Below are 55,876 nucleotides of genomic sequence, written 5' to 3' on the forward strand. Positions count from 1 at the left end.
GCTCGATGAACTCGAACACCGGCTTGCCGTAGCTACCCAGGCGATGCAGGGCATAGCCGAAGAGCACGGAGAAGAACAGGACCTGGAGGATGTCGCCGTTGGCGAACGCGCCGACCACGGTGCCGGGGATGACGTTCATCAGGAAATCGACGGTGCTCTGCTTCTCGCCAGCGGCGGCGTAGGCGGCGATCTTGCTGGTGTCGAGAGTGTTCGGATCGACGTGCATGCCGGCGCCCGGCTGGACCAGGTTGACCACCACCAGGCCGATGATCAGGGCCACGGTGGAGACGATCTCGAAGTACAGCAGGGCCATGCCGCCGGTCTTGCCGACCGACTTCATGCTCTGCATGCCGGCGATGCCGGTGACCACGGTGCAGAAGATGATCGGCGCGATGGCCATCTTGATCAGTTTGACGAAACCGTCGCCGAACGGCTTCATCGCCACCGCGGTCTCGGGATACCAGTGGCCTAGCGCGATACCGATGGCGATGGCGACCAGAACCTGCACGTACAGGCTCTTGTAGAAGGGTTGTTTGGTCATGGGCAGAGTCCTCGCGGGGAGCGCCTCGCCAGTTCCCTGGATCGCGCCCACCGGTAGCGTTACCCCCCTTGCCGGGGAGATTTTTTGTCGTGATCCGCCGCGGCGGAACCTTGCCCAGGCATTGCAGAGGCTGTGCCAGAAACCTTGATCAGATAATAAAATCTTTATAAATCAATAAGTTGATATAAAAATGAAAATGCATAGCGCACTAAGCGTGGCGGATTACCGCCCGCCGGACTGGTTGCGCCGTCCACGCCTGGCGGGACTCCGCCACTCCCTTGTCCTCGTCCGGGCCGCGCCCTACCATCGCCGTTCCAACAACAAGGACGCCGCCATGCGTGAGCGCACCATCGCCAGCCACTTCGTCCGTGCCGCCCTGCGCGGGGCCACGCGCCAGGGCCTGGACGGCCCCGCCCTGCTGCGCCGGGCCGGCATCCAGCCGGCACTGCTGGACGAACCGCGGGCGCGTATCGCGCCGGAGCAGTTCACCCGCCTGATGCAGTTGCTCTGGGAAGCGCTGGACGACGAATACATGGGCTTCGGCGAGGTACGCAGCAAGCGCGGCACCTTCGCCATGATGTGCCACACCCTGATCCACTGCCGGACCCTGGAAAAGGCCCTGCAGCGCGGCGAGCTGTTCTACGGGCTGTTTCCCCAGGCGCCGCTGGTCCACCTGCGGCGCGATGGCGAGCAGGTGCGCCTGAGCCTCGAGGAAAGCCACCTGGCGGACCCGGACCACTTCCTCGCCGAAAGCCTGCTGGTGATCTGGCACCGCCTCGCCAGCTGGCTGATCGGCCAGCGCATCCGCCTGGAGGAGGCCACCTTCAGCTACCCGGCGCCAGAGCACCAGGCCGAGTACGACCTGCTGTTCCCCTGCCCCCGGCGGTTTTCCGCCGGCTACACCAGTCTGCTGTTCTCCGCCCGCTACCTGGGCATGCCGCTGCTGCAGGACGAACGTACCCTCAAGCAGTTCCTCCAGCACTCGCCCGCCGACCTGCTGGCCCGTCCGGACGGCGGCGACAGCCTGACCAGCCAGATCCGCCGCCTGCTCGGCCGCGACTGCCGGCGCTGGCCGGATCTCGACCAGGTCGCCCGCCAGTTGCACATGAGCTCGCAGACCCTGCGCCGCCACCTGCGCGAGGAAGGCGGCAGCTTCCAGCAACTCAAGGATCACCTGCGCCGCGACCTGGCGATCTACCACCTGGGTCGCGACGAGCTGTCGATCCAGGATATCGCCGAACAGCTCGGCTTTTCCGAGCCCTCGGCCTTCCACCGGGCGTTCAAGAAGTGGACCGGCCTCACCCCCGGCGCGTACCGTCTCCAGGCCGAGGCCTGAACCTCAGCCCAGCCCCTGGCGGCGGGCGCCGCGCAACTGTTCGAGCACCGTGGCGAACGGCTGCGGCCGTCCCACCGCGTAGCCCTGGGCGTAGTCCACGCCGAGGCGTGCCAGGTGGTCGAGGATCTCCCGGCTCTCGACGAACTCCGCCACGGTCACCGCGCCCAGGCGCTGGGCGATCTGGTTGATGGAGTCGACGATGGCCTGGTCCACCGGGCTCTTGTCCAGGTTACGGACGAAGCTGCCATCGATCTTGATCGCATCGACGGCGAAGTTCTTCAGGTAATTGAACGAACTCAGGCCGGAGCCGAAGTCGTCCAGCGCCACCTTGCAACCGAGGTCGCGCAGCTTGTCGACGATTCGCGAGGCCACCGACAGCTGGTTCATCAGCGCCGTCTCGGTCAGTTCGAAGTACAGCCGCTCCGGCCCCAGCGGCGAGTGTTCGATGCGGTCCAGCAGGTAGGGCAGGAACAGCGGGTCGTTGAGCGAATTGCCGGACAGGTTGATGCCGATGGTCAGGCCATCGATGGCGGCGATCCGCGGCCCGAAGTTGATCAGCGCCTCATTGATCACCCAGCGGTCGATGCTGGCCATCAGGTTGAAGCGTTCTGCGGCGGGAATGAAGGCGCCCGGCGGGGTCATCTGGCCATCCGGATCGTACAGCCGCAGCAGCAGTTCGTAATGCCGGCCGCCATCGCGGCGCGCGACGACCGGCACGATTTCCTGCGCCTGCAGCTGGAAACGGTCGTTCTCCAGGGCTTCGCGCAGGCCGCTGGCGAGCAGGATGTCGCGGTGCTGGCGCTCCACCTCCTCGTGGCCGAACTGGTACACCGAGACCCGGTTGCGCCCGGCGTGCTTGGCCGCGTAGCAGGCCACGTCGGCCTGGCTCATCAGTTCGCTGGTGCTGCGCGAGGTGGCGGTGAGCGCGGTGATGCCGATGCTCGCGCCCACGTCGTAGACCCGCCCCTCCCAGGGGAAGCGCACCGAGCAGATCTGCTCGATCAGCTTGCTCGCCACTTCCTCGGCCACCGCCAGATCGCAGTCGAACAGCAGCAGGCCGAACTCGTCGCCGCCCAGGCGCGCCAGGGTGTCGGAGGCCCGGGTACGGTCGGCGAGGATCCGGCTCAGCTCGCGCAGCAGCATGTCGCCGGCGGCGTGTCCGGCGGAGTCGTTGACCACCTTGAAGCGGTCCAGGTCGATGAAGCACAGCGCATGCTGGCTCGCCCGCTCCTGCGCATTGGCCAGCGCGCGCCGCAGTTCCTCCTCGAACTTGGTGCGGTTGAACAGCCCGGTGAGGGCATCGTGGGAAGCGTGATAGCTCAGCTCGCGCTGCATCGCCCGGGCCTTGGTGACGTTCTGGAACACCAGCACGGTGCCGATGATCTCGCCGTCACGGGTGCGCACCGGCGCCGCGCAATTCTGGATGTCGTGCTGCTCGCCCTTGCGGCTGATCAGCGTGGCGCCATCCTCCAGGTAGAACACCCGGGTGTTCTGCAGGCAGCGTCGCACCGGGCTGTCGAGGGTATCGCCGGTGTCGCTGTCGAGCACGTTGAAGACCAGTTCGTGCGGCGCGCCGAGTGCATCCTGCAGGGTCCAGCCGGTCATCGCCTCGGCCACCGGGTTCATGAAGGTCACCCGGCCGCCGGCATCGGTGGTCAGCACGGCGTCGCCGATCGAATAGAGGGTGACCTGCAGGCGTTCCTTTTCCTCGTACAGGGTTTCCGCCAAGGTGCGGATCTCAGTGATGTCGCTGTTGATGCCGATCATCCGCACCGGCCGGCTGTCCTCGTCGCGGGTCAGCGTGGCGATCGCCCGCAGGTGGCGGACCTGCCGGTCCGGACGGACGATACGGAACTCGCAGTCGAACTTCTGCAGCCCGCTGAGGGCGCGATCCAGCTCGTGCAGCACACGCTCGTGGTCGTCCGGATGGAGGGCCGCCTGCCACTGCTCCACCGTGGTCTCGCCCGGCCCGCTGCGGATGCCGTAGAGATCGAACATGCGGAAGTCCCAGTGCAGGCGGTTGTGCCGCAGGTCCCATTCCCAGATGCCGATCTGGCCGGCATCGGTGGCCAGCTTGACCCGCTCGGCCAGGCGCTCGCGCTCCAGCTCGGCGCGCTTGCGGCTGTCGATGTCCTCGACCTGGGTCACGAAGTACTGGGCGATGCCTTCCTCGTCGCGCACCAGCGACACGCTGATACGCGCCCAGAAGGTCTCGCCGTCCTGGCGCAGGTAGCGCTTTTCCATCTGGTAGGAATTGATCCGGCCGGCCAGCAGGTCGCGGACCAGGTCGAGGTCCAGCTCCAGGTCGGCGGCATAGGTGATCGCCTGGAACGTCAGCTCGCCCACGCGCTCGGCGGGATAGCCGAGCATCCGGCACAGCGCCTCGTTGACCTTGAACAGCCGGCCGTCCAGCGCCACCAGGGCCGTGCCGATCGCCGAGAACTCCATGGCCCCGCGGAATTGCGCCTCGCCGATGGCCACCTGATGCTGCTCGCGCCGGCTGCGCTCCATGATCACCGAGACCAGGAAGGCCGGGATCAGGGTCAGGGCCATCGGCAGGTACAGCAGCGGTTCGCCGAAGCGCTGCTGGGACGATTCGGGAGCGAACACACCCATGGCGATCAGTACGGCGATGAAGCAGGTGTTAAGGCAACCGATCAGCGCGGTGCCGAACACGCTGGTGCTGGCCGCCGCCACCAGCAGCGGCAGCAGCACATAGATGAAGGAGTACGGCAGCCGGGTCAGGGCCACGAAGCTGATGAACAGGGTCGCCAGCAAGAGCATCGCGTTGTCCACCCCGGCGCGCCCGGAGAGCCCGTGGCGCCATGTCGCCAGGCTGCTGGCCAGGCACAGCGGGAGCAGCGCGAGCATGCCCATCGCATCGCCGACATACCAGCGCGCCCACATCTGCGGGAAGCTTCCCAGGCCGAACAGGCTGACCAGCGCCGCCCCCACCGAGGCGCCGAGCAACGGCGGTACCAGCGCGCCGGCCCAGAGCACGCGCACCGCCGAAAGCAGGTTGAAATCGAAGTCCTCGCGCACCCGGTTCATCCGCAACAGCATCGCGGCGAAGGTCGCCTCGCTCAGGTTGGCCGGAAGGAAGGCCGCGCTCATCCACAGGCTATCGCCATACAGGCGGTTCGCCGCGAGGTTGGCCAGGGCGGTGCAGAACAGGATCATCGGCCATTGGCGCAACGGCGCGCGCAGCAGGGCCGCGGCGAGGATCGCGTTGGGCAGCCAGATCGCCGCGATGGTGGCGGGCTGGCGCGACAGGTAGATGCAGGCCAGGGCGGCGAGAAAGAATAGCGCGCCGGTCCGCATACCCGGCCAGAATCCGTTATTCCCGATTTTGCCACTGAACATCCGCTCGAATCCCCGGTACCTGCATCAAAGGAGCTGCGCCCGCCGAACAGACTTCAGCGTAGCGCGGAAAAACCTCAGACGTAGGTAACGGCAGCCAGGTCTCAGACTGTAGCGAAACGGATGCGGAAGCAGGCGCCGCCCAGTCCGGAATCGTCCAGGCTCAGTTCGCCGTCGTAGCTTTCGATGATGTCCAGGGCCACCGCCAGGCCGATGCCCTGCCCCGGATGCTGGGTGTCGGCGCGCTCGCCGCGCTGGATGATCCGCGCGCGTTGCTCGGCGGGGACTCCGGGACCGTCATCCTCCACCCACAGCTCCGAGTAGCCCGGCCCCAGCCGCGCGCCCACGCGGACCTTGCCCAGGCACAGGCGATAGGCGTTCTCCAGCAGGTTGCCGAGCAGCTCCAGCAGGGCGCCGCGCTCCACCGGCACGCTGAAGGTGGGCGAGAAGTCGCGTTGCAGGTCGACGCGCTTGTCGCGGTAGACCTTGTCCAGCGCGTCGCACAGCGTCGCCACCAGCGGCGCCAGTTGTTCGCGATGGCGCACCAGGCCGCTCTTGCGCAGACTGGCGCGCTGCAACTGATAGCCGATCTGCTGGCTCATGCGCTCGATCTGGCCCTGCAGCACCCGCACCTGCTCGCGGTTGCCGGGCTGTTCGGCGAGCTGGTCGCCGACTCCCTGCAGCACCGCCAGCGGTGTCTTCAGGCTGTGCGCCAGGTCGCCTAGGGAGTGCCGGTAGCGCTCGCGCTGCTTGTGCTCGCTGCGCAGCAGCCGGTTCAGCGAATGGGTCAGGCGCAGCAGCTCGCGGGGGTGCTCCTCGCTGAGGCTCTGGCGCTCGCCGGATTCGATCTGGTCCAGCTCGGAGCTCAGCCCGCGCATCGCCCGGAAGCCCCAGGTCAGGCCCAGCCAGAGCAGGCCGAGCAGTACCAGCAGGGCACCACCGAGCCACAGGTAGAGCTGTTCGCGGAAGCCCTTGAGCAGACTCTCGAACTCGCTGACCGACTGCATGGTGACGATGCTGTAGGCAGCCTGCTTGCCGCGCAGCAGGTCGATCTCGACGTCGAACACGAAGAACTCCTCGCCCTTCGCGTCGCGGGTGGTGTGGAATTCGTTGCCGCGCCCGTCGTAGCGCGGCGTGTAGTGGATCGACTCGTCGGCCGCCGAGGTCGAACTCCAGAGCAGCTGGCCATTCTGGTCGTAGATGTAGCCGAGGACCTTGGCCTCCGGCAGGTTGAATTCCTCCACCGGCAAGTGCTCGGGCATCACCAGGCGGCCATGCTCGACCCGCGCCGCCGACACCAGGGTCGCCACGTCGGCGGCCAGGCGCTGCTCGATGGTGTTCTCCAGGGCGATGCCGAAGGCCCGCTGCAAGGCCGGCAGCAGCGCCAGCATGAACAGCACCGCCAGGGTGGCGGCGCCGAGCATCAAGCGGACACGGAGCGAGCGGATCACCGGCAGCGCTCGGTGAACAGGTAGCCCTGGCCGCGCACCGTGTCGATCGGCTTGAAGCCGCCGCAGGCCTCGAGCTTGCGCCGCAGGCGGCCGACCAGCACCTCGATGACGTTGGCGTCGCGCTCCTCGTCATCGGGATAGAGCTGCTCCATCAGGCGCTCCTTGGCCACCACCTGCTGGTGATGACGCATGAGGTATTCGAGGATGCGGTATTCGTAGGCGGTCAGCGCCACCGGTTGCTCCTCGACCAGCGCCTGCTTGCGGTTCAGGTCGAGCAGCAGCGGGCCGGCCTCGATGGTCGACTGGACGAACCCCGAGGAGCGTCGCAGCAGCGCGTTCAGACGTGCCTCCAGCTCCTCGAACTGGAACGGCTTGACCACGTAGTCGTCGGCCCCGGCGGCCAGACCCTCGACCTTGTCCTGCCAGTTGCCGCGGGCGGTGAGGATCAGGATCGGGAAGGCCTTGCCCTGCGAGCGCAGCTCGCGGATCAGGTCGAGGCCGCTCATGCCCGGCAGGCCGAGGTCGACCACCGCCAGGTCGTGGTGGTACTCGCTGACCCGGTAGAGGGCTTCCTCGGCGTCCGGGACGGCGTCCACCACATGCCCCTGTTCACCCAGGCGGGTATAGAGGTGGTGGCGCAGCAGCGCCTCGTCTTCCACGACCAGCAGTTTCATGAGGTTCCTCCGGATGAGATGCGGCCGGACCTTGCGGCCCGGCCATCCAAGCATGCCCTCGCGGGCGCTGCGCGGTCACTTAGAACTTGTAGTTGGCGCCCAGGTAGAACTGCGAGCTGCTGTGCAGGTCGAGGGAACCCAGCTTGTTGCCGCCATGCGGGGTCATCTCGGTGCTGGCGTTGGTGCGCAGGTAACGATAGCCGCCTTCGATCGACGCGCTCTTGCTCAGCTCCTGCAGGATACCGGCCTGCAGGCCCGCCGCGTAGCCGACGTCGCTGTCGCGCTTGAAGCCCTTGCCGTCCTGCTCCAGCTTGACCAGGCCGAGGGTGGCGCCGCCGAACAGCTTGGTGTTGTTGTCGCCGATCGGCAGGAAGGCGTCGTAGCTGCCGAGCAGGTTCTGCTGGCGCAGCTTGTTGCCGCTGTTGGTGTCGGAGATGTTCTCGTAGGTCGCGTAGTAGCGGCCCTGCTCGAACTGCTGGCCGGCGCGGATGCCCCAGGTGCCGGTGTTGTCGATCACCTTGTCGAGGTTCGGGCTGTTCAGGTTGCGGTTCAGCGACTTGGACTTCTGGATGTTGTTGCTGGTCTCGCCCCAGGTCAGGCCGACGAAGTTATCGGCGGCCTGGGCGCCAGCGGCCGAGCCCAGCAGGGCGGTAGCGATGAAGAGAGTCTTGAGTGCGTTCATGGTGTTTCTCCGTTCTGCGAGGGTCGTGTAGGTCACGGCTTGCAGAGTACGGTCAGGGTACTGAACCGCCCCTGAACGCTTGCTGAACCCGCGCTGAACGACTCGCGTTTGCCGGCGAACGCTCTGTTTCCAGGCTGCCGCGCGCCGCGCTCGACGAGGTTTTTGCCCGTACTGCAAGTAGGGTCTAGGCTCTCTACAGTCGTCTGCACAGAGGCTGGGCGAATGAACGAACAACCCGACCAGGGACGCGTCAAGGGCATGGAAGCCAGGCTCTTCCTGTTCCTCGTGATCTTCCTGTTCCCGCTGCTGTCCGTCGCACTGGTCGGCGGCTTCGGCTTCTGCGTCTGGATGTACCAGCTGCTGGCCGGCCCGCCCGGGCCGCCGGCCTGAGGTCGAACATGCCCACTCGCCGAGAGCTGTTCGGTCGCCTCGGCGGGCGTCCGCCGACGCGCCGCCCGCCATGGACCGCCGCCGACTTCGCCGTACGCTGCACGGGCTGCGCCGCCTGCGTCGAGGCCTGCCCGGAAGCTGTGCTGCGGATCGGCGCCGGGCGACTCGCCGAACTCGACCTCTCCAGCGCTGGCTGCACGCTGTGCGGGGAATGCGCCAGCCGCTGCGAGGCCGGCCTGTTCGATGGCACCCGCCCGGCCTTCCCCTGGGTCGCCGCGATTGGCGAAGACTGCCTGGCACTGGCCGGGATCCACTGCCGCAGTTGCCAGGACGCCTGCGAACCCGCCGCGATCCGCTTCCGCCCGGCCCCCGGCGGCGTCGCCCTGGCCGAGCTGGACAGCCAGCGCTGCAACGGCTGCGGCGCCTGCCTGGCGCCCTGTCCGAGCCAGGCCATCCAACTGCGCGCGCTATCCACCAAGGAGTCTCCACGACATGCCTGAAGCCCTGCAGATCGCCAGCCTCATCCTGCATTGCCGACCCGAGCGACTGCCGGCGGTGAAGGCCAACCTGGCGCTGCTCGACGGCCTGGAGATCTACCAGGAAAGCCCGCAGGGCAAGCTGATCCTGGTGCTGGAAGCCGAACGCGAAGAACAGATTCTCGACACCCTGGGCCAGTTGCAGAACCTGCCAGGAGTGCTCAACGCCGTGCTGGTCTACCACGAGATCCTGCACGACGACGATAGCAACGACGCGGCGGCCATGACCGACCGCGCGATACCGTGCTCGCCCGAGGAGACAATCGATGAACCTCACCCGTCGTGAATTCGCCAAGGCCAACGCCGCCGCCATCGCCGCGGCGGCGGCCGGCCTGCCGATCCTGGTCCGCGCCAGCAACCTGGTGACCGAGGCGGACGTCACCAGCCTCGACTGGAACAAGGCTCCCTGCCGTTTCTGCGGCACCGGCTGCAGCGTGATGGTCGCCACCCGCGACGGCCAGGTGGTGGCCACCCACGGCGACATCAAGGCCGAGGTCAACCGCGGGATCAACTGCGTGAAGGGCTACTTCCTGTCGAAGATCATGTACGGCAGCGACCGCCTGACCCGTCCGCTGCTGCGCATGAAGGACGGCAAGTTCGACAAGCAGGGCGAGTTCCAGCCGATCAGCTGGGAGCAGGCCTTCGACATCATGGCCGAGAAGTTCAAGGCCGCGCTCAAGGCCAAGGGACCGGAGTCGGTCGGCATGTTCGGCTCCGGCCAGTGGACGGTGTGGGAAGGCTATGCGGCGAACAAGCTGTTCAAGGCCGGCCTGCGCAGCAACAACATCGACCCCAACGCCCGCCACTGCATGGCCTCGGCGGTGATGGGCTTCATGCGCAGCTTCGGCATGGACGAGCCGATGGGCTGCTACGACGACATCGAGGCCACCGACAGCTTCGTCCTCTGGGGCTCGAACATGGCCGAGATGCACCCGGTACTCTGGTCGCGGGTCACCGACCGCCGGCTCAGCGCACCGCAGGTCAAGGTCGCGGTGCTGTCCACCTTCGAGCACCGCAGCTTCGAGCTGGCCGACATCCCCATGGTGTTCAAGCCGCAGACCGACCTGATCATCCTCAACTACATCGCCAACCACATCATCGAAAGCGGCGCGGTGAACCGCGACTTCGTCGAGCGCCACGTGCGCTTCGCCCACGGCGCCGAGGACATCGGCTACGGCCTGCGCCCGGACGACCCGCTGGAGAAGAAGGCGAAGAACGCCGACAAGGCCAACACCTGGAGCGACATCGACTTCAACGCCTTCGCCGAGTTCGTCAAGCCCTACACCCTGGAGCGCGCTGCCCGCGAAAGCGGCGTGCCGGCCGAGCGCCTGAAGGCTCTCGCCGAACTCTACGCCGCCCCCAGGCGCAAGGTGGTGTCGTTCTGGACCATGGGCTTCAACCAGCACACCCGCGGGGTCTGGGCGAACAACCTGATCTACAACATCCACCTGCTCACCGGGAAGATCAGCGAACCGGGCAACAGCCCCTTCTCGCTCACCGGCCAGCCCTCGGCCTGCGGCACCGCGCGCGAGGTCGGCACCTTCTCCCACCGGCTGCCGGCCGACCTGGTGGTGACCAACCCGAAGCACCGGGAAACCGCGGAGAAGATCTGGAAGGTGCCGGCCGGTACCATCCAGGAAAAAGTCGGCTTCCACGCCGTGCAGCAGAGCCGGATGCTCAAGGACGGCGTGCTCAACGTCTACTGGACCCAGGTCAGCAACAACATGCAGGCCGGTCCCAACGTGATGCAGGAGGTGCTGCCCGGCTGGCGCAACCCGGACAACTTCGTGATCGTCTCCGACGTCTATCCCACCGTCTCGGCCCAGGCCGCCGACCTGATCCTGCCCAGCGCCATGTGGGTGGAGAAGGAAGGCGCCTTCGGCAATGCCGAGCGCCGCACGCAGTTCTGGCACCAGTTGGTGAAGGCGCCAGGGGAGGCGAAGTCCGACCTCTGGCAACTGGTGGAATTCTCCAAGCGCTTCACCACCGACGAGGTCTGGCCCGCCGAGCTGCTGGCGAAGGCCCCCGAGCTGAAGGGCAAGACCCTCTACGAGGTGCTGTTCCGCAACGGCCAGGTCGACCGCTTCCCGGCCAGCGACCTGGCCAAGGGCTACGCCAACGACGAGGTCGACGCCTTCGGCTTCTATATCCAGAAGGGCCTGTTCGAGGAATACGCCGCCTTCGGTCGCGGCCACGGCCACGACCTCGCCCCCTTCGACGCCTACCACGAGGCGCGCGGCCTGCGCTGGCCGGTGGTGGACGGCAAGGAAACCCGCTGGCGCTACCGCGAGGGCTACGACCCCTATGTGAGCAAGGGCAGCGGCGTGCAGTTCTACGGCTATCCGGACAAGAAGGCGATCGTCTTCGCCCTGCCCTACGAGCCGCCGGCCGAGGCACCGGACCGGGATTACCCGTTCTGGCTCGCCACCGGCCGGGTGCTCGAGCACTGGCATACCGGCAGCATGACCGCGCGGGTTCCGGAGCTGTACAAGGCGGTGCCCGACGCGGTGGTCTACATGCACCCCGACGACGCGCGCCAGCTCAAGCTGCGCCGCGGCAGCGAGGTCAGGGTAGTCAGCCGGCGCGGCGAGATCCGCGCGCGGGTCGAGACCCGAGGGCGCAACAAGCCGCCCCAGGGCCTGGTGTTCGTACCGTTCTTCGACGCCAACAAGCTGATCAACAAGGTCACCCTGGACGCCACCGACCCGATCTCCAAGCAGACCGACTACAAGAAGTGCGCCGTTCGCATCGAACTGCTCAACCTGGCCTGAGGAGCGCGCCATGAAACCTCTGCTGACTGCCCTGCTCCTCGTCCTGCTCGGTGCTCCCACGGCCTTCGCCGCCGACCCCGGCTACCCGCTGGACGCGCCCGCCCCCGACGGCCGCCGCCCCGGCGGCACGCTGGCCGAGAGCCGTCCGGCGCCGCCGCTGGCGGCCGAGGAAAACAAGGACCTGAAACGCGAGCGCAACTACCCCGAACAACCGCCGACCATTCCCCACAGCATCGTCGGCTATCGCATCGACAAGGACAGCAACAAGTGCCTGTCCTGCCACAGCCGCGCCAACAGCGCGCGGACCCAGGCGGTGATGATCAGCATCACCCACTACATGGACCGCGACGGCCAGCCGCTGGCCGCCGTCTCGCCGCGCCGCTATTTCTGCGTGCAGTGCCATGTGCCGCAACAGGACGTGAAGCCGCTGGTCGACAACCGCTTCGAGAACATCGACCAGATCCTCGAGAAAGAAGCCGCCAATGCGGCGCGCAAGCCCTGAGGGAGGCCGCATGAAAGCACTCATCGCCTGGCTGGCCGGTTACTGGCGGGTCCTGCGTCGTCCCAGCGTGCATTTCAGCCTGGGCTTCCTGACCCTTGGCGGCTTCATCGCCGGGATCATCTTCTGGGGCGGCTTCAACACCGCCCTGGAGGCGACCAACACCGAGACCTTCTGCATTTCCTGCCACGAGATGCGCGACAACGTGTTCGCCGAGCTCAAGGACACCATTCACTACAGCAACCGCTCCGGGGTCCGTGCCACCTGTCCCGACTGCCACGTGCCGCACAAGTGGACCGACAAGATCGCGCGCAAGATGCAGGCCTCCAAGGAGGTCTGGGGCAAGATCTTCGGCACCATCAACACCCGCGAGAAATTCCTCGATCACCGCCGCGAGCTGGCCGAGCACGAATGGGCACGGCTCAAGGCCAACGATTCGCTGGAATGCCGCAACTGCCACAACTTCGAGTTCATGGACTTCACCCGGCAGAGCGTGCGCGCGCGACAGATGCACTCCACTGCGCTGGCCAGCGGCGAGGCCACCTGCATCGACTGCCACAAGGGGATCGCCCACCACCTGCCGGACATGACCGGCGTGAAAGGCTGGTAGCGCCGCCCGCGAACCGGGCGGCGCGGCGGGCTCAGGGCTGGGCGCCCTTCAGCGCCTCGAGGATCTTGCGCCCGGCGCGACCATCGGCCGGGGTCAGGCCGAGGCGCTTCTGCTCGGCCTGGATCGCCTTGCGCGTGCTGGTGCCGATCAGTCCGTCGGCCTCGCCGATGTCGTAGCCGCGCGCCAGCAACGCCTTCTGCAATTGCTTGCGCTCGAGCCGGCTGATGCCCGGGTCGTCGGTCGGCCAGGACGCCACCAGGCCGCTGCCGCCGCGCAGGCGGTCGGAAAGCAGGGCGATGGCCAGCGCGTAGCTTTCCGCAGCGTTGTAGGAATAGATCGCATCGTAGTTGCGATAGACCAGGAAAGCCGGGCCCTGGGCCCCGGTCGGCAGGAGGATCGCGGCCTTCTCGTCGCCGCCCGGCAGCGGCTGCCCGTCGACCCGCTTCACCCCACGGGCGACCCAGGCCGACAGCGGCTGGCGCTTGCCGCGCCCGGCCAGGCCGGCGGGGAAATCGGCCGGCACCTTCACTTCGTAGCCCCACGGCTGTCCCGTGCGCCAGCCGGCCTTCTTCAGGTAGTTGGCGGTGGAGCCGAGGGCGTCCGGCACGCTGCCGACCAGGTCACGCCGGCCGTCGCCGTCGAAATCCACGGCGATCCGCGCATAGGTCGACGGCATGAACTGGGTATGACCGAAGGCGCCGGCCCAGGAGCCGGTGATGCCGGCGTCGCGGATGTCGCCGGCCTGCAGCAGCTTGAGGGTGGCGAGGAACTCGCCCTGGAAGAACGACTGGCGGCGCCCGTAGCAGGACAGGGTCGACAGCGAGGTCAGCAGCGGACGCTTGCCGAAGATCCGCCCGTAGTCGCTTTCCACGCCCCACACCGCCACCACCGTGTACTTGTCCACGCCGTAGCGCGCGACCACCTGGTCGAGCAGCTTGTCGTGCTGGGCGAGCATCGCCTTGCCGTCGCTGACTCGCTGTTCGTCCACCAGGCCGGCCAGGTAGTCCCACAGCGGGGTGGTGAACTCCGGCTGCGCGTCGAGCAGCTCGAGCACGCTGAGGTCGGCCTGCAGGCCGCTGGTGAAGCGCGCATAGCTGTCGGCGGAAATGCCCTGTGCCTGGGCCTTCTTCTGCAGGCCGGCGAGGCAGGAAGGGAAGGTCGAGGCGTCGGGCTGCGCCAGGGCCAGCGTGGGCAGCAACGCCAGCGAGGAAAGAAGAAGACTGCGCATGGGTTTTCCTTGTGCGGTGAGCGGTCGTCCATGGCACCGGCGGGCTCCCCCGGCGCCGAAAGCCTAGTGGCCTGTGCGGTGGATTCGATCGAAGTTCGGGTACCGGGACTCCGCCGAGGAGCGGCAAACGCGGCATGGCGAAGCCCGGCGCCGAAATCGACGGGTCGAATCAGCCACACAGTCCGCTAGCCTACCGCCCCGTCGGGAGCGACGCCATCTCCCCCCCTGAATGAAAGCCGGCTGAAACCCTGCTCGGGCAGACTGACGACGGAATGCGCTTGCCGGGTGTCTCGTGGCCGATCCGCCGCGTCACACCTGGAGCCTGGATGCGACGGCGCACCTACGCGTCGATTTTCCGGGCACTGGCCGGGCGTCCGCCTGTCCAAGCAGTGTTCCCCGCCTCCGTCCACAAGCCGGAGCCGGCCCCGACGGTCCCCAGGACCACCGCTGGAAAGCCGGGCGGCCGCCATCCGCCGCCGTCCCGGGCTTTCCGCCCTCACTACACGTTTCGGAGTACAGCCTTGATCCACTGGTTGAGCGACCCGACGTTCTGGACAGCCCTGCTGCAGATCGTCGCCATCGATATCCTCCTGGGCGGCGACAACGCCGTGGTCATCGCCCTCGCCTGCCGGCACCTGCCGGCGCACCGGCGCAAGCAGGCGATCTTCGGCGGCGTCGCCGGCGCCATCCTGATCCGCATCCTCCTGCTGTTCTTCGCCCTGCACCTGCTCGACCTGCCGTACCTGAAGGTGATCGGCGCGCTCCTGCTGCTGTGGATCGGCATCAAGCTGCTGCTACCGGAGGAGGAGAACGGCGACGACATCAAGGGCAGCACCCACCTGCTCGGCGCGATCAAGACCATCATCATCGCCGACGCGGTGATGAGCCTGGACAACGTCATCGCCCTGTCCGCCGCCTCGGCCGGGGATTTCTTCCTGGTCTCCCTGGGCGTGCTGATCAGCATCCCGATCATCGTCTGGGGCAGCCAGCTGATCCTGCGCCTGATCGACCGCTTCCCGCTGATCATCCTCTTCGGCGGCGGCCTGCTCGGCTGGATCGCCGGCGGCATGCTGCTCACCGACAGCGCGCTGAAGCCCTGGCTGGCGCCCTACGCGCAGTGGGACCACTACCTGCACTACGGCGCGGCGGCCTTCGGCGCGCTGTTCGTGATCCTCGTCGGCAGCCTGCTGGCGCGTCGCCAGCTGAGGCGGCGGCATGCCATGCCAGCGGACGCCGAAGGCGAAAGCAGTTGAGCCGAACGGGGCGCCCAGGGGCGCCCCGTTCTATTTCTCCCTTCAGATATTGGTGCTCGCCGGAATCCGGCTCGGCAGCAGGAACTCGTAGGGCCGGCGCCGCGCCTGGTTGCGCGTGCGGATGATCGCCTCGACCTCCTTCAGGCGCGCCTGGAAGCGTTCCAGCGGTCCGCCGCTGGCGGTCACCCGCGCGTCCGAGAACACCGGCGCATAAGGGAAGCCGGTCTGCCGGTAGTCGCCCAGGCGACCGTGGTAGACCGAACCGAGCAGGTGGTAGATGTTCACCTTCTCCAGCGCCACCAGGGTCGGCGGCATCATCTTCAACCAGTCCGCCTCGCTCTTGCCGCTCGGCGAGTCCGGCGCCGGCGCCGCGCTCATGGCGCAGATCGCCGGCGCGTAGGTCATCATCGAAGGCTGCGGGAAATTGACCGCCGCGTGCTGCGCGGAGGCGGTGAAGATCACCATGGTCAGCACCTCGACCAGTTGCGCCCGGCTGGCGATCGGGCGGAACCCGGCCACCTTGCCGCTGCCGATCACTTCGCCGACCCAGGCCGCCAGCTCGACATCGCCGGTCACGTCGCCGTCGCCGACGTAGTACACCGCCACGTAGTCGGCCACCCACTGGCGGATCGCGTTCCACACCAGCAGGCCGTCGTCGCGATAGGGATAGTCCGGCAGCGCGAGCGGATCGTCGACGTTCCGCGCCTTCAGGCTCTCCGGCAACATGCCGCGGTAGAAGTCGAAAGCCAGCCGATTGCCGCCGGCGGTGGCCTGGGTGTCCTGGATCGGCGCGGCGAACATCACGTCGATGAAGCCGGCGCTCGGCAACAGGATCCGCGCCGCCCCCTCGTTGATGAACAGGGTCCCCTCGAAGTGCGGGGCGAGCAGGACATGCAGCGGATGGGTCGGCGCCAGGGTGCGCTGGGTAGCCAGGCAGAACGCCTCGCTCACCAGGTGGGTCTGGGCCAGGTGGACGAACATCTCGTGGTAGTTCTCCTCGGCCACCTGGACCACCGTCTTGGCCATCTGCCAGCCCCAGTACAGCTCGCTTTCCGACTCGGCGGGGCGCACGAACATCGGATGGGTCGCCGGGTCCTGGCCGCACTGGATGGCCACCGGCAGCAACGTCGCGCGGTCCTTGCCGAGGGCGAACAGGGCGATCGGCGCGTAGGCGAAGCCCGTGCCGGTAAGCGGCTTGTCCACCCCGCCCACTGGCGCCAGCTTGCCCAGTTCGGCGTAGTCCAGCAGGTACAGGCGGCGGCTGGCCGTGGCTTCCAGCAGGCTGTCGTCGGCGCCCATCACCCGGCGGAACTGCTCTTCGCTCAACGGAAAGTTGCCCGGCAACGCATCGACGCGGCGGATCAGCAGCGGGTTCGGCCCGGCCACCCGCCAGTGGGCGAACGCTTCGTCGTCACGGAAGCTGTCGGCGACCTGCGGCAGGCGCAGGGTGCCGAACACCGCGCGAAAGCGGTTCAGGCCATCGTCCTGCCCGCCCTGGGTAACCAGGTTGCTGGCGCTCTTGAGGATGTCGTCGACCAGCAAGCCGACCCGTGTCAGCAGGGCGATCACCCGTGCCTGCAACTCGGTGAAGCGCAGCAGCAGGCTGGCGGCCGCGGCCGGGTCGTTCTTCGCCTGCTCCAGCAACTCTGCATGGACCTTGCGCGCCGCCTCCAGGTCAGCGCTGAGTCCGGCGGCGATCCGCTCGAACTGGGCAGCGGCCGAGGCCGGCAGCGAGGCAACGAAATTGACGATCAGCTCGACGATCACTGCGCCGGTCTTCAACAGCCAGTCGACGTTCGGCAATTCACCCAGGGGCACCGAGCGTGCCATCGGCACACCTTTGACATTGGCGAAGTTTTCGGTCCAGACATATGCCAGCTTCTTGCCGGACAATACCGCGCGCCGCGCCAACTTCCCGGCCAGGTTGTCGTATTGCGGCAGACTCGGTGGAAGCAGATTGTCCAGCAAACTTCGCGAGGCATCGATAGATCGTTGTTGTTCCGCTCCCAGATATTTCAAGGGCGAAAAGAATATCGAGTCATTGGCCAGTGCGGTTCCGCTCAGGGCGATACCCGACAAGAGCACACTCCTGCGTTTCATATCATCGACTCCATCAATGCATTCACAGGGAACGACTCGATGCCGAGGCATCGAGTCGTTCTTTCAACGGTGCGTTCCGATCAGCTGTAGAGCCCTTCGCCACTTTCCTTGTTGTAATGCAGCGGAACGTTGTGGTTGTCGGTCCCGCCGAGAATCTTGCCCACGGTGATCGCCGCCACCGACGGCACCTGGAACGCCAGCAGGTCCACCAGTTCGTGAGTACGGTTGAGGCCGATGGCGCTGGCGACGTTGCCGATGCTGGAGAACAGTGGGGAATTGAGGAAGGAGTTGGTCGCGTAGACGCCATTGATGATGGCGTCGCCAAGGAATGTCCCAGCGCCGGCGACCTGTTCCACTTCCGCCTGGTCGAGAACCGGCAATGCATTTACCTGATCGTTCATATCGAAGACTCCCTATATTTCATTGAAATGAAAGTTTCTCGCTGATAACAGCCAAGGAACATTCACGCCCCGAACTTTCCCGGAACGTGAAAAATCAATAGCGACAGGTAAAACCGGCAATAAGCTGACGCTTCGCACAGTTGACAGGAAGTTACTTAATCAATAGTTATCCACAATAATTATTGGCGGTGTTTTTTTGACTTGGCGAATTACCGGACGGCAACCGGCAAGCGACAACTCCCGGCCGCGCGGGAACGCGCCCTTCCGGATAACGGAGGAGGATATTCGTCGAGCGCGGTATTTATTCGATGCGGGGAGCCAAGGCAAAAGAATGTACTCAAGTACCAGAAGCCGCGCTTCGCCCGGGCATTTCACCCTTTACAAAACATGGATATTTTTCTTCACGCGCGGAATTCCCGCCTCCGCACCTGTCAACTCTTGCAGTTGTGAAATCCTGCGAAGGCAGGTAGTGCGCGACGCACCACCGTCCTATCGTCACTGATGGCGAACGTGCAGCTCGCTGAAGGTTGCCCGTCCGCCTTCGCTGGAAGGCCCGCGGTTGTCCTGCAGATAGAGCCCGGCCTTGAAGTACAGCCCCTGGTAGGCCCATTGCGGGTCCAGCCGCTGCTCCAGGGCGCTGCCGTTCACCGAGACGCTGAGCAGGCCGTCGCGGGAAACGCCGATGCGGTAGCTGAACGACTGGCCCAGGGGGATCCCGTCCATCAGCGTGTAGACCCTGGTCCCGCTGTCATCCGGGCGCTCGCGCACCAGCGCCTGGACGCGCCCCTGGTCGAGACGCAGCTGGTAGAGCAGCTTCACCAGCGGCGCGGCCTGGCCACTGTTGCTGCCGTCGCTGTGGATCTGGCCGATGATCATGCGCCGGGTCGAGGGCACCGCCTCGATGCGCAGGGTCGCCTGCAGCCAGTTGTCGGCCCTGGCGTAACGCCAGTTGTAGGGCTTGCCGCTGGACAGGGTCTCGCGCAGCTCGCTGCGCGGGAACTCGCTGTTGCGCGTATGGCTGCCATTGACCGGCACCCAGAAGCGAATGCCTTCGGCGGTGCGCTGGAAATAGTCGCTGCGGTAGTCGCGCTGCAGTTGGCTGGTGGAGATGGTGATGGCCGGGCGGCCCTGGGGGATGGTCAGGTTCCAGGTACTCAGGTCAGGCATCCAGACGGTGTCCTAGCGAGGGGAAGGGAATCGCCCATAGGGTAGATGAGCGCCGCGCGCTTTGCCCGGCCCGGGCGGCCCGCGCTTGAGCGGCGCAGGGCCGGCACCGAGGGTTTTTCCCGCGACCCGCGCGCAAGCGTCTATCTTGATCGGGGACCCTTTCACGGAGAGACGCCATGCGCCTGCTCAGCGCCCTGTTGCTCATCGCCTGCGCGTTCGGCGCCCAGGCCGCGATCCAGACCCGCGAGATGCCCTACCAGGGCGCCGACGGCACGCGTATGGTCGGCTATTTCGCCTACGACGACAGCAAGCCGGGAATCCGCCCCGGCGTCATCGTGGTCCACGAGTGGTGGGGTCTCAACGACTACGCCAAGCGCCGCGCCCGCGACCTCGCCGAACTCGGCTACAGCGCCCTGGCCATCGACATGTACGGCGATGGCAAGCACACCGGGCACCCGCAGGACGCGATGGCCTTCATGCAGGCCGCGACGAAGGACGCCGACGCCGCCAGGACGCGCTTCCTCGCCGGCCTGGAACTGCTGAAGCGGCAACCGCAGACCGATCCCAGCCAGGTCGCCGCGATCGGCTACTGCTTCGGCGGCAAGATCGTCCTCGACATGGCTCGCCAGGGCCTGCCGCTGGCCGGCGTGGCGAGCTTCCACGGCGCCCTCGGCACCACCACCCCGGCCAGCAAGGGCAGCGTCAGGGCGAAGATCCTGGTGGAGCACGGCAGCGCCGACAGCATGGTCCCGACCAAGGACCTCGACGCCCTGAAACAGGAGTTGAGCGCTGCCGGCGCCGACTACCAGGTGGTGATCCAGGACGGCGCCAGGCATGGCTTCACCAATCCGGACGCCGACGCGCACCGGGGCCACGGCCTGGACATCGGCTACGACCGCCAGGCCGACCAGCGCTCCTGGGCGGACCTGCAGGCGTTCCTCGAGGACATCTTCAAGCGGGGCTGACCCGGCCTCGACGCATAAAAAAACGGGAGTCCCCGGAAGGACTCCCGTCTTGAAAGGTCGAGACAGGACAGTATCCCGTCATCAACAAACAACCTCACCTGCATTCCATGGGAATGCGCGGCGCAGTCTGTCAAAACCGGGCCTCGCGGTCCGTTTTCCTTTGTTGCGCTTTTGCAATCTTGTGTAAGCGCCGCGTGACTGGTGGGCCACGTCGGGAACCGGCACAATGCGCGCCATGAACGACCGTCTCCCCGCCTTCTGCTCCCCGCTGGACGCCCACTGGCCGCTGCCCGTCGCGCTGCCCGGCGTGCAGTTGCGCAGCACCCGCTTCGACCCGGCGCTGCTGCAACCCGGCGACTTCGCCCTGGCCGGCATCCAGCCGCCGGCGAACATCCTCCGCGCGGTGGCCAAGCGCCAGGCCGAATTCCTCGCCGGACGCCTCTGCGCGCGCGCGGCCCTGTTCGCCCTCGACGGCAACGGCCAGGTGCCGGCCATCGGCGAGGGCCGCGCGCCGGTCTGGCCGGCCGCGATCAGCGGCTCGATCACCCACGGCGACCGCTGGGCCGCCGCCCTGGTGGCGGCGCGCGGCGACTGGCGCGGCCTCGGCCTGGACGTGGAAACCCTGCTCGAAGCCGAACGGGCGCGCTACCTGCATGGCGAGATCCTCACCGAAGGCGAGCGCCTGCGCTTCGCCGACGACCTGGAGCGACGCACCGGCCTGCTGGTGACGCTGGTCTTCTCGCTGAAGGAAAGCCTGTTCAAGGCGCTCTATCCGCTGGTGGGCAAGCGCTTCTACTTCGAACATGCGGAACTGCTGGAATGGCGCGCCGACGGCCACGCCCGGCTGCGCCTGCTCACCGACCTGTCGGCGGAGTGGCGGCACGGCAGCGAGCTGGACGCCCAGTTCGCCGTGCTCGACGAACGCCTGCTCAGCCTGGTGGCGGTCGGCGCCTGATCAAGCCTTCCCCGGTGTGCGCCGCGACGGCCGCAGCGCGCGGCCTTCCGCCAGGCGCTCGACGGCGCGGGCGGCGGCGACCATGCCGAAGGTGGCGGTGACCATCATCACCGCGCCGAAGCCGCCGGCGCAGTCCAGCTTCACCCCTTCGCCGACGAAACTCTTCGACTGGCACACCGTGCCGTCCGGCTTCGGGTAGCGCAGCTGTTCGCTGGAGAACACGCAGGGCACGCTGTAGGTGCGTCCCGGCGTGCGCGAGAAATTGTAGTCGCGGCGCAGGGTGGAACGCACCTTGGCCGCCAGCGGGTCGTTGAAGGTCTTGTTCAGGTCGGCGACCTGGACCTGCGTCGGATCGACCTGGCCACCGGCGCCGCCGGTGCTGATCACCGGGATCTTGCGCCGCTTGCACCAGGCGATCAGCGCGGCCTTGGCGGCCACGCTGTCGATGCAGTCGATGACGTAGTCGAAGTCCACGATGTACTCGGCCATGGTCTCGCGAGTGACGAAATCGGCCACCGCGCGGACCCGGCAGGCCGGGTTGATGGCCAGGATGCGCGCGGCCATCACCTCGACCTTGGCCTTGCCCACCGCGCCCTCGATGGCGTGCACCTGGCGGTTGGTGTTGGTCACGCAGACATCGTCGAGGTCGAACAGGGAAATCTCGCCGACACCGCTGCGCGCCAGCGCTTCCGCCGCCCAGGAACCGACCCCGCCGACGCCGACCACCGCCACGTGGCTGTCGGCCAGGCGCTGCAGCCCCTCGCGACCGTACAACCGGCCGATACCGCCGAAGCGCTGTTCATCCACCTGCATCACCCACCCCTGAAACATCCGATCGCGAATTGCCGCGCATTATAAAAAGCCGGGCGCGCCGCGTCGCCTGCGATCTTGCAGCCTGCCGCGGCGACCGGGCCAGACCTGCAAGGGAGCCGCCAGCCCGGCGCCTGAGTGCCTCGCAGGGGCGCGGGACAGCATGCGAGGAGGCACCGGACAGAGCGGCGCTTGGGCGCAGCCCATGGAAACCCGCCCGGGGGTAGCGCTTCGCGCTACTCGCCTGTGCCCGATCCGGGCGCTGGATACTCCGGAGGGCGGATAGCCGTAACGCGGTTATCCGCCGCCGCGCCGAGGTTGCCGATCCGAAACGCCCGCCTAAACGGCGCCCCTTCGCCAGCGTTTATGCTTTAAGATTCCCCCTTTCCCGCTCGACCCGTTCAGGATGCCCTCCCCATGACCGCCTCTTCGCCGAGTCTCTCGCCGACCCTCGAACTCGCCTGCGAGTTGATCCGCCGCCCCTCCGTCACCCCTGTCGACGCCGATTGCCAGGCCCTGATGATGCGCCGCCTGGAAGCCGCCGGCTTCGCCCTGGAGCCGATGCGCATCGAAGAGGTGGACAACTTCTGGGCGCGGCGCGGCGGCGACGGCCCGGTGCTGTGCTTCGCCGGGCACACCGACGTGGTCCCCACCGGGCCGGTGCAGGCCTGGCAGCACCAACCCTTCGACGCCCTGATCGACGAGCAGGGCATGCTCTGCGGGCGCGGCGCGGCGGACATGAAAGGCAGCCTGGCGTCGATGATCGTCGCGGTCGAGCGCTTCGTCGCCGACCATCCCGGGCACAAGGGCGCCATCGCCTTCCTCATCACCAGCGACGAAGAAGGCCCGGCCCACCATGGCACCAAGGCGGTGGTCGAGCGCCTCGCCGCGCGCGGCGAGCGCCTGGACTGGTGCATCGTCGGCGAACCGTCGAGCACCAGCCTGGTCGGCGACGTGGTGAAGAACGGCCGCCGCGGCTCCCTCGGCGCCAGGCTGACCATCCGCGGCGTGCAGGGCCACGTGGCCTACCCGCACCTGGCGAAGAACCCGATCCACCTGGCTGCCCCGGCGCTGGCCGAACTGGCGGCGGAACACTGGGACGACGGCAACGCCTTCTTCCCGCCGACCAGCTTCCAGATTTCCAACCTGAACTCCGGGACCGGCGCCACCAACGTCATCCCCGGCGAACTGAGCGCGCTGTTCAACTTCCGCTTCTCCACCGAATCCACCGTCGAAGGCCTGCAGAAGCGCGTCGAGGCGATCCTCGACAAGCACGGCCTGGACTGGCACGTCGAATGGGCGCTGTCCGGCCTGCCGTTCCTCACCGAACCGGGCGAGCTGCTCGACGCGGTGGCCGCCAGCATCAAGGCGGTCACCGGCCGCGAGACCCGGCCCTCGACCAGCGGCGGTACTTCCGACGGACGCTTCATCGCCACCATGGGCACCCAGGTGGTCGAGCTCGGCCCGGTCAACGCCACCATCCACCAGGTCAACGAGCGGGTCCTGGCCAGCGACCTGGAACTGCTCACCGAGATCTACTACCAGACCCTGGTGAGGCTGCTCGCCTGATGCTGATCTGCCCGCTCTGCTCCGCCGCCCTGGGGACGGTCGACAACGGCGTCGCCTGCCCCGCCGGGCACCGCTTCGACCGCGCCCGCCAGGGCTACCTGAACCTGCTGCCGGTGCAGCACAAGAAAAGCCTCGACCCGGGCGACAACGCCGCCATGGTCGAGGCCCGCCGCCAGTTCCTCGGCGCCGGCCACTACGCGCCACTGGCCCGGCGCCTGGCCGAGCTGGCCGCCGAGCGCGCGCCACGGCGCTGGCTGGACATCGGCTGCGGCGAAGGCTACTACAGCGCCCAGCTCGGCGAAGCCCTGGGCGACGCCGAGGGCTACGCCCTGGACATCTCCCGCGAGGCGGTGAAGCGCGCCTGCCGTCGCGCGCCACAGCTGACCTGGCTGGTGGCGAGCATGGCGCGGTTGCCGCTGGCCGAGGCCAGTTGCGAGCTGATCGCCAGCGTATTCAGCCCGATCGACTGGAACGAGGCGGTGCGCGTCCTCGCCCCCGGCGGCGGCGTGCTGCGCCTGGGCCCGGCCAGCGCGCACCTGCTGGAGTTGCGCCAGCGCCTCTACGATGACGTGCGCGACTACGCCGACGACAAGCACCTCGCCGGCCTGCCCGCGCCGCTCAGCCTGCGCCATACGGAAACCCTCAGCTTCCGTCTGGCCCTGGACAGCTACGAAGCGCGGGAAAACCTCCTGGCCATGACCCCGCACGGCTGGCGGGTCAACGCCGAGCGCCGCGCGCGGATCCTCGCCGAACCCTTCGAAGTCAGCGTGGCGGTGCGCTACGATTGGCTGCAACGCGACTGACCGTCCCCGAGGACCCCATGCGCCAACCGGATATCGAGATCTACCTGAAAGACGCCGAGCACGCGGCCGTCGCCGCCTGGCTGGAACAGGCGCTGGGCCCCTGCGGCCCGTGGCAGGAACGCGGCCAGACCCTCAAGTGCACGGCACGCGGCGAACACGGCGCGGTGCGCGTCACCTGGCTGCCGAAGGCGGTGGGCAAGTGGCACAGCCTGTTCCTCGAGAGCGACAGCACGCCCTGGGACGACGACCTCGCCTGCGCCAGGGCCGCGCAGGCCGCGCTGGGCGTGGAGATCCGCTGCGCGCCGGGCGGCTGGGACGAGAACCAGGGCGAGGAAGACGCCGACCGCTGGCTGCGGGTCAGCGCCGAGGGCGTCGAGGAAATCACCTGGCGCACCGGCTGAACGACGAAAACCCCGCGCTGCGAGGGCCGCCCGTTGGCGGGCCTGGCGGGGTAGATGCGCTGGATGACAAAAGCCCGTCTCGCGACGGGCTTTTGCTTGCGGGAATCAGACCTTGGAGACGTCTTCCGCTTGCAGGCCTTTCTGGCCCTGGATCACCGAGAATTCCACTTTCTGGCCTTCCACCAGGGAGCGGTGACCCTCGCCGCGGATGGCGCGGTAGTGAACGAACACGTCCGGACCGCTATCGCGTTGAATGAATCCATAACCTTTGGCGTCATTGAACCACTTGACGGTTCCGACCTCACGATCAGCCATTACCACACTCTCCAACTTGCAATTTTTTATAAGTGGCCTTCCCAATCCGGGAAGACTTCGACGGTTCGGCTGCGCAACGCTGTTCTTGTTATCCGACCCCGGCAAAATGCCGTTGGAGCGGGCATTTCGAATGGCGTTCCACTAGCCACCGCGTCCCGGAGTATAAACAAACGAGTCCAACTGAAAAGGACTTTTTTAGCCCCTGGCGGAATACCTGCCACGCCCGGCGGGACTGGCCTTTCGATATGTTTTCGCTACGCCTGGAATACGTCTGCGCATGCACTTGCAGATAGCTAGCTGCCATATTTCCGTCAGCTTTTCAGCGGTCGCGCAAACCCGCCTTGCGCGGCCAGGCCAGGGTGAAGCAGGCGCCGCCCAAGGTCTCGCTGCGGCCGATGGAGGCCCGCCCGCCATGCCAGTAGACGATCCGCCGGACGATCGACAGCCCCAGGCCGTGCCCGCCGGAAGCCCGGGTGCGGCTGTCGTCCAGGCGCAGGAATGGCGTAAAGAGCCGCTCCCATTGCGCCTCCGGCACCCCCGGCCCGTCGTCCTCGACATCCACCCGGCACCGCTCCAGGCTGACCCGGTAGCTGATCCTGACCCGACGATCGGCATGCCGCAGCGCATTGGTCAGCAGGTTCTGCAGGGCCCGGTGCAGGTAGCGCGGCTCGGCCTCGACCCAGCTGCCCAGCTCCTCCGGCAGCAGCACTCCCTCCTCGCAGCTGACCAGCACCTCGCGGCGCAGCGGGGCGATCTCCTCCACCACCTGGCGCACCAGCGCGCCCAGCTCCACGCGCTGGTAGGTCAGCGGCGGCGAGCCCTGCTCCAGCCGCGCGTAGGTGAGCATCTCGTCGACCAGCTTGTCGAGGTCCTGGATATCGTTGTCCATCCCCTCCAGGTATTTCAGGCGGGCAGCGTCGGTCTCGGCGGTCTCGATCATCTCCAGGCCGAAGCGCAGCCGCGCCACCGGCGTGCGCAGCTCGTGGGACACCGCGCGGACCATCTCGCGCTGCACCGTCAGCAGCCGGTGGATATGCTCGGCCATGTGGTTGAAGGCCGCGCCCAGGCGGCCCACCGAGTCGCCGCCGCGCACCTCGACGCGGGTGTCCAGGCTGCCCCGGGCGATCCGCGAGGCCGCCGCCTCCAGGCTGCGCAGACGCTGCTCCAGGCGGCGCACCAGCAGGTAGATGATCAGGCCGATGAAGCCCAGGCACAGGGCGCCAAGCAGCAATAGCAGCTGCGGCGGATAGAGGTTCATCTGGTACAGCGGGCCCAGCTCCAGCACCCAGGGCGTGTCGAGGATGCCGGCGAAGATGCGGATCGAGTCGCCGTCCTTGCCCAGCGCCATCACCGTATCGCCTTCCACCACCCGCCGGCGCTGGTCGTCGTCGAGGTCCAGCTCCTTGACCTGGAGCAGGTGCACCGGGAAGCCGAAGCGCTTGTCGCGGACGATCCGCGCCAGGTGGTAGGGCTGCTCGCTGGCCGGGTAGCGCACCAGTTCGTCCATCAGCAGGTAGACCGTGGCCCGCGCCAGTTGCTCGCTGACCTGCTGCACCTCGCCACTGAGCACCAGGCCCTCGGTGGCGCTGGCCTGGGTATGCACGGTGACGGTGTGCTCGGCGGTCTGCTTCACCAGCACCTGGCCGTTCATCAGCCGCGCGCGGCTGCGCCCGTCCAGCCGCAGCTCGTCCAGTCCGACCAGCCGCAGCGGGATGCCCATCAGCCGGCTCCACTGCGCCAGGGCGCGCTTGCGCTCGGTGGCGCTCATCGGCTGCAGGTTGTCGGCCATCAGGCGGAAAGTGCCGCGCGCCAGTTCCTCGCGGTAGTGCTCGCCGCGTACCTCGTTGATCCAGTGCAGGCCGAACAGGCCCAGGCCGCTGACCAGCAGCAGGGCCAGGAGCATGCCGCCATAGATGCGCAGGAAGATGGATTTCATCGGCGAGCCCCCATGGGTGTCGATGCCGGCCGGGCGGGCCGGCGCGGCGAACGCGGCTCAGCCCTCGCCGACGAACAGATAGCCCTTGCTGCGCACGGTCTTGATCAGCCGCGGATGCATCGGGTCGTCACCGATCTTCGGGCGGATCCGCGAGATGCGCACGTCGATGGAGCGGTCCTGACCGTCGTACTCGATGCCGCGCAGGGCATTGAAGATCTCCTCGCGGGAGAGGATGCGCCCGGCGTTGGCCGCCAGCAGCCAGAGCAGGTCGAACTCGGCGCTGGTCAGCTCGATGGTGGCCTCGTCCAGCCAGGCCTCGCGCATCGCGTTGTCGATCACCAGGCGGCCGAACGCCAGGCGCTTGCTGTCCAAGGGCGGCGCGCCCGTTTCCGGGGCCTCGCTGCGCCGCAACAGGGCGCGGATACGCGCCAGCAGCACGCGCGGGCGCACCGGCTTGCACACGTAGTCGTCGGCGCCCATCTCCAGGCCGAGCACCTCGTCCATGTCGTCGGTGCGCGCGGTGAGCATCAGGATCGGGCCGTCGAACTGCGGGCGCACCTGGCGGCAGATGGACAGCCCGTCCTCGCCCGGCAGCATCAGGTCGAGCACCACCAGGTCCGGGCGCTCGGCGAGGATGCGCGCCGCGGCCAGCGCGCCGTTGGCCTCGATGTCGACCTTCAGGCCGTTGCCTTCCAGGTATTCCCGGGTCAGCTCGGCCAGGCGTCGATCGTCCTCGACGATCAGGATGCGCCAGGCTTCTTGCTCCACACAGCCTCCTTCGTATCGCGGTCCCGGGGCCGCCGTGCGGCCCTCTCGGAGCGGCCCGCATTGTAGCCAATACGGACGCCGCGCGGCAGCGGGCGCGGAACATCTTGCAAACACTACATATTGTGGGTAGGGTGCGCGCCCCGAAAGGTTGGGGAACAGGTCTGCGACGGTGCTTTCCGAGGGCGACGAATGGCATTCTCCAGCGCTGCCGCGGCCTACGGACGATTCCTAGGAATCACGCACAGAAGACCCACACTTTATCCACAGGTTTCCCCCAGACTGTTACCTTGCAAACACCCCATTAGCGCATTATCTTGTATCCTCATCGGCGCCACCCCCTATATCTTGGGTTTCGAGCGAACGAACGGCTACAACGGAACCAACCGCGCACGGACCACTCAGATGGCTCCGGCGGCTCCGAAAAAAGCCATTTCCAGACGTATTGAAAGCATCGGCGGTGCTCACCGCGGGGAGCCCTTCATGGCGTTGGAAAAGCGGTACGGGTGTTGCAACGGACACTGTAAACAGACAGTCAACACCACTAGGTATTGTGTTCGCCGGCAAAACGCCACGAACCCGCCAGGGCCAGGGAGGCACTCACAGTCCCCACCCTCAGCATTCGAATGAAGCAGCCGCCGCGAGGCCGGCTGCCCGGCTCTTTATCGATTCAAGGGAATGGGCGCCCCGGCGCCCGCTAGCAAAACCATTACGAGAACGTGGAGATACCCACCCATGCATACCGACACCACACGCGAGAACCCGCAGGCCAACGCGCCGCAGGCCGCCGATTCGTCGCAGGATCTGGCCGCCACCGCGCCGGGCCAGCTGCGCGTGATCAAGCGCAACGGCACTGTAGTCCCCTACACCGATGACAAGATCACCGTGGCCATCACCAAGGCGTTCCTCGCCGTGGAAGGCGGCACCGCCGCCGCCTCGTCGCGTATCCATGACACCGTGCGCCGCCTGACCGAGCAGGTCACCGCCACCTTCAAGCGCCGCATGCCGTCCGGTGGCACCATCCACATCGAAGAGATCCAGGACCAGGTCGAACTGGCCCTGATGCGCGCCGGCGAGCAGAAGGTCGCCCGCGACTACGTGATCTACCGCGAAGCCCGCGCCGCCGAGCGCAAGAACGCCGGCGCCACCAGCGACGTCGCCCAGCCGCACCCGAGCATCCGCATCACCCGCGCCGACGGCAGCCTGTCGCCGCTGGACATGGGCCGCCTGAACACCATCATCAGCGAAGCCTGCGAAGGCCTGGCCGAGGTGGACGGCGCGCTGATCGAGCGCGAGACCCTGAAGAACCTCTACGACGGCGTCGCCGAGAAGGACGTCAACACCGCCCTGGTGATGACCGCGCGCACCCTGGTCGAGCGCGAGCCGAACTACTCCTACGTCACCGCCCGCCTGCTGATGGACACCCTGCGCGCCGAAGCCCTGGGCTTCCTCGGCGTGGCCGAGAGCGCCACCCATCACGAAATGGCCGAGCTGTACGCCAAGGCCCTGCCGGCCTACATCGAGAAAGGCGCCGAGTTCGAGCTGGTCGATGCCAAGCTGAAGGAATTCGACCTGGAGAAACTGGGCAAGGCCATCGATCACGAGCGCGACCAGCAGTTCACCTACCTCGGCCTGCAGACCCTGTACGACCGCTACTTCATCCACAAGGACGGCATCCGCTTCGAACTGCCGCAGATCTTCTTCATGCGCGTGGCCATGGGCCTGGCCATCGAGGAGAAGGACCGCGAGGCACGCGCCATCGAGTTCTACAACCTGCTGTCGTCCTTCGACTACATGAGCTCCACCCCCACCCTGTTCAACGCCGGCACCCTGCGTCCGCAGCTCTCCAGCTGCTACCTGACCACCGTGCCGGACGACCTGTCGGGCATCTACGGCGCCATCCACGACAACGCCATGCTGTCGAAATTCGCCGGCGGCCTGGGCAACGACTGGACCCCGGTGCGCGCGCTGGGCTCCTACATCAAGGGCACCAACGGCAAGTCCCAGGGCGTCGTGCCCTTCCTGAAAGTGGTCAACGACACCGCGGTCGCGGTCAACCAGGGCGGCAAGCGCAAGGGCGCGGTCTGCGCCTACCTGGAGACCTGGCACCTGGACATCGAGGAATTCCTCGAGCTGCGCAAGAACACCGGTGACGACCGTCGTCGTACCCACGACATGAACACCGCCAACTGGATCCCCGACCTGTTCATGAAGCGCGTCTTCGACGACGGCTCCTGGACCCTCTTCTCGCCGTCCGACGTCCCCGACCTGCACGACCTCTACGGCAAGGCCTTCGAGGAGCGCTACGAGTACTACGAGGCCCTGGCCAGCTACGGCAAGCTGAAGCTGCACAAGGTCGTCCAGGCCAAGGACCTGTGGCGCAAGATGCTCTCCATGCTGTTCGAGACCGGCCACCCGTGGCTGACCTTCAAGGATCCGTGCAACCTGCGCAGCCCGCAGCAGCACGTGGGCGTGGTGCACAGCTCGAACCTCTGCACCGAGATCACCCTGAACACCAACAAGGACGAGATCGCCGTCTGCAACCTGGGCTCGATCAACCTGGTCAACCACATCGTCGACGGCAAGCTGGACACCGCCAAGCTGGAGAAGACCGTCAAGACCGCGGTACGCATGCTCGATAACGTCATCGACATCAACTACTACTCGGTCCCGCAGGCGCAGAACTCCAACTTCAAGCACCGTCCGGTAGGCCTGGGCATCATGGGCTTCCAGGACGCCCTGTACCTGCAGCACATCCCCTACGGTTCGGACGCGGCCATCGCCTTCGCCGACCAGTCCATGGAAGCCATCAGCTACTACGCGATCCAGGCGTCCTGCGACCTGGCCGACGAGCGCGGCGCCTACCAGACCTTCCAGGGCTCGCTGTGGTCGCAAGGCATCCTGCCGATCGACTCGGAGAAGAAGCTGATCGAAGAGCGCGGCGCCAAGTACATCGAAGTCGACCTGTCGGAAACCCTCGACTGGGCGCCGCTGCGCGAGCGCGTACAGAAAGGCATCCGCAACTCGAACATCATGGCCATCGCGCCGACCGCGACCATCGCCAACATCACCGGCGTCTCGCAGTCGATCGAGCCGACCTACCAGAACCTGTACGTGAAGTCGAACCTCTCCGGCGAGTTCACCGTGATCAACCCCTACCTGGTGCGCGACCTCAAGGCCCGCGGCCTGTGGGACCCGGTCATGGTCAACGACCTGAAGTACTACGACGGTTCCGTGCAGCAGATCGAGCGCATCCCGCAGGACCTCAAGGACCTCTACGCCACCGCGTTCGAAGTCGAGACCCGCTGGATCGTCGAAGCCGCCAGCCGTCGCCAGAAGTGGATCGACCAGGCCCAGTCGCTGAACCTGTACATCGCCGGCGCCTCGGGCAAGAAGCTCGACGTGACCTACCGCATGGCCTGGTTCCGCGGCCTGAAGACCACCTACTACCTCCGTGCCCTGGCCGCCACCAGCACCGAGAAGTCCACCATCAACACCGGCAAGCTCAACGCCGTGTCGGCCGGTGGCAACGACGGCCTGCAAGCCGCCCCGGCCGCCGAGCCGAAGCCGGCACCGGTGCCGCAGGCATGCAGCATCGACAACCCCGACTGCGAAGCCTGCCAGTGATCGCGCGTCGCTGAACGGCGTCCGTGTCGCGGCCGGGCAAGCCGGACTCCTCGCGTGGGTTCGCCTGCCCGGCGCCTGACGGTCGCTCGTCCAGCGCCACGCTGGCAGCGCAAGGCCCCTCGCCAGGGCCAGGAACAATCCCCTTCTTCCCTCCGGGGGAGAAGAACGGCCCGGCCAGACCGTGCCGGACCACCGCTTTCGCGTGCACCTCACGCCCCATATCCAGGCCGCCGAGACGGCCGCCAGACCAGGAGAGAGCAAGATGCTGAGCTGGGACGAATTCGACAAAGAAGACCCGACCGAAGCCAAGGCCGCGCCCGCCGCCGCCCAGGCCGTTGCCCAGGGCCATGACAAGCTGGACGACGAAGCCGCCGGCTCGGTGGAAGAAGCGCGCGCCGTTTCCGCCGACGACTCCGACGCCGTCGCCCGCGCCAAGAAGGCCCTGAACGACCTCGACATCCAGGAAGGCCTGGACGACCTCGAAGGCTCCGCCGCGCGCGTGCAGGTCGGCGACAAGCAGATGATCAACGCCCGCGCCGACCTCAACCAGCTCGTCCCCTTCAAGTACGACTGGGCCTGGCAGAAGTATCTGGATGGTTGCGCCAACCACTGGATGCCGCAGGAAGTCAACATGAACGCCGACATCGCCCTGTGGAAGAGCAAGGACGGCCTCAGCGAAGACGAGCGGCGCATCGTCATGCGCAACCTCGGCTTCTTCTCCACCGCCGACTCCCTGGTCGCCAACAACCTGGTGCTGGCCGTGTACCGCCTGATCACCAACCCCGAGTGCCGCCAGTACATCCTGCGCCAGGCCTTCGAAGAGGCGATCCACACCCACGCCTACCAGTACTGCATCGAGTCGCTGGGCATGGACGAGGGCGAGATCTTCAACATGTACCACGAGATCCCCAGCGTGGCGAAGAAGGCCTCGTGGGGCCTGAAGTACACCCGCTCGATCTCCGACCCGATGTTCCAGACCGGCACCCCGGAAACCGACCGCCAGTTCCTGCGCAACCTGATCGCCTACTACTGCGTGCTGGAAGGCATCTTCTTCTACTGCGGCTTCACCCAGATCCTCTCCATGGGCCGCCGCAACAAGATGACCGGCACCGCCGAGCAGTTCCAGTACATCCTCCGCGACGAGTCGATGCACCTGAACTTCGGCATCGACGTGATCAACCAGATCAAGATCGAGAACCCGCACCTGTGGGACGCCCAGATGAAGGACGAGGCGACCCAGATGATCCTCCAGGGCACCCAGTTGGAGATCGAATACGCGCGCGACACCATGCCGCGCGGGGTGTTGGGGATGAACGCGGCGATGATGGAGGACTACCTGAAGTTCATCGCCAACCGGCGCCTGACCCAGATCGGCCTGAAGGAAGAGTATCCGGGGACCACCAACCCGTTCCCGTGGATGTCGGAGATCATGGACCTGAAGAAGGAGAAGAACTTCTTCGAGACGCGGGTTATCGAGTACCAGACGGGCGGAGCACTGAGCTGGGATTGAGATTCTCGATTTAGGTCAAGACCGTTAGACGCTGTTGCCGGAAAGGGATTTTTGGGGCAGTGGTAGAGAAAAGAGCCCCGCCTTGTGCGGGGCTCTTCATTAAAGAGAAAAACATGCCCAACCATTCACTCAATCTGAAACCTTCGTAGGGCGAATAACGCGCAGCGTTATCCGCCACCTGGCCAAGGTACGCTCCGAAATCCCTCTGGATACACGGATGATCCCCAATGCCAAGCTACCGACGAACCTGGGTCCCTGGCGGCACCTATTTCTTCACCGTCACCCTGCATGACCGCCGCTCTAACCTGCTGACCCGCGAAATCGACCTGCTGCGCCGCGTGGTCGCTCAGACCAGGCACCGGCATCCCTTCCGCATCGATGCCTGGGTCGTGCTGCCGGAACACATGCATTGCCTCTGGACCCTGCCGCCCCACGATGCCGATTTCGCCACCCGCTGGAAGGTCATCAAGTCCGGCTTCGCACGGCGCATCCCCTGCCACGAATCACGTACCCTCGCGCAACGGCGGCGAGGACAACGCGCCATCTGGCAACACCGCTACTGGGAACACCTGATTCGCAATGACACGGACTACCGGCGCCATTTCGACTACATCCATCTCAACCCTGTGAAACACGGGCTGGTTACGGCGGTCAAGGACTGGCCCTTCTCCACCTTCCACCGGGCCGTAGCTGAAGGGCTTTATCCCAAGGATTGGGCCGGTGATCCTTCCTTGGAGGTCCGAGCGGCGGAGCGGGTTTGAGTCTGCTGGCGGATAACGGCTGTGCCGTTACTCGCTCTACCCCGGCTACCAAGTCTTTTTCTCGGCCTCGCAGGATGGCCGGCCCCGAGAAAGTAACCAAAGCGCTTGCCCCTGCATTCGACCTCCTACACGACGATTCCGCTCGGCCTCCTGATGGGGCGGACCGGAGCGTCGATGTTTCTCTGGAAGAGGTAGGGCGAATAACGCGAAGCGTTATCCGCAACTACACAGGATTTTCCTGTAACGCCCGAGCATCGGGGGATTGAAAGAACTTCGTCAAGTCGATGTACAAGCAATGGCTTCAGAGAATCGGCGGATAACTGCTTTGCAGTTATTCGCCCTACCGTTGACCGCTATCGGTGCGCTCCATAATCATTCTTCGGCGCTAAGAACGCATACCACCCAGCGGCAAACCGCTCCCGAAAGTAGCGGTGTATTCCATTGAGGAAATGCGTATGCCATTCGTTTTTCAACCCACCCCATTCATCCCCTCGCGGCACGACACCAACACCACCTCCCCGGAGGTGCGCCATGTCTGACACCCTCCTCCACCCCAGCCGTTTCACCCACCACCATCGGGTCCTGCGCGCCGTGCTGCTGGATGAGGAAGGCTGGTTCGTGTTCTCCGACCTGGCACGGCTGCTGGGCCGTTACCTGGGCGGTCGGGCGCCGGCGGCGTTGTGTGACGAGGCGCCGTGGTCGCTGGCGACGGCGGAACAGCGCGAGCGCTTGTTCGCCCTCTGCCATGCGCTGGAGCGGCATCTGGATGCCGACCAGTGGCGGCTCGCCTGGCTCCACGACGAACGCCACGGGCCACGTCAGGACTGCCTGGTCAGCGAGTCCGGGCTCTACGCCCTGCTCTGGCTCGCCGTACCCGGCGCGGCGCGAGGCTTGCTGTAGTGGTCTACTGATCCCGGACACCGATTTAGGCGAGAATCCTCGCCGTGAGAGAGGTGTCTGATGAGCAAGCAACGACGTACGTTTTCCGCCGAGTTCAAACGAGAGGCTGCCGCCTTGGTGCTGGACCAAGGCTACAGCCATATCGACGCCTGCCGTTCGCTGGGGGTGGTGGACTCGGCCTTGCGCCGTTGGGTGAAGCAGCTCGAGGCGGAGCGCCAGGGTGTGACCCCGAAGAGCAAGGCGTTGACGCCTGAGCAGCAAAAGATCCAGAAGCTGGAAGCCCGGATCAACCGCCTGGAGCGGGAGAAAGCGATATTAAAAAAGGCTACCGCTCTCTTGATGTCGGACGAACTCGATCGTACGCGCTGATAGACCAGTTGAGTGAGCAGGAGTCGGTGGAAGTGGTCTGTTCAGCTTTCGATGTGGCGCGGTCTTGCTACTACGTCCACCGTCTTCGACGGCGGCGTGTCGATGCTCGCCGCGTGGCGCTACGCAGCCAGGTCAACCAGTTGTTCAGCCAGAGTCGGGGCTCGGCCGGCAGCCGCAGCATTCTGGGCATGCTGCGCGAAGAGGGCGTGACCATCGGCCGTTTCCGAGTGCGTCGGTTGATGCGTGAGCTGGGCCTGGTTAGCAAGCAACCGGGCTCGCACGCCTACAAACAGGCCACGGTTGAGCGGCCGGATATCCCGAATCGGCTGAACCGCGAATTCGCGACCGAGCATCCCAATCAGGTGTGGTGTGGCGACATCACCTACGTCTGGGCGCAAGGCCGTTGGCACTACCTGGCCGCGGTGCTGGATCTGCATACCCGGCGGGTGATCGGTTGGGCGTTCTCGGCCAAGCCGGATGCCGAGCTTGTGATCAAGGCCCTGGACATGGCCTACGAACAGCGCGGCAGGCCACAGCAGGTGCTGTTCCATTCAGACCAGGGCAGCCAGTACGCCAGCCGCCTGTTTCGGCAACGGCTCTGGCGCTATCGGATGCAGCAGAGCATGAGCCGTCGGGGGAATTGCTGGGATAACTCGCCGATGGAGCGCCTGTTCCGCAGTCTGAAGTCGGAGTGGGTCCCGTCAACGGGTTACCTGACGGCGCAGGAGGCCCAACGGGACATCAGTCATTACCTGATGCACCGCTACAACTGGATCAGGCCGCATCAATTCAACGACGGGCTACCGCCTGCGGTGGCCGAAGAAAAACTCAACCCACTGTCCGGGATGGGTTGACCACTACATGCGTCGTTGGGTCAGCGGCTCGGTGCTGCCCTGCCTGCGCAGCCAGTCCCGCCCCCACGCCACGCCCCAGCGCGCCATGCTGCGCTGGAAAACCGCCGAGATCGACACCCTGCACTGGCAAGGCAAGACCTGGATCCCCCTCTCCGACTGCCCGCACTTCCTCGACAGCCCACGCCCGCTGATCCGGGCCTGATCCCGCCACATGCCCTGAAAGGAGTCAGGGCTTGAGCAATGGCGGACGCCACTCGTTCATGCAAGTCGACGCTCGTCACCGGATAGAGCGGCGGTTTCAGCCAGACGTTTTTCCTTGATAACCCTCCTGGGCTGGCAGCACCCGCCCACCTCAGCCATGATTCCCTCTCAGCCCCAGCGGAACCCCGACATGGACGCCAAAGCCCTGCTCCTCGGCAGCCTCTGCCTGGCCGCCCCATTCGCCGACGCGGCGACGCTCGACAATGCCCTCTCCGCCTGCCTCGCCGCCCGGCTCGGTGCGCCGCACACGGCGGAGGGCCAGTTGCACCTGCCACTCACCCTGGAGGCCCGGCGTTCCACCGGCGAATGCGGCTGTACCTCGGCGCTGGTGCGTTATCGGCTGCTGGCCACGCAGGCCAATGCGCAGGCGCTGGTCCTTCAGGAAGGCCTGCTCGACGGTCGCCACGAAGGCGTCCGCACGCTGATGCTGGCGGCGGATACGCGACTGGCGACTGACAGGACGCTCGCGGTGCGTCTCGGCTGCGCCAGCGCCGATTGACTGTCCACCGATCCAGCGACGGCCGGCGCGGCGCCTCCACCTGTCTTGCAAACGGCGCTTCACCGCTCTGAAACCGGCACACCGGCGACAATCTCGGATCTCCGGCCAATGCTCGCCTTCCGCGCCTGCTTCCACGATGAAAGCCCGCCTTGCATCCAGCCGGGCGGGTCTTCGGCCTATCCATCGAAAATCTGGTCTATTCCAAATCCCTGAAATTTCTCAATAAATGCCGTGCATCCCTCCTCCCGGTGCGAGGCTTTTGCATTAATCCAGGGCATTCCCTCGCAAAATTCGAATCCTTTTGCACTATTTTTGGTCTATACCAATAAAAATCACGGTGCTAGATTGGCCTCCGTTCACCGATCCGCCTGATCGGATCGCCGGGCAAGCCCCGCCATTACTGATCAACACCCCATGGCTATCTCGGCATGGCCGAGAAGGAGCGCGTCACCAGCCCCAACCTTGCGTGAAAAAAGTCATGGTCAAAGGCATCTGGCCTAGACCATGCATCCGGACAGCTTTGCAGCAGCACAACAAGAACAACCTCCCCGCACTGTCTAGACCCATAGGGACCCACATGAACAACCACAACGGTACCCTGCACCGTGGCTGGCAATCGCTCCAGCGCTGGCGCATCCAGATCTTCGTCATCACCTGGCTGGCCTACGCCGCCTTCTACTTCACCCGCAAGGCCTTCTCGGTGGCCAAGCTCGGCATCGCCGAAGACCCCTCCTTCGAACTCGACAAGAGCGCCATGGCCGATCTCGATGCCCTCTACCTGGCCGCCTACGCCGTGGGCCAGTTCATGTGGGGGGTGTTCGCCGACCGCTTCGGCACCCGCGTGGTGGTGCTCGGCGGTTTGCTCACCTCGGCGCTGGCAGCGCTGGCGATGGGCACCTTCGCCACCCTGCCGATCTTCGCCGCCTGCATGGTGGTCCAGGGCCTGGCGCAGTCCACCGGCTGGTCGGGGCTGTGCAAGAACATCGGCGCCTTCTTCGCCACCCACGAGCGCGGCCGCGTGCTCGGCCTGTGGAGTACCTGCTACGCCTTCGGCGGGCTGGTGGCGACGCCGTTCGCCGGCTGGTGCGCCTACCAGCTGACGCACGACTGGCGCATGGCCTTCCTGTGCTCGGCGGGAGTGGTGCTGGCGGTGGCCGTGCTGTTCTTCTTCCTCCAGCGCAACCGTCCGCAGGACGTCGGCCTGCCGCCCGTGGAGGCCGAGGCCGCGCCCTCCGCCAACGCGCCCCGGCCGAGCCATTCCGGCGCCCTGTCGAAGGCGCTGAGGAATCCCCACGTGCTGGTCCTCGGCATCGCCTACTTCCTGCTCAAGCCGGCGCGCTACGCGATCCTGCTCTGGGGCCCGGTGATCATCTACGAACGCATGCCGGAGATCGGCAAGGTCGCCTCGGCCATCGTGCCTTCGGCCTTCGAAGTCGCCGGGCTGGCCGGGCCGATCCTCATCGGCCTGGCCTCGGACAAGCTGTTCGGCGCCCGCCGCATGCCGGCCTGCGTGCTCAGCCTGGCGGCGCTGACCGTGTGCCTGGCGTTGTTCGTGCCGGCGATGCAGAGCGGCAGCCTGTACCTGGTGGTCGGCCTGCTGTTCATGATGGGCATCACCCTCTACGGGCCGGACTCGATGATCAGCGGCGCCGCCGCCATCGACTTCGGCACCAGCGAGGCGGCCGGCACCGCCACCGGCTTCGTCAACGGCTGCGGCTCGGTCGGGGCGATCCTCGGCGGCCTGCTGCCGGGCTACTTCGATACCCTCACGGTGTTCTTCGTGTTCACCGCCACCGCGCTGCTCGCCAGCCTGCTGCTGGTGCCGTTCTGGAACAGCCGGCCGGGCGCGCGCCAGGCCGAGCCGGCGGCGAGCATCGCCGGCGCGCCGCTGCTGGCGGCCGGCAAGGCGCGTTGAAGCTTTCCCCACTCACCCGCCCGGCCGCCAGGCGCGCCGGGCCAACCATCAGCGAACAAGGAACTGCCTATGCCACTTGCCCTCTTCGACCTCGACGACACCCTGATCGACGGTGACTGCGCGACCCTCTGGGGGCGCTACATGACCGAACTGGGCTGGGTCGAGAAGACCGCGTTCCTGCACCAGGAAAGCCGCCTCATGGAACTCTACGCCGAGGGTCGGCTGGCCATGGAGGACTACATGGACTTCAGCCTGGCGCCCATCGCCGGACGTACCCCGGCGGAGATCGCCAGCGCCGTCGAGGATTTCGTCGCGCGGATCATCGTACCGCGCATCCACGCCGACGCCGTGCGCTGCCTGGAACGCCACCGCCGGGCCGGCGACCGCCTGCTGATCATCTCCGCCTCGGCGCACTTCCTGGTCAGCGCCATCGGCCGCCGGCTGGGGGTGGACGAGGTGCTGGCGATCGACATCGAGGAGCGCGATGGTCTCTACACCGGGCGCACCCGCGGCACCCTCACCTACCGCGAGGGCAAGGTCCGGCGCCTCGACGCCTGGCTGGCCCAGGAGGACGAGACGCTGGCCGGCGCGACCTTCTATTCCGACTCGCGCAACGACCTGCCGCTGCTCTCGCGGGTCGACCGGCCGCACACGGTGAACCCCGACCCGGCGCTGCTCGGCCACGCCCGCGAGGCCGGCTGGCCGGTGCTGGAGTGGCGCTGAGAAGGCGCGCCGCGCTATACCGCCGGCGGCCCGGAAGCATTACCCTGTAGCCCCCGAAGCCCCAGCGGAGAAGCGCCGATATGCGCGACGAGCCGTCCCGCCCCCTGACGGTGATCTACCAGTCCCTGCGCGAGCAGATCGAGCGCGGCCTGCTCGCGCGCGGCAGCAAGCTGCCCAGCGAGCGGCAACTGAGCGAATTGTTCTCGACCACCCGCATCACCCTGCGCGAGGCCCTCGGCCAGTTGGAGGACCAGGGCCTGATCTACCGCGAGGAACGCCGCGGCTGGTTCGTCTCGCCGCAGCGGTTGCTGTACAACCCGCTGGTGCGCAGCCACTTCCACGCGATGGTCGCCGACCAGGGCCGGGTGCCGGAGACCGAGGTGCTCGGCGCGGCGATGATCCCGGCCAGCGTCGACATCTGCCAGCGCCTGGAGCTGCCGGCGCTGTCGCGGGTATTCCAGATCCGCCGGGCGCGGCGGGTCGACGGGCGGCTGGTGCTGTACGTCGAGCACTACCTGAATCCCGCCTACTTTCCCGGCATCGAGCGCTTCGACCTGACTCGCTCGCTGACCGATCTCTACGCCAATCACTACGGCATCCGCTACGGCCGGGTGCGCTTCGAGATGCTCCCGACCATCCTCCCGGCGGAGGCCGCCGGGCCGCTGCGGGTCTCGGTGGGCAGCCCGGCGCTGCGGATCGTGCGGGTCAACCGCGACCAGTCGGGACGCCTGATCGACTGCGACCTGGAGTACTGGCGCCACGACGCGCTGCAGGTCAACGTCGAGGTGCCCGAGTAGCGCCTCCCGCCCTCCCCACGGTTGGCCGGAACGCGTCGCGCCGGCGCCGAGGATTGCGACGGACCGCGGCGACCTGCTAAAAGCGGGTGGTCATTCGAAAACGCGATATCGCCATGAGCGACAGTGAAAAACCGAATAGCCGCCTGTTCGACCTCGACCTGCTCCGTGCTATCGTCACGGTGGCCGACTGCGGCAGCTTCACCACCGCCGCCGCGCGCCTGCACTCGACCCAGTCGACCGTCAGCCAGAAGGTCCGGCGCCTGGAAGAACTGGCCGGGCACCGCCTGCTCGAACGCGGCAACCGCGACGTGCTGCCGACCGATGCCGGCGATACCTTGCTCGGCTACGCCCGCCGCCTGCTGGCGCTGAACGACGAGCTGGCCGAGGCGTTGTCCGGCGCCACCGTGGCGCTGACGGTACGCATCGGCGTGCCGGACGACTTCGCCGCCGGCCGCACCACCGAGCAACTGGCGGCGTTCAACCGGCGCTACCCGCAGGTCAAGCTGGAGGTCACCAGCGGCATGAGCCGCGACCTCAGCGCCAGCTACGACCGCGGCGAACTCGACCTGGTACTGCTCAAGCAGCGCCGCGCCAGCCGCGAGGCGCTGGCCTGCTGGCCGGAAAAGACGCGCTGGGTCGACAGCGCCAGGAACCCCTGCATCGACCTCGATCCGCTGCCGATCGTCACTTTCCCGCCGCGCGGGGTCTATCGCGACGAGATGATCGCCGCGCTGGAGGCGGTCGGCCGGCGCTGGCACATCAGCTTCACCAGTTCCAGCCTCAGCGGCCTGCAATCGGCCATCGCCGATGGCATGGGCATCGGCCTGCTGCCGCTGCGCGCGGTGAGCGCAGGCCATGCGGTGCTGCCGAAGAACGCCGGGCTACCGGCGGTGGACGTGTTCGAAGTGGCGCTGCTGCACCGGCCGGCGGCGGACCCGATGGTGAAGGCGCTGGCACGCGTGCTATCGCGGGTGCTGGCGGAAGATACGCGTGGCCGGCCCACATTCGATAAATGAATACGGTGGATTCCAACATTTAATTTGTGCATGCGAGGGGCGCTGGATATCGTTGCCGTCAGCAACGGCTCGTGCCCAGCCCGCTTCATCCGGCGGCGCGCGTCGGCAGCAAGACAACAACGAGGAAACGCTCCATGTCCAAGTCCAGCTACTACGCGCCGCACGGCGGGCACCCGGCACAGACCGAGCTGCTCACCGACCGGGCGATGTTCACCGAAGCCTACGCCGTGATTCCCAAGGGCGTGATGCGCGATATCGTCACCAGCCACCTGCCCTTCTGGGACAACATGCGCATGTGGGTGATCGCCCGCCCGTTGTCCGGCTTCGCCGAGACCTTCTCGCAGTACATCGTCGAACTGGCGCCCAACGGCGGCAGCGACAAGCCGGAACAGGATCCCAACGCCGAGGCCGTGCTGTTCGTGGTGGAAGGCGAGCTGAGCCTGACCCTGCAGGGCCAGGTCCATGCCATGCAGCCGGGCGGCTACGCCTTCATCCCGCCGGGCGCCGACTACAAGGTGCGCAACACCACCGGCCAGCACACCCGCTTCCACTGGATCCGCAAGCACTACCAGAAGGTCGACGGCGTACCGCTGCCGGAAGCCTTCGTCACCAACGAGCAGGACATCCAGCCGCTGGTGATGCCGGACACCGAGGGCCGCTGGAGCACCACGCGCTTCGTCGACATGAGCGACATGCGCCACGACATGCACGTCAACATCGTCAACTTCGAGCCGGGCGGCGTGATCCCCTTCGCCGAGACCCATGTGATGGAGCACGGCCTGTACGTGCTGGAAGGCAAGGCGGTGTACCGCCTGAACCAGGACTGGGTAGAGGTGGAAGCCGGCGACTTCATGTGGCTGCGCGCCTTCTGCCCGCAGGCCTGCTATTCCGGCGGCCCGGGTCGCTTCCGCTACCTGCTGTACAAGGACGTCAACCGGCACATGCGCCTGACCCTCAATGCGCCGCATTGAGGAGAACGGCTAGCCCGAACCTGAAGAACCCGGCGAACGCTCGCCGGGTTCTTTCGTTTTCGCCGCCCGTCCGGGCCGCGCGGCGTGCCCGCCGCCGACGCCGTTACGGCGAACCGAACATGGCCGTCCAGTAGATACCCGCGTCGCTCTTCGGATCGGTGGCATAGCCCGCGCCCAGCTCGCGGTAGCCGGGGTTCATCAGGTTGGCGCAATGGCCGGGGCTGGCCAGCCAGCCGTCGACCACCTTGGCCACGCCATCCTGGCCGGCGGCGATGTTCTCGCCGATCAGCCCGCCGCCGTAGCCGGCCAGTTCGGCACGGTCGCCAGGCGTGCGGCCGTCGCGGTCGAGATGGTCGAAGAAGTTGTCGTTGGCCATCGCCCGCGCATGCGCCTCGGCGGCACCGCCGAGGGTGGCGTTCCAAGCCAGCGGCGGCGCCGCGGCGTAGGACTTGCCGCCGCACTGGCGCGCCTGCCCGCGGGCCACGTTGATCCGCTCCAGCAGCTTCTGCCCTTCCGCCTGCCAGTCGCCCATGCCGCCGCTGAGCAGCGGCCGCGCCAGGACGATGCGCCAGTCGCGGTCCTGGCGGCTGACGCCAATGTCGACGAATTGCGGGTCGAGCACCACGCGGCAGAAGCTTTCCTCCAGGGCCTTCATCGCCGCGCCGGCGTCGCGCGGGCCGGAGAGGCTGATCGACTGCACGTTGACCATCGGGTAGGACGCCCGCGCCATGGCCTGCTGCAGGTCGCCGGAAGCATTCACCGGCAGCGCCAGGCGCGGGTCGGCGGACAACGGCGGCAACTCGCCGCTGGCCTGTCCGGCACAGCTCTGCGGCTGGCTACGGTAGGCGTTGATCGCCTCGACCAGTTGCGCCTCGTCGGCGGCGCTGGCGGCCGTGGCCAGCGCCAGCCCGAGCGCGAGTACGGACAAGGGCGGGATGCTTGGGATTGCCATGGAAATCTCCTCGGTCTGGTGGCCGCCATGATGCGCGATTCCGCGGCGCGCCGCATTCGACCGGAATCCGCCGCCAGCGTTGCAGGCTCAGGCCGGCGCGTCGGTGAACGCCTCCACCAGCCGCTCGATCACCGCGCGGACCCCGGCCTGCCTGCTGGCGCCGGCAGTCGACGGGAAACCCGAGGACCAGCCGTTGAAGGGCTACGAGATCTGCGTGTTCCCCGACGCACTGGACACCGGCGCAACCTGGAGATCGGCTACATGCCCGGCCCGCTGCCATGGCTGGTGTCGGCAAGCTGGCCGCCGAGCCCCTCCTCGAAGCGGTCTCCCGCTGAGCCCCCCAGCGTTCCCCGCCACGCGCGCCGGGGAACGCTGCCGTTCGTCCCGGCGTCATCGAACTTAAACCACCCGCGCGCAGCATCGTCTTCCAGGAAAGGAATCGGCCATCGCCGGGCGCCGGGCGGTGAAAGACGAATCGATGACTGCACAGAAAGAAAACTCTGACAGCACGCCCACTAGCCGCTCCAGCAGCCGGCCGCTACCGTGCGAGGCCTTCGCAAGAACAGCCGAACCAGAGGAGAACCTCATGTCACTGCCGCCGTACCTCCAGCCCGGCGACAAGCTCGTGCTCTACGACGAACACTGCCGTTTCTGCGGCCTCTGGAGCAGCTTCCTGGCACGTCGCGCGGACGCCCGCCTGAAACTGTGCGCCGCCCAGTCCGCCGAGGGCCGGGCGATCCTCGAATGGTTCGGCCTGGCACCCGGGCATTTCGACACCTGGCTGTTCATCGATGGCGCCTATGCCTGCGACGACAGCGACGCCCTCCTGGAAGTCCTGCGCCTGCTACCGGGGCCCTGGCGCCATCTGCGCTGGCTGCGCCTGCTGCCGGCCTGGCTGCGCGACGAATGTCACGAGGCGCTGCGGCGCAACCGCTGGCACTGGTTCGGCCGCCAGCATCCGGCCCCGCGCCGACGCTCCTGGCGGACCCGCCGGGCCTGACGCCTCGCCGCAGCGGCCATGTTCCCCTCTGCCACGCACCGCCCGAGCGTGGCTGCCGGGCCCAGGTGAGCACGCGACGGGCGGTTTTCCTTTTCAGGCGCGGCCCAGCCAGTCGCCGCGGATCATTTCCATCAGCTGGCGCAAGCCCGGCTGCGGCTGGCGCCGGCTCGGATAATAGAGGCAGAACGGCGCGCCCATCGAGGTCCATTCCGGCAGTACCAGGCGCAGGCGGTCGCTGCGCAGTTCCTCGGCGATCCCCACCTCCAGGCAATAGGCCAGGCCGACACCATCCAGCGCCGCGGCGACCGCCGCGTTGCTCTCGTTGACGCTGAGCGGGCCGGGCACGTCGACCGCGACCATCCGCTCGCCGTCGCCCAGTTCCCACTTGTAGAACGAGTTGTCGCCCAGGCGCATGCGGATGCAGGCGTGCCGCAGCAGGTCGTCCGGCCGCTCGGGCACGCCGTGCCGCGCCAGGTAGTCGGGCGCCGCGGCCACCACCCAGCGCAATTCCCCGGTCAGCGGCACCGCGACCATGTCCTGCGGTACCGTCCCGCCGTAGCGGATCCCGGCATCGTAGCCATCGGCGACGATGTCGACCATGCGGTCCTCCACCGACAGCTCCAGTTGCAGGTCCGGATAGGCCTCGGTGAAGCGCCTCAGCACCGGCCCCACCAGCAGCCGCGAGGCGTCGCGCGGCACGTTCAGGCGCAGCCGGCCCACCGGCGAGGTGCGATAGGCGTCGAGTTCGCCGAGGGCCTCGCCGATCACCTGGAAACCATCCTCCAGCTTGGCCGCCAGCGCGCTGCCGGCATCGGTGGGCACCACCGAGCGACTGGTGCGGTTGAGCAGTTTCACCCCGAGCCGCGCCTCGAGGTTGCGCATGCTGTGGCTCAACGCCGAGGTGCTGACCCCCAGTTCCTGGGCCGAATGACGGAAGCTGCGGCGCCGGACGATAGTCATGAAGACATTCAGGTCGGCGAGTTCGGCACGGGTGAAGGCCGGCATTCCGGGGCTCCTGGCAGTTCTCGGGGGTCAATGCAGCATTGAGCCACATTCAATCCCGAGTGAGCTAGGGTAATCGTTCCCTGGTGGCCCGTACGGCCGATTCGTCGACTGCCACGCAGGCCACTCGCGCCGGCGCCTTGCCGGCGAGCCTTTCCCGACCAGCAGGAGAACTTCCATGAGCGTTGAAACCATTCGCATCGCGGGCATCGACACGCCGGTCTCGCGCGTCGGCCTGGGCACCTGGGCCATCGGCGGCTGGATGTGGGGCGGCGCGGACGACGCGACCTCGGTGCGGACCATCCGCCGCGCGGTGGAATCCGGCATCAACCTGATCGACACCGCGCCGGTGTATGGCTTCGGCCATTCCGAAGAGGTCGTCGGCAAGGCCCTGCAAGGCCTGCGCGACAGGGCGGTGATCGCCACCAAGGCGGCGCTGCAGTGGAACGACGCGGGCATCCACCGCAACGCCACGGCCGCGCGTATCCGCCAGGAGGTCGAGGACTCCCTGCGACGCCTGAACACCGACCGCATCGACCTGTACCAGATCCACTGGCCGGACCCGCTGGTGCCCCACGAGGAAACCGCTGGCGAACTGGAGCGCCTGCGCCGCGACGGCAAGATCCTCGCCATCGGCGTGAGCAACTACTCGCCGGAGCAGATGGACGGCTTCCGCCGCTTCGCCCCGCTGGCCAGCGTGCAGCCGCCCTACAACCTGTTCGAGCGCGCCATCGACGCCGACGTGCTGCCCTATGCCGAGCGCCACGGCCTGGTCGTGCTGGCCTACGGCGCGCTATGCCGCGGCCTGCTCTCCGGGCGGATGAGCGCCGATACCCGTTTCGACGGCGACGACCTGCGCAAGTCCGACCCGAAGTTCCGCCAGCCGCGCTTCGGCCAGTACCTGGCGGCGGTCGCGCAACTGGAGGAACTGGCTCGCGAGCGCTATGGCAAGTCGGTGCTGGCCCTGGCCATCCGCTGGATCCTCGACCGCGGCCCGACCGTGGCGCTGTGGGGGGCGCGCAAGCCGGAGCAGTTGAACGGCATCGCCGACGCCTTCGGCTGGCGCCTGGACGACGAGGCCATGGCGCGCATCGAGCGGATCCTCGCCGAGACCATCCACGATCCGGTCGGCCCCGAGTTCATGGCGCCGCCCAGCCGCGAGGCCTGAGCATCCGGCCGGGGTGGCGGCGCCCCGGCCGCTGGCCCGGCACGCTGGCGGAAGGCACAATGGCGGACTTCCACGGACTACCGGAACAGGTTATGGAAAACGTCTACAAGACTCCGCAAGCGCCTCTGGTCGAGGACCGCCCCGCGACCCAGGCGCATTTCTTCGTCACCTCGCTGGGCAAGATGAGCGTGCTTTTCCTCGTCACCCTGGGGTTGTACGCGGTGTATTGGATGTACAAGCACTGGAAGGCCCAGCAGCCGCAGATGGAGCAACGGATCAGCCCGGTGTGGCGGGCGATCTTCGGCATCTTTTTCTTCCACGCCCTGGCGCGGCGGATCCACCGGGCCCTGCCGGGAGAACGGCAGGCGCCGTGGAGCCCGGATCACGAGGCGACCTGGGCGGTGCTGCTGACGGTCGCGGCAAACATGATCAGTCACCTCACCGACGTCATCCCGGCGCTGCAGCCCTACTCGCTGCCATCGCTCCTGCTGCTGCTCACGCCGCTGATCCCGATACGCAACATCCAGCGCCAGGCCAACCTCGCCAGCGGCGACCCGCAGGGCGCGCGCAACGCCGGCTATTCGGGCTACAACCTGCTGTTCATCGTCCTCGGCACGCTCTACTGGCTATTGATCCTGGCCGGTTCCGCGGTGATCCTCCTCGGCCTGGACCAGGGCTGAGCCTCAGCCGGGAAACGCCAGGCGCAGCAAGGCGGGCAGGACCTCGCCGGCCGTCCCGACGAGGCAGCGTTCGCGCGGATGGCCGGTGCGCACCGGTTGCGGGTTCACATGCACCACGCTGGCACCGCGCTCCAGCGCCAGCGCCGGTATCCGCGCCGCCGGCTGCACCATGCCGGAGGTGCCGACGCTGAGCAACAGGTCGCATTCGCCGGCGGCGGCGAAGGCCTCGCGCAGGGCTGTCTCGGGCAGCGCCTCGCCGAACCAGACCACCCCCGGACGCACCGGCCCACCGCAGGCCCGGCAACGCGGCGGTTCGATCCGCCGTCCCGCCTCCGGCTCCGCCGCTTCCGCCAGGGGCCCCCGGTAGGCCATGGCGCAGCCGGCGCAGCGCGGCGCGTGCAGGCTGCCGTGCAGGTGCAGGACCTCGCGACTGCCGGCGCGCTCGTGCAGGTCGTCGACGTTCTGGGTGACCAGCCGGGTATCGGCGACCCGGTCGGCGAGCGCGGCGATCGCCCGGTGCGCCGGATTCGGCTGGGCGCGCAGCACCTTCTGGCGCCGCCATTCGTACCAGCCCCAGACCAGCGCCGGATCGTCGGCGAAGGCGGCTGGCGTGGCCAGGGCCGCCGGATCGTAGCGCGCCCAGAGACCGTCGAGGGCGTCGCGGAACGTGGGTATCCCGCTTTCCGCGGAAACCCCGGCGCCAGTGAAGACCACCAGGCGGCGGGCCCCGGCGAGCAGCCCGGCGGCGTGGCGCATCGGCGTCCCTCCTCTACAGCGCGGACAACGCGCGGTATTCGTCCTGGGCGTGCTGGTCGGTCATGCCGCTGACGAAATCCTGCAGCATGCGGCAGCGGTAATAGAACTCCCACTGCTGCCGCGGCGCGGCGCCGTCCAGGCTCTTCATGGCTTCCAGGTAGGCCTTGATCTGCTGGCTCGGCAGCCGCCGCACCAGCAGTTGCGGGTGCGGGGTGGCCGCCTGGCGGCCCTCGGCGAGGGCCTGGAAATCCTCCGCCGGCAGGCGCAGCAGCGGCGCGTAGAAATCCAGCAGGCCCTGGATGATCCGGTAGCCCTGCAGTTCCAGGGTTTCCACCTCCGGATGGCAGAACACCCGTTCCATGGCCACATCCTTGAACGTCTGGACGATGGCATGCGGCAGGCTGCCGTCCTCCACCAGCGCCCGCCCGAGGGTGCCGGCGTGCACCGCCTCGAGGTTGTCGATGAACTGCCGGGCGGCATGCCGGACCAGCGGATGGATCATCTTCACCCGCAGGCGGATGAAGAACTCGCTGACCTTATTGATCGGCTCCTGCTCGGCCTTTTCCAGCGAATAGGCGACCATCCGGCGGAAGCTCATGCCCTCGCGGTCGCCAGGTACCGGCGCATCCGGCGACTGGTGGACGGCGAACTTGTCCACCAGCAGGTCGGCCAGCTGGCCGATGCCGAGGATGCCCTTTTCCACCGAGTCTTCGATATCCGCCAGGCAGTAGGAGATGTCGTCGGCCGCCTCCATGATGTAGGCCACCGGGTGGCGCGTGCCCGGGCGCATGCCGAGAGCCTGGCGCAAGTCGCCGACGAAGGCCTCCTCGGACAGATAGAAGCCCGGCTTCTTGTTCAGGTAGTGGTTCGGCGCCGCCTTGTCCGGCCTCGGCTCATGGGCCGGGCGCACGTACTTGAGCAGGCCGGCGGTCTGCGTGTAGGTAAGGTTCAGGCGCAGCAGCTTGACCACTAGGCGGATGGCCTGGGCGTTGCCCTCGAAATGCTTGAGGTCGGTGAGCATGCGCTGCTGCAGCGGCGCATCGCCCTGGCCCGGCGGTACGCGCCGCTGGAACAGGCCGTCGAGGTTGCGCTCGAACCAGTCGTTGATGGCGAACTCGCCGAAATGGCCGAACGGCGGGTTGCCGATGTCATGCATCAGGCAGGCCATCTCCACCAGGCTCTCCAGCGCGCCCTCGAGCCCGTCCAGGCCGACCTCGGCGGCGCCCGGGCCGAGCTGGGCGAACAGCGTGCGGACAATGAAGCGCCCGGTCTGCTGCACTTCCAGCGAGTGGGTCAGGCGGCTGCGCACCGCGGCATTGCGCTCCAGCGGGAAGACCTGGGTCTTCTGCTGCAGGCGGCGCACCGCGGCGGAGTTGATGATCCGCCCGCGGTCGCTTTCCAGCTGGTAGACGATCTCCTGCAGATCGTCCTCGCCGGCATGTCCGAACGACTCCCGGTCATGCGGACGCTGACGGGATATCCGTTGCTTGAAATCCACGGCCCCTGGCATCTGGCGCTGTTCTCCACTCTGTCGACTGCGAACCCCGAGCCTAGCGCGTGGCGGCGGTTTAACCAAGGTCGCGACAATCCGTCCCACTACCGTTCGCGGTGCGCCATCTTCCACGCGCCGCGGCAACTGGCAGAATACCCCGCTCGGCCCGAGCGACCCCCGCCGCAGAACGGGGGCGCCGCCGATAGTGCGTGCACCCGTGGAAACAGGAACGTTCAGGGAGGTTCCGCATGAGCATCTCATCCACCGACATTTGCCAGGCCGCCGACGCCCTCAAGGGCTTCGTCGGTTTCAACCGCAAGACCGGCCGCTACATCGTGCGCTTCAGCGAAGACTCCTTCGGCATGGACGTACCCGACGACAGCATCACGCCCACCAGCGAATTCGTCTGGAGCTCGGTGCGCGACGACGTCATGCGCCTGGGTCGCGAGCAACTGCAGATCCTGCTGGAACAGAACATCAACGAACGGCTGAACATCGGCGAACCGCTGCTGGTCTACCTGCGCCGCCAGGACCTGCCGGAAATCACCGCGCAGCGGCAGTTGCGCTGAGCGCCCTGCTGAAGGCGCCCGCCGCTGGTCAACGGCCAGTCGCGCGGGCGCTGCGCGGGAGGGGGCGCCATGAGCAAGGCAATGAACGCGGAGAAGGAAATCCGCAGGAAGCCGCTGCGGAGCGCCCGGCAGAAGCGCCTGGCGAAGCGCGTGAAGAAAAGCACACCGCGAGCCCTGCCCGGCGCGCGCCGGCACAGGGATGAACCGGAGCGACGGGCGCTCAGTCGTCGGCGGCGGGATCCAGCCCGGGGAACAGTACCTCGGTGAAGCCGAACTTGCCGAAGTCGGTGATCCGCGAGGGATACAGGCGGCCGATCAGGTGGTCGCACTCATGTTGCACCACCCGTGCATGGAAGCCCTCGACGCTGCGGTCGATGGGTTTCCCCTGCGGATCGACGCCCTGGTAGCGGATGCGCCGGTGGCGCGGGACCATGCCGCGCAAGCCGGGCACCGACAGGCAGCCTTCCCAGCCTTCCTCAATCTCGTCGTCCAGCGCCGTGATGCGCGGATTCAGCAGGATGGTCGGCGGTACCGCCGGGGCGTCCGGATAGCGCTCGCTGCGCTCGAAGCCGAAGATCACCAGCTGCAGGTCGACGCCGATCTGCGGCGCGGCCAGGCCGACGCCGCCGACGTGGCGCATGGTTTCGAACATGTCGTCGATCAGCCGCTGCAACTCCTGGCTGCCGAACGACTCGGCGGGTACCGGCGGCGCGATGCGCAGCAAGCGCTCGTCGCCCATCTTCAGGATTTCCCGGATCATTCCACACCCCAGATAAAATCAGAATCCTCCTACATGCTCCGCCAGAAAACCAGACAGGACAAGGCGCCAAGCCCTTCACCTTCGCCTCGATTGCGCCATTGAATTGACGCCGAGCCGGTTTCTTTCCCCGCGCATCCGGTAATATTCGCCGCACATAACGCTACACTGGCCAGTTGTGCCGCCGTGCCTTTTCCCTGGAGGAATCCCTTTTTGCTTGCGTTCGGATCGCCTGCCTCGCAGACCCTCGACCCGTACAGGCGCACCCTCGCCTGGCTGGTTCTGGCGGGCCTGTGCCTGTGCGGCGGCCAGCTGTGGGCGGAGGAGACGCGGGTCTCGGTGGAACAGCGCAGCAATGCAGTGAGCCAGGTGCTACTGGGTATCTTCAGCTACGTGCGCTGGCCCAAGGAGCCCACGGTCCTGCAATTGTGCGTGGTAGGCCCGACCGAGTATGCCGACGGCATGCTTCGCGGCATGGTCCAGGCCAATGGCCGCCGGGTACAGGTGGAGCGCCGCGCGGTGGACAACCCCGGACTCGGCACGCTGTGCAACGTGATCTACCTGGGGGTGGTCGACGAACGCGAACGCCGGCAGGTGTTCCGCAGCCTGGCCGGGCATCCGGTGCTGTCGATCAGCGAACGCGGCAGCGAGTGCAGCGTCGGCAGCATGTTCTGCCTCAATGTCGGCGGCCCGCGCATCACCTTCGAGGCCAACCTCGACTCCATCGCCCGCAGCGGCGTACGCGTCCACCCGAGCGTACTGAAACTGGCAAGGCGGCAGGCTACCCCGTGATGAATCGTCGTCGCTATACGGGCTCCAATCCTTCCCTGCGCCGGGTGCTCTATCGCGCACACCTGGGAGTGGCACTGGTCGCCGTGTTCACCGCCGGGCTGGCGGTGACCCTGGTCGGGCTGCTGACCCTGCGCGCCTACGCCGACCCCAACCAGCAACTGATCGCCCGCTCGATCAGCTATACCGTCGAGGCCGCGGTGGTCTTCGGCGACGCCCAGGCCGCCGAGGAGTCCCTGGCACTCATCGCGTCCAGCGAGGAGGTCTCCAGCGCCATCGTCTACGACAGGCAGGGCCGGACCCTGGCCAGCTGGCACCGGGAAAGCACCGGGCCGCTGCACCTCATGGAACAGCAACTGGCACACTGGCTGCTCAGCGCGCCGACCGAGCAGCCGATCCTCCACGAAGGGCAGAGGATCGGCTCGGTGGAAGTCAAGGGTTCCGGCGGCAGCCTGCTGCGCTTCCTGCTCACCGGCTTCGCCGGGATGATCCTCTGCCTGCTGCTCACCGCGCTGGGCGCCTTCTACCTGTCGCGGCGCCTGGTCCGCGGCATCGTCGGACCGCTCGACCAACTCGCCCGGGTCGCGCATACCGTGCGCCGCGAGCGCGACTTCGAGAAACGCGTGCCGGAGGCCGCCATCGCCGAGCTGAGCCAGCTGGGCGAGGACTTCAACGCCCTGCTCGACGAGCTCGAATCCTGGCAGGCGCGCCTGCGGGACGAGAACGCCTCGCTGGCGCACCTGGCCCATCACGACAGCCTGACCAACCTGCCCAACCGCGCGTTCTTCGAAGGCCGCCTGAGCCGCGCCCTGCGCGACGCCATGCAGCATCGCGAACAGCTGGCGGTGCTGTTCATCGACAGCGACCGCTTCAAGGAGATCAATGACCGTCTCGGCCACGCAGCCGGCGACACCGTGCTGGTCAACATCGCCATGCGCATCCGCGGCCAGTTGCGCGAGAGCGACCTGGTGGCGCGCCTGGGTGGCGACGAATTCGCCGTGCTGCTCGCGCCGCTGGCCTCCGGCTCCGACGCCCTGCGCATCGCCGACAACATCATCGCCAGCATGCAGGCGCCAATCCGCCTGGCCGACGGCAGCACCGTCAGCACCTCGCTGACCATCGGCATCGCTCTCTATCCCGATCACGCGGACAACCCCGCGGCGCTGCTCCACGACGCCGACATGGCGATGTACATCGCCAAGCGCCAGGCCCGAGGCAGCCGACGCCTGGCGGACCTCAACGACCCCCGCATCCTGCAACAAGAAAAGGAGATAGACCGTGCTACCCCAGAGGTTCCACCCAAGTAGATTGCTCATCCTCGCCCTGTTCGGTCTGCTGCTCGGCCTGACCGGCTGCCAGACCAAGCCGCCGCAGACGACCGGCCTGACCGCGGAGCAGATCGCCGTGCTCCAGGAACAGGGCTTCGAACTCCGCGACGAGGGCTGGGAGTTCGGCATGTCGAGCAAGGTGCTGTTCGGCAACAACCTCGATCGCCTCAATCCGGACAGCCGCACCACCCTGACGAAGATCGCCCGCGCCCTGCTCGACGTAGGCATCGACAAGGTCCGCCTGGAAGGGCACACCGACAATTACGGCGACGAAGGCTACAACCTGAAGCTGTCCGAGCGCCGCGCCGAGTCGGTGGCCGCGGTGTTCCGCGAGGCCGGCATGCCGGCGGCCAACATCGAGGTCCGCGGCCTGGGCATGAGCAGGCCGGTGGCGGACAACAAGACCCGCGCCGGACGCAGCGAGAACCGCCGCGTCGCGATCATCGTTCCCGCCGGGTAGACCTGCGCTCGCGAGCTGCGTACGGCCCACCCGTACCCGGCCCGTCCATCGCCCCGCACCACCGGTACTCCGCTTCCGGCCTATGTTGAAGGAAGGCGCCAGTGGCCTGGCGTCCCGACCGTCGTTGCCGGGAATGCCGGACTGGATGCCGCATAAACAACGAACGATCCCGCCCCACCCGCCGCTTGCGGACGCCCGGGGTCCACCGACAGGGGGTATCCACCTTCGCCTGTTCACCCACGGAACAGGCCGTCAGACGATGGGAGGCATGCCATGAAGCGGCATTACTACATCAGCGACAACCTCGACGAGCTGGAACGGCTCGAAGCCGAACTGGAAGCCAGCGGCATCGCCACCGAGCAGATCCACGTCCTCAGCGACGAGGATGCGGAAGCCGGCCGGCACCACCTGCACGAAGTCTCGCCATTCATGAAGAAGGACGTGGTCCGTTCCGGCCGCGTCGGCCTGCTGATCGGCCTGGCCCTGGCCATCGTCGCGGTGGCCGCCGCCTACGCCAGCGGCTGGACCGAAACCGCCGCCGGCTGGATCCCGGTGCTGTTCCTCGGCGCCGTGCTCTGCGCCTTCTGCCTGTGGGAGGGCAGCTTCTTCGGCCTGCAACGGCCGAACAGTGCCTTCCGCCCCTTCGAGGAGCGCCTGCGGCAGGGCCAGCACCTGTTCTTCGTCGACGTGAAAAGCGCCCAGGAACCGATCCTGGCCAATGTCGTCAGCCATCACCCACGCCTGCAGGACGCCGGCACCGGCAGCGCCGCCTCGCCGCTGCTGACGGGCTGGCAGCAGCGCTGGCGGCAGTTCCGGCGGATGGTCTGAGCGTCGGGGCCTGCGCCTTCTCGGCGGCCGGCCCTGGCCTGGCCAGTCGCTGCTAGAATAGCCGGCTAGCCGCCCGCCATCCCGGCCGGCGCGGCCCGTCAGGAAACTCCATGAAACTCGATAAAGCCGCAGCCATCGCGCAGCTCAACCAGGCCCTGGGCATGTCCGTGCTGGACTCCGGCAACACCCTGCTCGCCCGTTTCAACAAGAGCAAGAATGCCTGGTGGTTCGATATCCCGCTGAGCCAGCTGAAGACCGGCAAGTTCCTCAACCTGTTGCTGCTGAGCCCGGCCGGCGACGCCGTGGAGCACCTGAAGGTGCCTACCAGCTTTCTCCGCCAGCAGCAGGAAGGCCTGGAGCTGCGCGACAAGAACGCCCGCCGGCCGACCCTGAGCCTGGAACTGAGCGCCGACGCCGGTAGGCGCCTGCGCGATATCCGTCCGGGTGGCACCGGGCTGGACTTCGCCGCGTTCCTGCAGCCCTGAGCGGCGGCGGCTTCAGCGCTGCAGTTCGATGCGCTCCGGGTGGATCAGGATCAGGCCTTTCTTGTAGAGGCCGCCGATGGCCTTCTTGAAGGTACCCTTGCTGACCCCAAACAGCCGGTGGATGTCTTCCGGCGAACTCTTGTCGCTCAGCGGCAGGCTGCCGCCGGCTTCCAGCAGCCGGGCGAGGATCTGCTGGCTGAGTTCCACGGCAGCCTCGGCACCGACCGGCTGCAGGCTCAGGGCGATCTTGCCGTCCGCGCGCAGTTCCCTGATGTAGCCCTGCTCGCGCATGCCGCTGCGGAGGAAGCGGAACGCCTCGTTCTTGTGGATCAGGCCCCAGTGCTTGCCCTCGATGATTGCCTTGAAGCCCATCTCGGTCCGCTCCACCACCAGCAGGTCGACCGCCTGGCCGACGCTGTAGCGCGGCGGAACGTTGTCCAGCTGGCGGTCGAGGCGGGCGGTGGCGGTGATGCGGTTGGTGCGCTTGTCCAGGTAGACGTAGACCACGCAGTAGTCGCCGACCTGCAGCGGCCGCTTCTCTTCCGAGTGCGGCAGCAGCAGGTCCTTGGGCAGGCCCCAGTCGAGGAACAGGCCGATCCGGTTGATCTCCACCACTTTCAGGCTGGCGAAACCGCCGACCTGGACCTTCGGCGTCTGGGTGGTGGCGATCAGGCGATCGTCGCTGTCCAGGTAGATGAATACGTTGAGCCAGTCGCCCACCTCGCTGGGCTGGTCCTTCGGCACATAGCGCCTGGGCAGGAGGATCTCGCCGTGCTGGGTACCGTCGAGGTACAGCCCGAACTCGGTGTGCTTGACCACCTGCAGGGAATTGAAACGCCCGATGACCGCCATGCTGACTCCTTCTGTCGAAGGGGCGGCATTCTACCGCCCGCGCCGGGTCCGGGCTGAAGTTTTTGCCACGGCACCGGCGCCGCTCATCGTCCGCGCGACCGTTCAGGCCGAAACATCCTGAAGCACGCGGAAATTTCCCAAATGCCGACTGTCTACTGGCAGCAAGCACAACGATGTTTCAAAATCGTTAATCTTTAATTCTTTTTTGGAACATCCTTATAAAGGATCGCCTCCGTTCACCAGGAGTTCCTGTGCGCCCATTCAGCCGTTGGCTTTCATCGTGCGGCTCGCTTCTTGCGCTGACCGCGCTGTTCATGGCCGTCCCCCTCGCGGCCCGCTACTGGCTCGGCTGGTCGTCGCCCTCCGGCTACCTCTCCGACCTTGCCCTCGGCAGCCTGCTGGCGTTGCTTCTGCACCGCCGCTCGCTGTGGTTGGCGCTGCCGGTGATGACGCTGTGGTGCCTGTTGCTGATCGGTACCGTCGAGCTGGTCGGCGCGGTCGGGCGCATGCCGGAACCCTCCGACCTGAAGTACCTGCTCGATCCGCAGTTCGTCAGCAGCTCGACCCAGGGCAGCGGCCTCGCCCACCTCCCGCTGGCGCTCGGCCTCGGCGGCGCGCTGCTGCTCTGCGTACTGCTCTGGCGTCGCCGCGGTCCGCGCCTGCCGCGCTACGCCTATGCCCTGCCGGCAGCCTTCCTCGCCGCCCATGTCGGCCTGCAGTACCTGCGGCCGAGCGACGCCGACCAGTGGTACCAGTACAACCTGCCACACAAGCTGCTGGCCGGCGCGCTCAGCAGCGGCCAGCTGGCGGCCGAGGACTGGCTCGCCGGTGATCGCCCGGAGACCCCGCCGGACGTCGCCGGCCTCAACCAGCTCGATCTTTCCGGCGCCCCCCTGCTGGCTGGCGGCGGACGTGCGCGCAACGTCCTGATCGTGGCCATGGAGGGGATTCCCGGCGCCTACATCGCCGCCAACCGCGCGGCCATCAACAGCAGCTACCACGAAGCGCTGATGCCCAGGTTGAGCGGCTGGGCCGAG

At 67.1% G+C, this 55,876-nt stretch carries 54 protein-coding genes and 1 pseudogene (2 of these 55 cut by a window edge); 36 read left to right on the top strand and 19 right to left on the bottom strand.

The genetic code is table 11. The features are described 5' to 3' along the window. A protein-coding gene (gene dctA, locus PSPA7_RS19935; RefSeq protein ID WP_012076662.1) for a C4-dicarboxylate transporter DctC crosses the window boundary here: on the bottom strand, positions 1–541 show its start. It extends 770 nt beyond the left edge of the window; 541 of the gene's 1,311 nt are visible here — the first part of the coding sequence; it begins with the start codon at positions 539–541; its stop codon lies beyond the left edge, outside the window. Between the two features lie 334 nt (positions 542–875). On the opposite strand from dctA, the gene PSPA7_RS19940 reads away from it, so the two are divergent. After that, the gene (locus PSPA7_RS19940) at positions 876–1,877 is read left to right on the top strand and encodes an AraC family transcriptional regulator (protein ID WP_012076663.1); all 1,002 of its coding nucleotides are present in this window, start codon (positions 876–878) and stop codon (positions 1,875–1,877) included. Between the two features lie 3 nt (positions 1,878–1,880). On the opposite strand, the gene PSPA7_RS19945 is transcribed toward PSPA7_RS19940, so the two are convergent. From PSPA7_RS19945 to PSPA7_RS19960, 4 genes are all read right to left on the bottom strand, one after another. Continuing rightward, positions 1,881–5,240, bottom strand: coding sequence for a diguanylate cyclase (locus PSPA7_RS19945; RefSeq protein WP_041025381.1), 3,360 nt, complete (start codon positions 5,238–5,240; stop codon positions 1,881–1,883). 101 nt (positions 5,241–5,341) lie between these two features. Beyond that, positions 5,342–6,688, bottom strand: a complete 1,347-nt coding sequence (gene phoQ / locus PSPA7_RS19950) for a two-component system sensor histidine kinase PhoQ (protein ID WP_012076665.1) — start codon at positions 6,686–6,688, stop codon at positions 5,342–5,344. Next, positions 6,685–7,362, bottom strand: coding sequence for a two-component system response regulator PhoP (phoP, locus tag PSPA7_RS19955; protein ID WP_012076666.1), 678 nt, complete (start codon positions 7,360–7,362; stop codon positions 6,685–6,687). Before phoP ends, phoQ begins: the two co-directional genes overlap by 4 nt. A gap of 79 nt (positions 7,363–7,441) precedes the next feature. Next, a complete protein-coding gene (locus tag PSPA7_RS19960; RefSeq protein ID WP_012076667.1) occupies positions 7,442–8,044 on the bottom strand; it encodes an outer membrane beta-barrel protein in 603 nt (200 codons plus the stop codon). 222 nt (positions 8,045–8,266) lie between these two features. Between PSPA7_RS19960 and napE the strand changes: the two genes are divergently transcribed. The 6 genes from napE to PSPA7_RS19990 are packed head-to-tail and all read left to right on the top strand — an operon-like array spanning position 8,267 to position 12,850. Next, the gene (gene napE, locus PSPA7_RS19965; protein WP_012076668.1) at positions 8,267–8,434 is read left to right on the top strand and encodes a periplasmic nitrate reductase, NapE protein; all 168 of its coding nucleotides are present in this window, start codon (positions 8,267–8,269) and stop codon (positions 8,432–8,434) included. Positions 8,435–8,442: 8 nt separating this feature from the next. Then, positions 8,443–8,934: a ferredoxin-type protein NapF gene (locus tag PSPA7_RS19970; protein WP_012076669.1), complete on the top strand. Its 492-nt coding sequence runs from the start codon at positions 8,443–8,445 to the stop codon at positions 8,932–8,934. After that, positions 8,927–9,256 carry a chaperone NapD gene (locus PSPA7_RS19975; RefSeq protein ID WP_003082422.1) on the top strand — a complete coding sequence of 110 codons (330 nt, stop codon included), beginning with the start codon at positions 8,927–8,929 and terminating at the stop codon, positions 9,254–9,256. Before PSPA7_RS19970 ends, PSPA7_RS19975 begins: the two co-directional genes overlap by 8 nt. Next, on the top strand, positions 9,237–11,741 hold the full coding sequence (gene napA / locus PSPA7_RS19980; protein WP_012076670.1) for a nitrate reductase catalytic subunit NapA: 2,505 nt from the start codon (positions 9,237–9,239) through the stop codon (positions 11,739–11,741). The genes PSPA7_RS19975 and napA overlap by 20 nt, the downstream gene beginning before the upstream one ends. Positions 11,742–11,751: 10 nt before the next feature. Continuing rightward, entirely contained in the window at positions 11,752–12,243 is a 492-nt protein-coding gene (locus PSPA7_RS19985; protein WP_012076671.1) for a nitrate reductase cytochrome c-type subunit, read from the top strand. A gap of 10 nt (positions 12,244–12,253) precedes the next feature. After that, complete coding sequence (locus tag PSPA7_RS19990) at positions 12,254–12,850, top strand: cytochrome c3 family protein (protein WP_003148839.1); 597 nt, start codon at positions 12,254–12,256, stop codon at positions 12,848–12,850. Between the two features lie 31 nt (positions 12,851–12,881). Here the strand turns inward: PSPA7_RS19990 and PSPA7_RS19995 are convergent, their stop codons facing one another. Continuing rightward, on the bottom strand, positions 12,882–14,078 hold the full coding sequence (locus PSPA7_RS19995; RefSeq protein WP_012076672.1) for a lytic murein transglycosylase: 1,197 nt from the start codon (positions 14,076–14,078) through the stop codon (positions 12,882–12,884). Between the two features lie 521 nt (positions 14,079–14,599). On the opposite strand from PSPA7_RS19995, the gene PSPA7_RS20000 reads away from it, so the two are divergent. Continuing rightward, positions 14,600–15,331, top strand: coding sequence for a TerC family protein (locus PSPA7_RS20000; protein ID WP_003148841.1), 732 nt, complete (start codon positions 14,600–14,602; stop codon positions 15,329–15,331). 42 nt (positions 15,332–15,373) lie between these two features. Here PSPA7_RS20000 and loxA read toward each other — a convergent pair whose 3' ends face one another. From loxA to PSPA7_RS20015, 3 genes are all read right to left on the bottom strand, one after another. Next, the gene (gene loxA / locus PSPA7_RS20005) at positions 15,374–17,431 is read right to left on the bottom strand and encodes a lipoxygenase LoxA (RefSeq protein WP_041025382.1); all 2,058 of its coding nucleotides are present in this window, start codon (positions 17,429–17,431) and stop codon (positions 15,374–15,376) included. 80 nt (positions 17,432–17,511) lie between these two features. Next, positions 17,512–17,832, bottom strand: coding sequence for a hypothetical protein (locus PSPA7_RS20010; protein WP_003148843.1), 321 nt, complete (start codon positions 17,830–17,832; stop codon positions 17,512–17,514). A gap of 495 nt (positions 17,833–18,327) precedes the next feature. Continuing rightward, positions 18,328–18,999: an alginate lyase gene (locus tag PSPA7_RS20015; RefSeq protein WP_012076675.1), complete on the bottom strand. Its 672-nt coding sequence runs from the start codon at positions 18,997–18,999 to the stop codon at positions 18,328–18,330. Between the two features lie 176 nt (positions 19,000–19,175). Here PSPA7_RS20015 and PSPA7_RS20020 point away from each other — a divergent pair, with 176 nt between their 5' ends. Together PSPA7_RS20020 and PSPA7_RS20025 are read left to right on the top strand one after the other, a co-directional pair. Then, positions 19,176–19,964 (top strand): dienelactone hydrolase family protein, encoded by a 789-nt coding sequence (locus tag PSPA7_RS20020; protein ID WP_012076676.1) that lies wholly within the window; start codon positions 19,176–19,178, stop codon positions 19,962–19,964. 226 nt (positions 19,965–20,190) lie between these two features. After that, on the top strand, positions 20,191–20,919 hold the full coding sequence (locus PSPA7_RS20025; RefSeq protein WP_012076677.1) for a 4'-phosphopantetheinyl transferase family protein: 729 nt from the start codon (positions 20,191–20,193) through the stop codon (positions 20,917–20,919). Here PSPA7_RS20025 and tcdA read toward each other — a convergent pair whose 3' ends face one another. Beyond that, positions 20,920–21,732 (bottom strand): tRNA cyclic N6-threonylcarbamoyladenosine(37) synthase TcdA, encoded by an 813-nt coding sequence (tcdA, locus tag PSPA7_RS20030; protein ID WP_012076678.1) that lies wholly within the window; start codon positions 21,730–21,732, stop codon positions 20,920–20,922. 414 nt (positions 21,733–22,146) lie between these two features. Here tcdA and dapE point away from each other — a divergent pair, with 414 nt between their 5' ends. The 3 genes from dapE to PSPA7_RS20045 are packed head-to-tail and all read left to right on the top strand — an operon-like array spanning position 22,147 to position 24,502. Then, a complete protein-coding gene (gene dapE, locus PSPA7_RS20035; RefSeq protein ID WP_012076679.1) occupies positions 22,147–23,298 on the top strand; it encodes a succinyl-diaminopimelate desuccinylase in 1,152 nt (383 codons plus the stop codon). Beyond that, a complete protein-coding gene (locus PSPA7_RS20040) occupies positions 23,298–24,101 on the top strand; it encodes a putative RNA methyltransferase (RefSeq protein WP_012076680.1) in 804 nt (267 codons plus the stop codon). The genes dapE and PSPA7_RS20040 overlap by 1 nt, the downstream gene beginning before the upstream one ends. A gap of 17 nt (positions 24,102–24,118) precedes the next feature. Beyond that, positions 24,119–24,502, top strand: a complete 384-nt coding sequence (locus tag PSPA7_RS20045) for a hypothetical protein (RefSeq protein ID WP_003151966.1) — start codon at positions 24,119–24,121, stop codon at positions 24,500–24,502. A gap of 105 nt (positions 24,503–24,607) precedes the next feature. Here PSPA7_RS20045 and PSPA7_RS20050 read toward each other — a convergent pair whose 3' ends face one another. The 3 genes from PSPA7_RS20050 to PSPA7_RS20060 form a co-directional block, all read right to left on the bottom strand. Further along, positions 24,608–24,817, bottom strand: a complete 210-nt coding sequence (locus PSPA7_RS20050) for a cold-shock protein (RefSeq protein ID WP_003082372.1) — start codon at positions 24,815–24,817, stop codon at positions 24,608–24,610. Positions 24,818–25,136: 319 nt separating this feature from the next. After that, the gene (locus PSPA7_RS20055) at positions 25,137–26,753 is read right to left on the bottom strand and encodes an ATP-binding protein (RefSeq protein ID WP_012076681.1); all 1,617 of its coding nucleotides are present in this window, start codon (positions 26,751–26,753) and stop codon (positions 25,137–25,139) included. A 57-nt stretch (positions 26,754–26,810) separates the two neighbouring features. Beyond that, positions 26,811–27,521 (bottom strand): winged helix-turn-helix domain-containing protein, encoded by a 711-nt coding sequence (locus tag PSPA7_RS20060; RefSeq protein ID WP_003151962.1) that lies wholly within the window; start codon positions 27,519–27,521, stop codon positions 26,811–26,813. 732 nt (positions 27,522–28,253) lie between these two features. Here PSPA7_RS20060 and PSPA7_RS20065 point away from each other — a divergent pair. The 12 genes from PSPA7_RS20065 (at position 28,254) to PSPA7_RS20125 (ending at position 41,721) form a co-directional block, all read left to right on the top strand. Beyond that, a complete protein-coding gene (locus PSPA7_RS20065) occupies positions 28,254–31,145 on the top strand; it encodes a ribonucleoside-diphosphate reductase subunit alpha (RefSeq protein ID WP_012076682.1) in 2,892 nt (963 codons plus the stop codon). Positions 31,146–31,407: 262 nt separating this feature from the next. Then, the gene (locus PSPA7_RS20070; protein ID WP_003086547.1) at positions 31,408–32,655 is read left to right on the top strand and encodes a ribonucleotide-diphosphate reductase subunit beta; all 1,248 of its coding nucleotides are present in this window, start codon (positions 31,408–31,410) and stop codon (positions 32,653–32,655) included. Positions 32,656–32,882: 227 nt separating this feature from the next. Then, entirely contained in the window at positions 32,883–33,416 is a 534-nt protein-coding gene (locus PSPA7_RS20075) for an REP-associated tyrosine transposase (RefSeq protein ID WP_012076683.1), read from the top strand. Between the two features lie 531 nt (positions 33,417–33,947). Continuing rightward, positions 33,948–34,316: a BRO-N domain-containing protein gene (locus PSPA7_RS20080; protein WP_012076684.1), complete on the top strand. Its 369-nt coding sequence runs from the start codon at positions 33,948–33,950 to the stop codon at positions 34,314–34,316. Positions 34,317–34,376: 60 nt separating this feature from the next. Then, a protein-coding gene (locus tag PSPA7_RS20090; RefSeq protein WP_086008392.1) for an IS3-like element IS222 family transposase occupies positions 34,377–35,539 on the top strand; the annotation gives its coding sequence in 2 pieces (ribosomal slippage) (positions 34,377–34,632 and positions 34,632–35,539; 1,164 coding nt in all). Positions 35,540–35,546: 7 nt separating this feature from the next. Beyond that, complete coding sequence (locus PSPA7_RS20095; protein WP_012076687.1) at positions 35,547–35,741, top strand: hypothetical protein; 195 nt, start codon at positions 35,547–35,549, stop codon at positions 35,739–35,741. Between the two features lie 189 nt (positions 35,742–35,930). Then, positions 35,931–36,299: a DUF2195 family protein gene (locus tag PSPA7_RS20100; RefSeq protein ID WP_003151958.1), complete on the top strand. Its 369-nt coding sequence runs from the start codon at positions 35,931–35,933 to the stop codon at positions 36,297–36,299. A gap of 577 nt (positions 36,300–36,876) precedes the next feature. Continuing rightward, positions 36,877–38,214 carry an MFS transporter gene (locus tag PSPA7_RS20105; protein WP_012076689.1) on the top strand — a complete coding sequence of 446 codons (1,338 nt, stop codon included), beginning with the start codon at positions 36,877–36,879 and terminating at the stop codon, positions 38,212–38,214. Positions 38,215–38,283: 69 nt separating this feature from the next. After that, on the top strand, positions 38,284–38,937 hold the full coding sequence (locus PSPA7_RS20110) for an HAD family hydrolase (protein ID WP_012076690.1): 654 nt from the start codon (positions 38,284–38,286) through the stop codon (positions 38,935–38,937). A gap of 80 nt (positions 38,938–39,017) precedes the next feature. After that, on the top strand, positions 39,018–39,734 hold the full coding sequence (locus PSPA7_RS20115) for a UTRA domain-containing protein (protein WP_003152740.1): 717 nt from the start codon (positions 39,018–39,020) through the stop codon (positions 39,732–39,734). A gap of 113 nt (positions 39,735–39,847) precedes the next feature. Continuing rightward, complete coding sequence (locus tag PSPA7_RS20120) at positions 39,848–40,750, top strand: LysR substrate-binding domain-containing protein (protein ID WP_003152739.1); 903 nt, start codon at positions 39,848–39,850, stop codon at positions 40,748–40,750. 134 nt (positions 40,751–40,884) lie between these two features. Next, positions 40,885–41,721, top strand: a complete 837-nt coding sequence (locus tag PSPA7_RS20125; RefSeq protein ID WP_003086528.1) for a bifunctional allantoicase/(S)-ureidoglycine aminohydrolase — start codon at positions 40,885–40,887, stop codon at positions 41,719–41,721. A 103-nt stretch (positions 41,722–41,824) separates the two neighbouring features. Here PSPA7_RS20125 and PSPA7_RS20130 read toward each other — a convergent pair whose 3' ends face one another. Then, a complete protein-coding gene (locus PSPA7_RS20130) occupies positions 41,825–42,673 on the bottom strand; it encodes a CAP domain-containing protein (protein ID WP_012076692.1) in 849 nt (282 codons plus the stop codon). Between the two features lie 142 nt (positions 42,674–42,815). Here PSPA7_RS20130 and PSPA7_RS32160 point away from each other — a divergent pair. Beyond that, a pseudogene (locus PSPA7_RS32160) lies at positions 42,816–42,961 on the top strand (glyoxalase III HchA); the annotation flags it as partial. A gap of 298 nt (positions 42,962–43,259) precedes the next feature. Next, on the top strand, positions 43,260–43,673 hold the full coding sequence (locus PSPA7_RS20135; protein ID WP_003152737.1) for a thiol-disulfide oxidoreductase DCC family protein: 414 nt from the start codon (positions 43,260–43,262) through the stop codon (positions 43,671–43,673). A gap of 93 nt (positions 43,674–43,766) precedes the next feature. Here the strand turns inward: PSPA7_RS20135 and PSPA7_RS20140 are convergent, their stop codons facing one another. Then, the gene (locus PSPA7_RS20140) at positions 43,767–44,678 is read right to left on the bottom strand and encodes a LysR family transcriptional regulator (protein WP_003152736.1); all 912 of its coding nucleotides are present in this window, start codon (positions 44,676–44,678) and stop codon (positions 43,767–43,769) included. Between the two features lie 175 nt (positions 44,679–44,853). Between PSPA7_RS20140 and PSPA7_RS20145 the strand changes: the two genes are divergently transcribed. Both PSPA7_RS20145 and PSPA7_RS20150 read left to right on the top strand, forming a co-directional pair. Continuing rightward, the gene (locus tag PSPA7_RS20145) at positions 44,854–45,843 is read left to right on the top strand and encodes an aldo/keto reductase (RefSeq protein ID WP_012076694.1); all 990 of its coding nucleotides are present in this window, start codon (positions 44,854–44,856) and stop codon (positions 45,841–45,843) included. Between the two features lie 92 nt (positions 45,844–45,935). Then, positions 45,936–46,523 carry a DUF4234 domain-containing protein gene (locus tag PSPA7_RS20150; protein ID WP_041025383.1) on the top strand — a complete coding sequence of 196 codons (588 nt, stop codon included), beginning with the start codon at positions 45,936–45,938 and terminating at the stop codon, positions 46,521–46,523. A 3-nt stretch (positions 46,524–46,526) separates the two neighbouring features. On the opposite strand, the gene PSPA7_RS20155 is transcribed toward PSPA7_RS20150, so the two are convergent. Together PSPA7_RS20155 and dgt are read right to left on the bottom strand one after the other, a co-directional pair. Beyond that, positions 46,527–47,279 carry an SIR2 family NAD-dependent protein deacylase gene (locus tag PSPA7_RS20155; protein ID WP_012076696.1) on the bottom strand — a complete coding sequence of 251 codons (753 nt, stop codon included), beginning with the start codon at positions 47,277–47,279 and terminating at the stop codon, positions 46,527–46,529. A 13-nt stretch (positions 47,280–47,292) separates the two neighbouring features. Then, on the bottom strand, positions 47,293–48,789 hold the full coding sequence (gene dgt, locus PSPA7_RS20160; protein ID WP_012076697.1) for a dGTPase: 1,497 nt from the start codon (positions 48,787–48,789) through the stop codon (positions 47,293–47,295). Positions 48,790–49,019: 230 nt separating this feature from the next. On the opposite strand from dgt, the gene PSPA7_RS20165 reads away from it, so the two are divergent. Beyond that, positions 49,020–49,340: a DUF2025 family protein gene (locus PSPA7_RS20165; protein ID WP_003157837.1), complete on the top strand. Its 321-nt coding sequence runs from the start codon at positions 49,020–49,022 to the stop codon at positions 49,338–49,340. 220 nt (positions 49,341–49,560) lie between these two features. Here PSPA7_RS20165 and def read toward each other — a convergent pair whose 3' ends face one another. Further along, complete coding sequence (def, locus tag PSPA7_RS20170; protein ID WP_003157838.1) at positions 49,561–50,100, bottom strand: peptide deformylase; 540 nt, start codon at positions 50,098–50,100, stop codon at positions 49,561–49,563. Positions 50,101–50,310: 210 nt separating this feature from the next. On the opposite strand from def, the gene yfiR reads away from it, so the two are divergent. The 5 genes from yfiR to PSPA7_RS20195 all read left to right on the top strand — a co-directional run bounded on the left by yfiR (position 50,311) and on the right by PSPA7_RS20195 (position 53,987). Beyond that, positions 50,311–50,889: a regulatory sequestration protein YfiR gene (gene yfiR, locus PSPA7_RS20175; protein WP_003157839.1), complete on the top strand. Its 579-nt coding sequence runs from the start codon at positions 50,311–50,313 to the stop codon at positions 50,887–50,889. Further along, positions 50,889–52,193 (top strand): small colony variant regulatory network diguanylate cyclase TpbB, encoded by a 1,305-nt coding sequence (tpbB, locus tag PSPA7_RS20180; protein ID WP_003157840.1) that lies wholly within the window; start codon positions 50,889–50,891, stop codon positions 52,191–52,193. The genes yfiR and tpbB overlap by 1 nt, the downstream gene beginning before the upstream one ends. Further along, a complete protein-coding gene (yfiB, locus tag PSPA7_RS20185; RefSeq protein ID WP_041025384.1) occupies positions 52,165–52,674 on the top strand; it encodes an outer membrane lipoprotein YfiB in 510 nt (169 codons plus the stop codon). Before tpbB ends, yfiB begins: the two co-directional genes overlap by 29 nt. 273 nt (positions 52,675–52,947) lie before the next feature. Beyond that, positions 52,948–53,502: a hypothetical protein gene (locus PSPA7_RS20190; protein WP_012076698.1), complete on the top strand. Its 555-nt coding sequence runs from the start codon at positions 52,948–52,950 to the stop codon at positions 53,500–53,502. Positions 53,503–53,612: 110 nt separating this feature from the next. Next, positions 53,613–53,987, top strand: coding sequence for a hypothetical protein (locus PSPA7_RS20195; protein WP_012076699.1), 375 nt, complete (start codon positions 53,613–53,615; stop codon positions 53,985–53,987). Between the two features lie 12 nt (positions 53,988–53,999). On the opposite strand, the gene PSPA7_RS20200 is transcribed toward PSPA7_RS20195, so the two are convergent. Next, on the bottom strand, positions 54,000–54,839 hold the full coding sequence (locus PSPA7_RS20200; RefSeq protein ID WP_012076700.1) for a CvfB family protein: 840 nt from the start codon (positions 54,837–54,839) through the stop codon (positions 54,000–54,002). A gap of 251 nt (positions 54,840–55,090) precedes the next feature. On the opposite strand from PSPA7_RS20200, the gene PSPA7_RS20205 reads away from it, so the two are divergent. Next, positions 55,091–55,876 carry the 5' portion of an LTA synthase family protein gene (locus tag PSPA7_RS20205; protein WP_012076701.1) on the top strand. The gene runs 1,539 nt beyond the window's last position, so the window shows 786 of its 2,325 coding nt (coding positions 1–786); it begins with the start codon at positions 55,091–55,093; its stop codon lies beyond the right edge, outside the window.

It is taken from the genome of Pseudomonas paraeruginosa PA7, assembly GCF_000017205.1.
Classification (GTDB): Bacteria; Pseudomonadota; Gammaproteobacteria; order Pseudomonadales; family Pseudomonadaceae; genus Pseudomonas; species Pseudomonas paraeruginosa.

Bases quoted from the DNA above. Each gene is read 5' to 3' on its own strand.
- PSPA7_RS19940 (WP_012076663.1), top strand. From the start codon at position 876: ATGCGTGAGCGCACCATCGCCAGCCACTTCGTCCGTGCCGCCCTGCGC.
- PSPA7_RS19945 (WP_041025381.1), bottom strand. From the start codon at position 5,240: ATGTTCAGTGGCAAAATCGGGAATAACGGATTCTGGCCGGGTATGCGG.
- phoP (WP_012076666.1), bottom strand. From the start codon at position 7,362: ATGAAACTGCTGGTCGTGGAAGACGAGGCGCTGCTGCGCCACCACCTC.
- PSPA7_RS19960 (WP_012076667.1), bottom strand. From the start codon at position 8,044: ATGAACGCACTCAAGACTCTCTTCATCGCTACCGCCCTGCTGGGCTCG.
- napE (WP_012076668.1), top strand. From the start codon at position 8,267: ATGAACGAACAACCCGACCAGGGACGCGTCAAGGGCATGGAAGCCAGG.
- PSPA7_RS19970 (WP_012076669.1), top strand. From the start codon at position 8,443: ATGCCCACTCGCCGAGAGCTGTTCGGTCGCCTCGGCGGGCGTCCGCCG.
- PSPA7_RS19975 (WP_003082422.1), top strand. From the start codon at position 8,927: ATGCCTGAAGCCCTGCAGATCGCCAGCCTCATCCTGCATTGCCGACCC.
- napA (WP_012076670.1), top strand. From the start codon at position 9,237: ATGAACCTCACCCGTCGTGAATTCGCCAAGGCCAACGCCGCCGCCATC.
- PSPA7_RS19985 (WP_012076671.1), top strand. From the start codon at position 11,752: ATGAAACCTCTGCTGACTGCCCTGCTCCTCGTCCTGCTCGGTGCTCCC.
- PSPA7_RS19990 (WP_003148839.1), top strand. From the start codon at position 12,254: ATGAAAGCACTCATCGCCTGGCTGGCCGGTTACTGGCGGGTCCTGCGT.
- PSPA7_RS19995 (WP_012076672.1), bottom strand. From the start codon at position 14,078: ATGCGCAGTCTTCTTCTTTCCTCGCTGGCGTTGCTGCCCACGCTGGCC.
- loxA (WP_041025382.1), bottom strand. From the start codon at position 17,431: ATGAAACGCAGGAGTGTGCTCTTGTCGGGTATCGCCCTGAGCGGAACC.
- PSPA7_RS20010 (WP_003148843.1), bottom strand. From the start codon at position 17,832: ATGAACGATCAGGTAAATGCATTGCCGGTTCTCGACCAGGCGGAAGTG.
- PSPA7_RS20015 (WP_012076675.1), bottom strand. From the start codon at position 18,999: ATGCCTGACCTGAGTACCTGGAACCTGACCATCCCCCAGGGCCGCCCG.
- PSPA7_RS20020 (WP_012076676.1), top strand. From the start codon at position 19,176: ATGCGCCTGCTCAGCGCCCTGTTGCTCATCGCCTGCGCGTTCGGCGCC.
- PSPA7_RS20025 (WP_012076677.1), top strand. From the start codon at position 20,191: ATGCGCGCCATGAACGACCGTCTCCCCGCCTTCTGCTCCCCGCTGGAC.
- tcdA (WP_012076678.1), bottom strand. From the start codon at position 21,732: ATGCAGGTGGATGAACAGCGCTTCGGCGGTATCGGCCGGTTGTACGGT.
- dapE (WP_012076679.1), top strand. From the start codon at position 22,147: ATGACCGCCTCTTCGCCGAGTCTCTCGCCGACCCTCGAACTCGCCTGC.
- PSPA7_RS20040 (WP_012076680.1), top strand. From the start codon at position 23,298: ATGCTGATCTGCCCGCTCTGCTCCGCCGCCCTGGGGACGGTCGACAAC.
- PSPA7_RS20045 (WP_003151966.1), top strand. From the start codon at position 24,119: ATGCGCCAACCGGATATCGAGATCTACCTGAAAGACGCCGAGCACGCG.
- PSPA7_RS20050 (WP_003082372.1), bottom strand. From the start codon at position 24,817: ATGGCTGATCGTGAGGTCGGAACCGTCAAGTGGTTCAATGACGCCAAA.
- PSPA7_RS20055 (WP_012076681.1), bottom strand. From the start codon at position 26,753: ATGAAATCCATCTTCCTGCGCATCTATGGCGGCATGCTCCTGGCCCTG.
- PSPA7_RS20065 (WP_012076682.1), top strand. From the start codon at position 28,254: ATGCATACCGACACCACACGCGAGAACCCGCAGGCCAACGCGCCGCAG.
- PSPA7_RS20070 (WP_003086547.1), top strand. From the start codon at position 31,408: ATGCTGAGCTGGGACGAATTCGACAAAGAAGACCCGACCGAAGCCAAG.
- PSPA7_RS20075 (WP_012076683.1), top strand. From the start codon at position 32,883: ATGCCAAGCTACCGACGAACCTGGGTCCCTGGCGGCACCTATTTCTTC.
- PSPA7_RS20080 (WP_012076684.1), top strand. From the start codon at position 33,948: ATGTCTGACACCCTCCTCCACCCCAGCCGTTTCACCCACCACCATCGG.
- PSPA7_RS20095 (WP_012076687.1), top strand. From the start codon at position 35,547: ATGCGTCGTTGGGTCAGCGGCTCGGTGCTGCCCTGCCTGCGCAGCCAG.
- PSPA7_RS20100 (WP_003151958.1), top strand. From the start codon at position 35,931: ATGGACGCCAAAGCCCTGCTCCTCGGCAGCCTCTGCCTGGCCGCCCCA.
- PSPA7_RS20105 (WP_012076689.1), top strand. From the start codon at position 36,877: ATGAACAACCACAACGGTACCCTGCACCGTGGCTGGCAATCGCTCCAG.
- PSPA7_RS20110 (WP_012076690.1), top strand. From the start codon at position 38,284: ATGCCACTTGCCCTCTTCGACCTCGACGACACCCTGATCGACGGTGAC.
- PSPA7_RS20115 (WP_003152740.1), top strand. From the start codon at position 39,018: ATGCGCGACGAGCCGTCCCGCCCCCTGACGGTGATCTACCAGTCCCTG.
- PSPA7_RS20120 (WP_003152739.1), top strand. From the start codon at position 39,848: ATGAGCGACAGTGAAAAACCGAATAGCCGCCTGTTCGACCTCGACCTG.
- PSPA7_RS20125 (WP_003086528.1), top strand. From the start codon at position 40,885: ATGTCCAAGTCCAGCTACTACGCGCCGCACGGCGGGCACCCGGCACAG.
- PSPA7_RS20130 (WP_012076692.1), bottom strand. From the start codon at position 42,673: ATGGCAATCCCAAGCATCCCGCCCTTGTCCGTACTCGCGCTCGGGCTG.
- PSPA7_RS20135 (WP_003152737.1), top strand. From the start codon at position 43,260: ATGTCACTGCCGCCGTACCTCCAGCCCGGCGACAAGCTCGTGCTCTAC.
- PSPA7_RS20140 (WP_003152736.1), bottom strand. From the start codon at position 44,678: ATGCCGGCCTTCACCCGTGCCGAACTCGCCGACCTGAATGTCTTCATG.
- PSPA7_RS20145 (WP_012076694.1), top strand. From the start codon at position 44,854: ATGAGCGTTGAAACCATTCGCATCGCGGGCATCGACACGCCGGTCTCG.
- PSPA7_RS20150 (WP_041025383.1), top strand. From the start codon at position 45,936: ATGGAAAACGTCTACAAGACTCCGCAAGCGCCTCTGGTCGAGGACCGC.
- PSPA7_RS20155 (WP_012076696.1), bottom strand. From the start codon at position 47,279: ATGCGCCACGCCGCCGGGCTGCTCGCCGGGGCCCGCCGCCTGGTGGTC.
- dgt (WP_012076697.1), bottom strand. From the start codon at position 48,789: ATGCCAGGGGCCGTGGATTTCAAGCAACGGATATCCCGTCAGCGTCCG.
- PSPA7_RS20165 (WP_003157837.1), top strand. From the start codon at position 49,020: ATGAGCATCTCATCCACCGACATTTGCCAGGCCGCCGACGCCCTCAAG.
- def (WP_003157838.1), bottom strand. From the start codon at position 50,100: ATGATCCGGGAAATCCTGAAGATGGGCGACGAGCGCTTGCTGCGCATC.
- tpbB (WP_003157840.1), top strand. From the start codon at position 50,889: ATGAATCGTCGTCGCTATACGGGCTCCAATCCTTCCCTGCGCCGGGTG.
- PSPA7_RS20190 (WP_012076698.1), top strand. From the start codon at position 52,948: ATGAAGCGGCATTACTACATCAGCGACAACCTCGACGAGCTGGAACGG.
- PSPA7_RS20195 (WP_012076699.1), top strand. From the start codon at position 53,613: ATGAAACTCGATAAAGCCGCAGCCATCGCGCAGCTCAACCAGGCCCTG.
- PSPA7_RS20200 (WP_012076700.1), bottom strand. From the start codon at position 54,839: ATGGCGGTCATCGGGCGTTTCAATTCCCTGCAGGTGGTCAAGCACACC.